General features: G+C 64.3%; 35 protein-coding genes and 1 pseudogene. 14 read left to right on the top strand and 22 right to left on the bottom strand.

Features of this window, described 5'->3' with window-relative positions; all coding sequences use genetic code 11:
• Positions 1-210, bottom strand: a pseudogene (locus AX702_RS22760) (acyl-CoA dehydrogenase); the annotation flags it as partial.
• Positions 210-1,238, bottom strand: a complete 1,029-nt coding sequence (locus AX702_RS21460) for a glycosyltransferase (protein ID WP_231731685.1) — start codon at positions 1,236-1,238, stop codon at positions 210-212. The gene AX702_RS21460 and the pseudogene AX702_RS22760, both read right to left, overlap by 1 nt.
• A 162-nt stretch (positions 1,239-1,400) precedes the next feature.
• Here AX702_RS21460 and AX702_RS01530 point away from each other — a divergent pair, with 162 nt between their 5' ends.
• Complete coding sequence (locus AX702_RS01530; RefSeq protein ID WP_066775461.1) at positions 1,401-3,584, top strand: catalase; 2,184 nt, start codon at positions 1,401-1,403, stop codon at positions 3,582-3,584.
• Between the two features lie 57 nt (positions 3,585-3,641).
• Here the strand turns inward: AX702_RS01530 and AX702_RS01525 are convergent, their stop codons facing one another.
• The 4 genes from AX702_RS01525 to AX702_RS01510 form a co-directional block, all read right to left on the bottom strand.
• Entirely contained in the window at positions 3,642-4,829 is a 1,188-nt protein-coding gene (locus AX702_RS01525; RefSeq protein WP_197420462.1) for a CaiB/BaiF CoA transferase family protein, read from the bottom strand.
• 165 nt (positions 4,830-4,994) lie between these two features.
• Entirely contained in the window at positions 4,995-5,867 is an 873-nt protein-coding gene (locus AX702_RS01520) for a hypothetical protein (RefSeq protein ID WP_066775457.1), read from the bottom strand.
• Between the two features lie 33 nt (positions 5,868-5,900).
• Positions 5,901-6,470, bottom strand: a complete 570-nt coding sequence (locus AX702_RS01515; RefSeq protein WP_066775455.1) for a hypothetical protein — start codon at positions 6,468-6,470, stop codon at positions 5,901-5,903.
• Positions 6,467-7,279, bottom strand: a complete 813-nt coding sequence (locus AX702_RS01510; RefSeq protein WP_156455310.1) for a DUF2092 domain-containing protein — start codon at positions 7,277-7,279, stop codon at positions 6,467-6,469. The genes AX702_RS01515 and AX702_RS01510 overlap by 4 nt, the downstream gene beginning before the upstream one ends.
• A 247-nt stretch (positions 7,280-7,526) precedes the next feature.
• Here AX702_RS01510 and AX702_RS01505 point away from each other — a divergent pair, with 247 nt between their 5' ends.
• Positions 7,527-8,354, top strand: coding sequence for a hypothetical protein (locus tag AX702_RS01505; protein ID WP_066775454.1), 828 nt, complete (start codon positions 7,527-7,529; stop codon positions 8,352-8,354).
• A 44-nt stretch (positions 8,355-8,398) separates the two neighbouring features.
• Positions 8,399-9,478, top strand: a complete 1,080-nt coding sequence (locus tag AX702_RS01500) for a BamA/TamA family outer membrane protein (RefSeq protein WP_156455309.1) — start codon at positions 8,399-8,401, stop codon at positions 9,476-9,478.
• Positions 9,479-9,480: 2 nt separating this feature from the next.
• Here AX702_RS01500 and AX702_RS01495 read toward each other — a convergent pair whose 3' ends face one another.
• On the bottom strand, positions 9,481-9,954 hold the full coding sequence (locus tag AX702_RS01495) for a DUF202 domain-containing protein (protein WP_066775451.1): 474 nt from the start codon (positions 9,952-9,954) through the stop codon (positions 9,481-9,483).
• 242 nt (positions 9,955-10,196) lie between these two features.
• Between AX702_RS01495 and AX702_RS01490 the strand changes: the two genes are divergently transcribed.
• The 3 genes from AX702_RS01490 to AX702_RS01480 all read left to right on the top strand — a co-directional run bounded on the left by AX702_RS01490 (position 10,197) and on the right by AX702_RS01480 (position 11,932).
• Complete coding sequence (locus AX702_RS01490; protein ID WP_066775449.1) at positions 10,197-10,562, top strand: DUF1622 domain-containing protein; 366 nt, start codon at positions 10,197-10,199, stop codon at positions 10,560-10,562.
• Entirely contained in the window at positions 10,559-10,939 is a 381-nt protein-coding gene (locus AX702_RS01485) for a YidH family protein (protein ID WP_066775447.1), read from the top strand. Before AX702_RS01490 ends, AX702_RS01485 begins: the two co-directional genes overlap by 4 nt.
• Positions 10,940-11,014: 75 nt before the next feature.
• Positions 11,015-11,932 (top strand): formylglycine-generating enzyme family protein, encoded by a 918-nt coding sequence (locus tag AX702_RS01480; protein WP_066775471.1) that lies wholly within the window; start codon positions 11,015-11,017, stop codon positions 11,930-11,932.
• A 2-nt stretch (positions 11,933-11,934) separates the two neighbouring features.
• Here AX702_RS01480 and AX702_RS01475 read toward each other — a convergent pair whose 3' ends face one another.
• Positions 11,935-12,771, bottom strand: coding sequence for an outer membrane beta-barrel protein (locus AX702_RS01475; RefSeq protein WP_066775445.1), 837 nt, complete (start codon positions 12,769-12,771; stop codon positions 11,935-11,937).
• 239 nt (positions 12,772-13,010) lie between these two features.
• Here AX702_RS01475 and AX702_RS01470 point away from each other — a divergent pair, with 239 nt between their 5' ends.
• The gene (locus tag AX702_RS01470) at positions 13,011-13,838 is read left to right on the top strand and encodes a bestrophin-like domain (protein WP_066775442.1); all 828 of its coding nucleotides are present in this window, start codon (positions 13,011-13,013) and stop codon (positions 13,836-13,838) included.
• A 7-nt stretch (positions 13,839-13,845) separates the two neighbouring features.
• Here the strand turns inward: AX702_RS01470 and AX702_RS01465 are convergent, their stop codons facing one another.
• A complete protein-coding gene (locus AX702_RS01465; RefSeq protein ID WP_066775440.1) occupies positions 13,846-14,793 on the bottom strand; it encodes a SphA family protein in 948 nt (315 codons plus the stop codon).
• Positions 14,794-15,460: 667 nt separating this feature from the next.
• Here AX702_RS01465 and AX702_RS01460 point away from each other — a divergent pair.
• Positions 15,461-16,105, top strand: coding sequence for a response regulator (locus AX702_RS01460; protein ID WP_066775438.1), 645 nt, complete (start codon positions 15,461-15,463; stop codon positions 16,103-16,105).
• A gap of 95 nt (positions 16,106-16,200) precedes the next feature.
• Here the strand turns inward: AX702_RS01460 and AX702_RS01455 are convergent, their stop codons facing one another.
• Together AX702_RS01455 and AX702_RS01450 are read right to left on the bottom strand one after the other, a co-directional pair.
• Entirely contained in the window at positions 16,201-17,667 is a 1,467-nt protein-coding gene (locus AX702_RS01455) for an arylsulfatase (protein ID WP_066775437.1), read from the bottom strand.
• A 289-nt stretch (positions 17,668-17,956) separates the two neighbouring features.
• On the bottom strand, positions 17,957-18,988 hold the full coding sequence (locus AX702_RS01450) for a sensor histidine kinase (protein ID WP_197420460.1): 1,032 nt from the start codon (positions 18,986-18,988) through the stop codon (positions 17,957-17,959).
• Between the two features lie 433 nt (positions 18,989-19,421).
• On the opposite strand from AX702_RS01450, the gene AX702_RS01445 reads away from it, so the two are divergent.
• Entirely contained in the window at positions 19,422-19,877 is a 456-nt protein-coding gene (locus AX702_RS01445) for a Rap1a/Tai family immunity protein (RefSeq protein ID WP_066775433.1), read from the top strand.
• Between the two features lie 146 nt (positions 19,878-20,023).
• Here the strand turns inward: AX702_RS01445 and AX702_RS01440 are convergent, their stop codons facing one another.
• On the bottom strand, positions 20,024-21,535 hold the full coding sequence (locus tag AX702_RS01440) for an arylsulfatase (protein WP_066775432.1): 1,512 nt from the start codon (positions 21,533-21,535) through the stop codon (positions 20,024-20,026).
• A 285-nt stretch (positions 21,536-21,820) separates the two neighbouring features.
• On the opposite strand from AX702_RS01440, the gene AX702_RS01435 reads away from it, so the two are divergent.
• Together AX702_RS01435 and AX702_RS01430 are read left to right on the top strand one after the other, a co-directional pair.
• A complete protein-coding gene (locus AX702_RS01435; protein ID WP_082745914.1) occupies positions 21,821-22,936 on the top strand; it encodes an efflux RND transporter periplasmic adaptor subunit in 1,116 nt (371 codons plus the stop codon).
• Positions 22,933-26,025 carry an efflux RND transporter permease subunit gene (locus AX702_RS01430; protein WP_066775431.1) on the top strand — a complete coding sequence of 1,031 codons (3,093 nt, stop codon included), beginning with the start codon at positions 22,933-22,935 and terminating at the stop codon, positions 26,023-26,025. The genes AX702_RS01435 and AX702_RS01430 overlap by 4 nt, the downstream gene beginning before the upstream one ends.
• A 1-nt stretch (position 26,026) precedes the next feature.
• Here the strand turns inward: AX702_RS01430 and AX702_RS01425 are convergent, their stop codons facing one another.
• Positions 26,027-28,567 (bottom strand): TonB-dependent receptor domain-containing protein, encoded by a 2,541-nt coding sequence (locus AX702_RS01425; RefSeq protein ID WP_066775429.1) that lies wholly within the window; start codon positions 28,565-28,567, stop codon positions 26,027-26,029.
• A gap of 20 nt (positions 28,568-28,587) precedes the next feature.
• Here AX702_RS01425 and AX702_RS01420 point away from each other — a divergent pair, with 20 nt between their 5' ends.
• Both AX702_RS01420 and AX702_RS01415 read left to right on the top strand, forming a co-directional pair.
• A complete protein-coding gene (locus AX702_RS01420) occupies positions 28,588-29,271 on the top strand; it encodes an RNA polymerase sigma factor (protein ID WP_082745913.1) in 684 nt (227 codons plus the stop codon).
• Positions 29,271-30,239, top strand: coding sequence for a FecR family protein (locus tag AX702_RS01415; RefSeq protein WP_066775426.1), 969 nt, complete (start codon positions 29,271-29,273; stop codon positions 30,237-30,239). The genes AX702_RS01420 and AX702_RS01415 overlap by 1 nt, the downstream gene beginning before the upstream one ends.
• Positions 30,240-30,437: 198 nt before the next feature.
• Here the strand turns inward: AX702_RS01415 and AX702_RS01410 are convergent, their stop codons facing one another.
• From AX702_RS01410 to AX702_RS01370, 9 genes are all read right to left on the bottom strand, one after another.
• Positions 30,438-31,895 (bottom strand): amidohydrolase, encoded by a 1,458-nt coding sequence (locus AX702_RS01410; protein WP_197420459.1) that lies wholly within the window; start codon positions 31,893-31,895, stop codon positions 30,438-30,440.
• Positions 31,896-31,918: 23 nt separating this feature from the next.
• Positions 31,919-34,969: a TonB-dependent receptor domain-containing protein gene (locus tag AX702_RS01405; protein ID WP_066775425.1), complete on the bottom strand. Its 3,051-nt coding sequence runs from the start codon at positions 34,967-34,969 to the stop codon at positions 31,919-31,921.
• A gap of 352 nt (positions 34,970-35,321) precedes the next feature.
• Positions 35,322-38,099, bottom strand: a complete 2,778-nt coding sequence (locus tag AX702_RS01400) for a M14 family metallopeptidase (RefSeq protein WP_066775424.1) — start codon at positions 38,097-38,099, stop codon at positions 35,322-35,324.
• 97 nt (positions 38,100-38,196) lie between these two features.
• Positions 38,197-39,585 (bottom strand): 2OG-Fe(II) oxygenase family protein, encoded by a 1,389-nt coding sequence (locus tag AX702_RS01395; protein WP_066775423.1) that lies wholly within the window; start codon positions 39,583-39,585, stop codon positions 38,197-38,199.
• Positions 39,586-39,699: 114 nt separating this feature from the next.
• Entirely contained in the window at positions 39,700-40,959 is a 1,260-nt protein-coding gene (locus AX702_RS01390) for an acetyl-CoA C-acetyltransferase (protein WP_066775421.1), read from the bottom strand.
• Between the two features lie 186 nt (positions 40,960-41,145).
• Positions 41,146-41,928, bottom strand: coding sequence for an SDR family oxidoreductase (locus AX702_RS01385; protein WP_066775418.1), 783 nt, complete (start codon positions 41,926-41,928; stop codon positions 41,146-41,148).
• Between the two features lie 30 nt (positions 41,929-41,958).
• The gene (locus tag AX702_RS01380; protein ID WP_093063306.1) at positions 41,959-43,326 is read right to left on the bottom strand and encodes a spinster family MFS transporter; all 1,368 of its coding nucleotides are present in this window, start codon (positions 43,324-43,326) and stop codon (positions 41,959-41,961) included.
• Positions 43,323-44,840 carry an AMP-binding protein gene (locus AX702_RS01375; RefSeq protein ID WP_066775415.1) on the bottom strand — a complete coding sequence of 506 codons (1,518 nt, stop codon included), beginning with the start codon at positions 44,838-44,840 and terminating at the stop codon, positions 43,323-43,325. Before AX702_RS01375 ends, AX702_RS01380 begins: the two co-directional genes overlap by 4 nt.
• Before the next feature lie 92 nt (positions 44,841-44,932).
• Complete coding sequence (locus AX702_RS01370; protein ID WP_066775413.1) at positions 44,933-45,649, bottom strand: TetR family transcriptional regulator; 717 nt, start codon at positions 45,647-45,649, stop codon at positions 44,933-44,935.
• A 432-nt stretch (positions 45,650-46,081) separates the two neighbouring features.
• Between AX702_RS01370 and AX702_RS01365 the strand changes: the two genes are divergently transcribed.
• A partial coding sequence (locus AX702_RS01365) for a hypothetical protein (protein WP_156455308.1) occupies positions 46,082-46,357 on the top strand: 276 nt, incomplete at its 3' end.

Below are 46,357 nucleotides of genomic sequence, written 5' to 3'. Positions count from 1 at the left end.
GACCTGTCCCGCCGAACCATAACGCTGCACGATCTGCACGGCGTCCACATGCCCCTCCAGCAGCCGGCCGAGCGGGAGATCGCGCCGGCCGGTCTCGTATAGCGCGCGCAGCAGCGCGACATAATCGTCGCCATTCTCGGGGTCACGTGGAGGCTGTCGCGCCCAATCCTGCTCGGCGATCGCGTCCCGCAAGCCAGCCGCGACGCTCATCAAGCCGCAATCTCGCGCCATTCGCCTTCCACCGCCCCCTCCATTGCCGCCAGCAAATCCTCCGCTTCCGCCAGCATGATCGTGTCGCCATGGCATCGCGGCGCCGGCACGATGCGCATCGCGAAGGCTTCCGCGTTGGGACAGTCCCGTGCGACGCCGAGCACATGATCCGCCGTCAGGCCCAGCAGGTCGCCCAGCGCGACACGCACCTCGGCCTCGTCGATCGCCGGGAAGCTGCGCCGCGCCGTCGCCTGCGCCTGCCACTGCCAGGCCGCGCCGCGCGGGTTCGCCACCCGCACCTGCCGCCCGGCATCGAGCGCGCGCAACGTCCCGGCGAGCCCCTCGGCGACGCGCCCGATCCGGCGGGAGGAGGTTTCCACCACCATCGCGGCATCGCGGCGGACGCGAAATCCGGCGCGCGCCGCATCATCGAGCAGCGTCGCATCCTCTCCACTGGCGAGCGGCTGGAACCCGCCGCTCGCGCGATAGGCGGAGGCGCGCACCGCCATGTTGGCGCCGCCGCTGAAATGATGGGTGTCACGCGCTTCCCATGGGACGGGATCGATCACGCGTCGATAGCGGTGAAGGCGGTCGTAATAATGTTCGAGGCGCGACTGCTCGGTATCGCGCATCGCATCGACGCGCATGATCCGCCCTGCCACCACATCGGCCTGCGCCAGCGCCCGTTGTCCAGCCGCGATCCAGTCGCGCTCGGGTGCACTGTCCGCGTCCGTCGTGAAGATCAGCCCCTCTCGCCCGCCCAGCATGCCGAGGCCCATCGCAAAGGCCGCACGCCGGGCCGCACCGGCATTCGCCTTCACGCTCGCGCCGCCATGCTCGACCATCAGGCGAAACGGGAGCTTGGCCGCCTTGTCGGCCAGCAGCGCAGCACTGCCGTCGGTGCACCGGTCCAGGTAGATGCAAACGTCCAGCTCCATCGGAGGGACCGCCAGATTACAAAGAGCCGCGATAAGTGTCGGGAGCGCGTCTTCCTCGTTCCGCGCGGGAACGCATATGATGGCGGGCAAGGCTTCAGGCAGGTCCGTTCTCCCGTACGCGTCTGGCCATCCTAACGTCCCGGAAGGCGTTCGCTATCCGCGGCTGGTTGATCAAGATCAAGCAACTTGCCCGCGATCCATGTGCGCCGCCGCGCGTTACGTCGAAAACCACCGGATACGAAAGGGATCGGCATGGCGAAGAAGAACAGCACAGGCGACAAGAGCAAGATGCCGGGGGGATCGCCCGCGAAGACGTCGCCCGTACCCGCAGGCGCCGACCTGCCAACGAGCTACAAGGGACCGCAGGGACATGGCGGCGAAACTCACCAGACCACTAGCGATGCTGCGCAAACCTTGACGACCCAGCAGGGCGTTCCCGTTGCCGATGATCAAAACAGCCTGCGTGCCGGTCCGCGCGGGCCGACGCTGCTGGAGGATTTCATCCTCCGCGAGAAGATCTTCCACTTCGATCATGAGCGGATCCCCGAACGTGTCGTTCACGCCCGCGGCTATGGCGCCCACGGCGTGTTCGAGCTGACCGAGAGCCTTGCCGAATTCACGCGCGCCGATGTGCTGAGCAATGTCGGCCAGCAGACCGAAGTCTTCGTTCGCTTCTCGACCGTCGCCGGCAACAAGGGCTCGATGGACCTCGCCCGCGACGTCCGTGGCTTTGCCGTCAAATTCTACACCCGGGAGGGTAATTGGGATATCGTCGGCAACAACATCCCGGTGTTCTTCATCCAGGATCCGATCAAGTTCCCGGATCTCGTCCATGCGGTGAAGCAGGAGCCCGATCGCGCCTTCCCGCAGGCCCAGTCAGCGCACGACAATTACTGGGATTTCGCCAGCCTCAGCCCGGAGGCATGGCACATGGTCATGTGGCAGATGTCCGACCGGACGATCCCGCGCTCGTTCCGCACGATTGAGGGGTTCGGCGTACACAGCTTCCGGCTGGTCAACGCCGAAGGCAAATCAACCTTCGTCAAGTTTCACTGGAAGCCGCGCCAAGGCCTGCAATCCGTGCTGTGGAATGAAGCGGTCAAGATCAACGGCGCGGATCCCGATTTCCACCGCCGCGATCTCTGGCAGGCGATCGAGTCCGGCGATTTCCCGCAATGGGATCTTGGCGTCCAGCTGTTCGATCAGGAGACGGCGGACAAGCTGCCGTTCGATCACCTGGATGCGACCAAGCTGATCCCCGAAGAGGATGTGCCGGTGCGCATCATCGGCACGCTGACGCTGAATCGGAACGTCGACAATTTCTTCGCCAGCACCGAACAGGTGGCATTCTGCACCCAGAATGTCGTGCCCGGCATCGACTTCTCGGATGATCCGCTGCTTCACGGTCGCAACTTCTCCTATCTCGATACCCAGCTGAAGCGGCTTGGCAGCCCGAACTTCACCCATATTCCGGTGAATGCACCGCGCTGCCCGGTGATGAACTTCCAGCAGGACGGCCATATGGCGATGCGCAATCCCAAGGGGCGCGCCAATTATGAGCCGAACAGCTGGGGCCCGGATGGCGGCCCGCGTGAGAACCCGGAGATCGGCTATCGCAGCTTCCCGGCAGAGGTGCAGGGAACGAAACAGCGCATCCGCTCCGAAACCTTCGCGGATCATTACAGCCAGGCGCGGCAGTTCTTCATCAGTCAGCAGCCGATTGAACAGAAGCACCTGGGCGATGCCCTGGTGTTCGAGCTGTCCAAGGTCGAACGCGTCGACATCCGCGCCCGTGCCGTCTCGCATCTTCGGCTGATCGATGAGGGGCTGGCCGCCACCGTTGCCGACGGGCTCGGGCTCGAGCTGCCGGAACCGGCGCAGGCAGCCAAGCCAACGCTCGATCTGCCGCCATCGGCAGCGCTCAGCATCCTGGCGAACGGCCCGGAGGACTTCAAGGGCCGCAAGATGGGCGTGCTGCTGACCGACGGCTCCAGCGCCGATCTGTTCAATGCGCTGACCAAGTCGCTCGAGGCGGAAGGCGCGATGTGGGAGGTGGTCGCGCCCAAGATCGGCGGCGTCACGCTGGACGATGGCACGAAGGTCGCCGCCAAGCAGAAGATCGATGGCGGTCCCTCGGTCCTGTACGATGCCGTGGCCGTGCTCCCTTCGGAAGATGGCGCGGCCATGCTGGCCAAGGATGCAACGGCGAAGGATTTCGTGGCGGACGCCTTCGCGCACTGCAAGTTCATCGGCCACAGTGCGGCCGCAGGGCAGTTGTTCGACGCGGCCGGGCTGCCTGGGCGTGACGATGGCTTCATCGCCCTGACCGGCGCCAAGGATACCAAAGCTTTCGTCGCCAAGTGTCGCGAATTGCGGTTCTGGCCGCGCGAGCTCGAGGTTGATCTCGACGCCGCGGCGCTGAAGGCGAAGCCCTGATACGCTGTTGAAGCGGCGGAGGGGGGCGGCAGCGGATCGCCGCCCCCTCTTCTGCCGCTATTCTGACGCCGTCGCCGGCCCTGCCTTTAGCGCGCGCAGCACGTCCGCGGTATGCTGCCCCAGTCGGGGAGGATCGCGCGTAATCGACATGGGCGTGGCCGAAAAGCTGATGCCTGGCGCCATGGCGAGATAGCTGCCAACCTCGTCATCGATCTTCCGCGGGGTGAAGAATCCCACTTCGCTGAGGTGCGGGTCGGTCAGGACGCCCGGCAGATCGTTGACGCGGATGATGGGGATGCTGTGCTCGGTGCCGAGCGCCATCCATTCCGCCGTGGTCCGCGTCAGCGCCACTTCCGCCAGCATCCGGTGATAGGCGTTGACTCGCCCGCGCCCGTCCACCTCCTCCGCATAGCGGCGCTCGACCTCCGCCCCGTCAATGCCGCCCAGCCCCAGATACCGATTGGATGCCTCAACGTCCTGCGCCAGAACCATCATGTAACCGTCACTTGTTCTCAGCGCTTTGCGAAACGGCGTCAGCGCGCCCGGATGGCCGAACTTGCCGCGCGGCGGATCGTAACTGTGGCCGTGAAGATGCTCGACCAGCAGGAAGCCGGCAAAGGACTCCAGCATCGGCACCTTTACCTCCTGCCCCTCTCCCGTCCTCGCCCGGTGCACCAATGCCGCCTGAATGCCGATGAGAAGCATCAGGCCGCAAACCTTGTCGGCCATAAAGGTCGGAAGCGGCCTGGGTTCGGGGTTCCCGTCATAGAGCGGCAGCAGCGCCGTCGCCGCCGCCGCACCCTGGATCAGATCGTCAAATGCCTGCCGGCCGGCATATTCACCGCCGTCGCCGAAACCACATGCCCAGCCATAAACGATATCGGGGCGGATCGCCCGGACGGCCTCATAGTCAAAGCCAAGGCGCTGAACCGCCTCCGGACGCATGTTGTGCACGAACACGTCCGCCGTTCCGATCAGCGCGCGCAGCTGCTCGCGGTCGTGATCCACCTTGAGGTCCAGGGCCACGGACTGCTTGTTCCGGTTCAGCTGCAGGAACAGCGCGGACACGTCCTGGGCTGGCGCGATCCGGCCCATCTCGCGGCGCTGCCGGTCGCCGCTGGGCGTCTCGATCTTGATGACCTCCGCGCCCAGGTCGCCCAGCATCTGCGTCGCATAGGGGCCGAGCACGAACTGAGTCATGTCGATCACCCGTATGCCCGCAAGCGGGCCTGCCCCCTCCGCCATCATCCCTCTCCCTGTTGCGCCACGCGCGGCCGTTTTTCGCCGGTTCTCATCCGCGCACGTGAGCATGTTCTCCGATATGCTCTTCCTAGGGCATTCGGGACGGCCGGCGCCAGCCTTGCCAAAAGGCGGAGAAGGATCTTGAACGCAGTCTTTTGAAAGCGCCGGCTACGCCGGCTGCGAGCCGATGGTGCTATCCGGCCGACGCGCCAGCATCTTTATATAGGGCATGCCAAGCAGCGTCGAAATCACCAGCCCAAGCGCGATCGCCGCGGGCGCCAGCTTCTCGTCCGGGAAGTTGGCCGTCGCGATTGCGATGGCAACGCCCGGATGGCGCGTCGCCGACGCCAGCGAGAGCGCCGCCTTGTCATGCACATCCGGTCCGCCGAGCAGATATCCTGCGCCGAACCCGATCGCGGCGAGTGCAACCAGCGCCAGGATCGTTCCATCGCCGATGACAGCCCAGATCGCCGGTGCCAGCAAGATGAGGATACCGAGCATTGCGATCGCCAGAAGGCCATGGCCGAGAACACCAGTTCCCGCTGCGATCCGGTCGGAATGGCTTCCCGCCAGCCAGGCCACGATCAGCCCCGCCACCAGCGGAAAACCAACCGTGATGCCGACCAGCGTCGCGACGCGCGCCGGCGCCACGCCCACGTCGAGCCCGAATATTCCCCCGGCCACAGCGACACCGAGCGGCGCAGCGACCACGGCGGCGATTGTGGTGAGAACAATCAACCCGGCGACATAGGAGGGCCTGCCTCCCGCCTTCAGCTGTGTGCCTGGCAGCACCGGGGGCATTGGAGAGAAGGCGATGCCGACCAACGCGATCTCCACTGGCGGCCGGAAGGTGAAGATCAGGCACATCGCGATCGCTGCAGCCGGGACGACGACGTACATCGACAGGATGGCGCCCAGCCCAAGCCGCCAATGCGTGAGGAGGTAGGTCAGGTCGTGCATCCGCGCCCGCATCGCCAGCGAAAACACGGACAAGACGATGCTGATCATCAGGACGAGGTTCAATGACTGAAGCAGCGTCATCCCAGGCTCCCGCTTGCTTGAAGAAGGCCCCGCTCAGCGGGGTGGATTGACCACCACATACTGCACCGAGGAACCGGCATATTGCGGCTGGTACCAGGTGTTCCCGCACTGCGAGTAGCTGATGCCGTTGACGACCATGGTGCTGCAATCAGGCGGTAGGCTGCGCACGATCGACCCGACCACGGCCGCGGTCAGCGCCACCGTGGTGGCCGTGCGCAGCGGATGCCAGTGGTCGTCCCAATCGTCATCCCAGTCGTGGTGGTGGTCGTAGTGGGAGTGATGGTAATCGTGGTGGACGTTCACGTTCACATTGTTGTGATGATTGATGTTTGTGTGGGAATGGCCACGCACCGGAGGGCGGTTGTTCGGCCGGGACGGTGGACGCGAATGCTGTCCGCCGCCGGGGCGTGATGGCCGGGCATGTCCGCCGCCGGGCCGTCCGCCGGGGCGATGCCCGCCACCAGGATGCCCCTGCGCCGCCACGAGACCAGCTTCCACGGTCATGGTAGCAGGTGCCGCAACCACCGTCTGCTCGGCCACGACCGGTGCGGCTGCCAAGACCGCTACTGCCAGGCCGGAGATGCCCGTTGACCGCCGCATCATTTCGTCTCTCCCTGAGCGGACGCCCGCGCCACGCCGGGCATGTCGATCCGCCGCGCATCCGCCGGTGGGGTGAAGGTGAAGTCGCCATCTCCCAGCGTGCTGGCGTCACGCCAATGCAGCACCGCCACATATTGCGGCAGCGACGAATCTTCGGTGTTGGTGACGATCATCTTGCAGGGCAGCGCGCGCTCGCCCTCCTCGATCCAGATCTGCCAGTCCACCTTCTCCTGCCGAAAGGCATAGTGAAAGCAGCTGCGCCCCTCGATCGTCTCGGGGCGGAGCGCAAAGGCTGAGCGGATGCGCGATCGGATCGTCTGATCGCTGTCCCAGAGGAACAGGTCCACCAGCGGAAGCTCGATGCCATATTCCGTTTTCGCCTTGTCGATGGTTTGCCCGATCGACGGCGGCGCCGGCACCTCGGCGTAATAGCGATAGCGCGGAGCATACATCGCGAACGTCCGGCCGTTGTAGTAGAATTCCCGGTGAACGGTGTCGGCCGCGGCGATGATCTTGAACCCGTTGGGCTTGCGTGCCGCCATCTCCAGCTTGCCGCCAAACTGCAGCTTCTGGCCGGTTTCGAGCACCTCCTCCATGGTCGTGTCCGCGTCGAAGCGGAGCTTTGGCATGGCACGCAAGGCCGCGCTCATGCGATCCATCGCTTCCAGGGCTTCCGGCTCGATCACCGTAGCCGTACCTGCCCCCGGAGCCGGAGCCGGAGCCGGAGCCGTACCCGTCTGGGCGGACGTCTGGGCCGCGACAGCAAGCAACACGATCGCGCATGATCGTCTGATATGCCGGTTGAAGTTCATGGCCTGCTCCGTCGATGATGATCCGAGGTTCAGGCCCATTCTTCACGAACGGTAGGCGGCCTCTATCGGGATGAATCCCGAAAACTGTGCTGTGCTTACATCCAGCGCCCGGTGGCGGGGCTCACAATAGCGGCGCCGGTACCTCCACCCGTCGTCGGTATTGCTCCTGTTCAACGTGATGGATTCCCCTGATCCCGCCGGCACGGTGCAGGCTCGTAAGCTGCTGGCGGATCCAAGGAGACCGGACATGCGCGCCCATCCTGTTGCTCGCGATGCGATATTCGGCCTGTCGGCTCTCCTGTTGAGCCTTCCCGCACATGCGCAGGAAAGTGGGCCGGCCGACACCTCAGGTGTGGAGGGGCCAAATACCGGTCAGGACGTGACCGACCCGGTCAAGCGGATCGACCTGCGTACCGGCTATGAGGAGGGTGAAGACGGCTCAGGTACGCAGACCTTCATCCTGCGGCACGACCGCCCCGTTCCGCTCGCCAACGGCGACCAGCTCGCGCTGCGCATGGACCTGCCGTTCGTCGCCAACGATTTCGTGACGCGCGACAACCCCACCGGCAAGAACGACATCGGCTTTGGCGATGTCCTGGTCCAAGCGCTGTATATCCACCCCGTCAACCGCAACGAAGCTTTTGGCGTCGGCAGCCAGTTGATCGTGCCCACCGCCGGGGAAGTGGGGTTCGGCGGTGGCAAGTGGAGGATGGTTCCTCTCGCTGGCTATCGCTGGGCGATGAACTCCATCTCGCCCGGCAGCTTCTTCGTGGCCGCAGCGCGCTGGGATTTCAGCTTCGCCGGCGATGATGACCGCGCAAATGTCAGCAACCTGCAGTTCGGCCCGACCCTCAATATTGCGCTGAAGGATGCGGCCTTTGTCACCCTCTTCCCCAGCACCGAAATCCGCTACGATTTCATCAAGGACAGCTTCTTCCTGCCCTTCAACGCGGCGGTCGGAAAGTTGTGGGGAGGCCAGATCATCACCTCGCTGGAAGGGTCGGCAAAGATGATTGGCGACCGTGACGCCCCATATGACTGGAAGATTGAGGCGCGCGTCGGGTTCCTGTTCTAGTGACCTGGGCGTCGCGCCTGACCACGCTTGCCGTGTGTTCGCTCATGGCAACGTCGCATGCGGCATCGGCGCAGGACAGTGGGACGCCGGTCGAGGAACTGAAGGAGCAGGCTGAGGCCGCAAGCGCGGCAACCGAGCAGCTGATCCTGCCGATACCCCTTTCCAATCCCACGCTTGGCACCGGCCTCGCGGTTGCGATCGTCAGGATCTACGAGCCCAAAAATGCCGGCAAGCCCTGGATTACTGGCGCTGGCGCCATGTACACGTCGAATGACGATCGCGCGATTGCGGGCTTTCACAGCATGGCGCTTGATCAGGATCGTTTCCGCTTTTCGGTGCTTGGCGGCTACGCCTCGCTGCCGCTGCGCTTCTACGGCGTAGGCGCAGACGCCGGGGATCGCGGGCTGGCCATCAACATCCAACAGGATGTGCTGGGTGGGCGAGTCGAGGGATTGGCGCGCGTCGGCCACAACTTCTACGCCGGCGTTCGCTTCCGTGTTCAGAATGTGAAGACCCGGATCAGGACTGACCCCGACGGGTCGTCGGCGATCGACATTCCCCCTGTGGAGCTTCGCTCAACGATCGTCTCTGCTGGTCCCTCGATCATTCTTGACCGCACGGATGCCCCCTTCAATCCACGCAACGGACTTCTGGTCGAGGCGCACTGGATGCTAGGCCTGCCGTTCCTCGGCAGCGATTTCGGCCACAGTGCCGCAACGGCATCGGCAAACCTCTATCGAGCCCTGAACGATCGAACAGGCCTGGCTGGCCGAGTTTCGGTCTGCGCCGCCGGCCGCGAGGCGCCTTACTACGACCTGTGCAACTACGGCCAGTCCAATGATCTTCGGGGATATCTGAACGGCCAATATCGCGACCGCGCGTCATGGGCGGCCCAGGTGGAATTGCGGCAGCACCTGTGGCGGCGGATCGGCGGCGTGGCCTTTGCCGGGATCGGCGGGATCGCGCCGTCACTGGGTCGGGTCGGCGATACCACGCTGCTCCCAGCCGGCGGCGTCGGGCTGCGATATCAACTGTCGAAGCAATATGGCATCAATGCGCGCGTTGACCTCGCCTTTGGAAAGAACTCGCATGCAATCTACTTCGCGGTTGGCGAGGCATTCTGAGCCTAGAAGGGCCCGACCCCGAAGGCGATGCGCAAGATGGCGACCACGCCGATCACCAGCAGCAACACCGCGATCAGCCATACTGCCGAGATATGGTGATCTGGCTGGTGATGAATGAGTTGCAGCGAATACAATCGGTTGCGGCGTGCACGAAACGAACGGATCAGCCGCCAGTGCCCGATGATGCCCAGGATCAACAACAGCACGCCAAGAACGATCAACGACAAACCGAAGCGCAGCGGCGCCTCCGGTGGCAGCTTCCCCGGCGAGATGTCCGGCTGTACCGTCTTGAAGAACTGATAGATGGTGAAGCCGAAGCCGATCAGCGACAGCGCGGTGCGGATCACCGACATAAGCGTCCGGTCGCCGGACATCTGGCTACGCGCGAACGACATGGCCGTGCGGTTCGAGGATAGTTCGGTGGATGCGCTGCCGCCGATCAATTCTCCGGTGGTGTCGATCTCTGGTCCCGCCATGGTTCGCTCCGGCTGCTTGGCTCAAGCTAGCCCGCCCTCCCCGATCCGCCACCAGGGGAAATCTGGAGGGCACACGCGACAAACCCTGATGCCTCAGGCATGAAGCCGGGGCGATTGAACGTGCCGTACCTCCGCCAGCGTCGATTTAGGGGTTCGCGCCGCCGTTCGTCGGGAAAAACGCCGATAGCCTTGCATATCGTCACGCGATCAAGATGATCGCAGGCCCCGCGGAGTGACGAATAGTGGAGTCCACGCTCAAGATCGTTGCGGAACATGTGGCGCTGCTATTGGAGCTTGCGGTCGTGCTCGTCGTCCTTCTGGGCAGCGCGCGGGCGTTCGCTCTTCTGGTTGCCCGCGCCGCGCAGTCACAGCTTACCATCCGAGCCGTGCGGCGGATCTGGGTCGATTTCGCAGCGGCCATTCTGATTGCGCTCGAATTCGCGCTGGGTGCCGATATCGTTCAAACGGCCATCGCGCCGACGTGGGACGATATCGGGCAACTCGCGGCTATCGCCGCGATCCGCACGGGACTGGGCTTTTTCCTCGGCCGCGACATTCACGAATTTTCCAGTCCTGAACCGGTGCCCGAACCGACGGAGGCAAAGTGACCCGGACCAGACCGGCCTTTCTTCCCAGCGATTTGGGTGAGACCCGCACGATCCTGGCTGCCGATCGCACGCTTATGGCGTGGATCCGGACCTCGCTGTCGATGCTCAGCTTCGGCTTCACCATCTACAAATTTCTGCAGGGCATCGCCGGGCCGGACGCACCCAGGGCGGCGATGACCGCACAGGTCGTCGGCCTGTTCCTCGCCGGCACCGGGACGACCGCCATCATCTTCGGCACGATCGGCTATTGGGCCACGCTGAAGGAATTGCAGCGTATTGAGGAATTCCGCGTGCGCCGGCCGGTGCTGCTCTTGGCGCTCATCATGTCGGTCGCGGGGCTTGCACTGTTTATTGCCATTGCCGGCAAACTCGTCTGAGCAAAGGATCCTTTGGTGACCGTTCCTTCGATGAAAATTTCCCCGTCGGTCGAAGAGCCCGTCGACAAGGCGCAGATGGTTCATGTGCCCGGCGGCCGCTTCACCATGGGCTCGAACGACCATTATCCCGAGGAGGCACCAGCCCACCCCGTTGCGGTCGACAGCTTCTGGATTGATGCGCGGCCGGTCACCAATCGGCAGTTTCGTGCCTTTGTGGAGGCCACCGGGCATGTCACGAGCGCGGAGATCGCGCCCGATCCGCGCGACTACCCCGGGGCTGATCCGGCGCTGCTGCGTCCGGCCTCGCTGGTCTTCCAGCCGCCGCGCCACCGGGTCACCAATCACGCCGACATCTCGCAATGGTGGACTTACTGCCTTGATGCCGATTGGAAACATCCTCTTGGCCCCCGATCCTCGATCGACGGGATGGACGATTACCCGGTCATCCATGTCGCTTATGCCGATGCCGAAGCCTACGCCGTATGGGCGGGTAAGAGCCTGCCGACCGAAGCCGAATGGGAATATGCAGCGCGCGGTGGGCTGGAGGGCAAGGAATATGCCTGGGGTGACGAACTGATGCCGGGCGGAAAGCCGATGGCAAATACCTGGCAGGGCGCCTTCCCGAACGAAAACCTGCTGACGGATGGCTACGCCCGCACCTCTCCTGTCGGGACGTTCCCGCCCAACGGCTATGGCGTGTTCGACATGATCGGCAACGTCTGGGAGTGGACGCAGGACTATTACGCCGCGCGCCATCATGTGAATGCCGACCGGCCGTGCTGCGCGGTGCGTAATCCGCTCGGCGCCGAACGGGAGCGGAGCTTCGACCCTGCGTTGCCTGCCATCACGATACCGCGAAAGGTGCTGAAGGGCGGCTCTCACCTGTGCGCGCCCAATTACTGCCAGCGCTATCGGCCGGCGGCACGCCACGCGCAACCGATCGACACATCGACCAGCCATGTCGGCTTCCGCTGTGTCGTCCGCGACGCCTGAGTTCAGGGAAAGCCCACCCGGACGAACAATGCCGGCCCGCTGAAGCGATACTTCAACCGTCCGTTCCAGCGCTCCTTTTCCACGTCCACGCGATAATCGACGTGACGGTACATCGCGCCAAGCCCCAAGTTCCGCGCGAACTGCCAGACGACCGACGCCTGCGCATTGAGCAGCCGGCCGGAATAATCGTCTATCTTCAGGGAGAGATAGTCGGCGCGCGCCGACACCGTCACGTCGGCCAGGATTTGCTGGCGGACGAAAACTCCGACCGTAGGCAAGGGCGCCAGAAACGTGCGGCGGCGGGCAACAGCTTGGGTCGTGAGCTCGCCGAGCCGCGCTTCGCCGGACAGCCCCACTTCGAAGTCGGTCGCATGCAGCCCGATCGCCGCACCAATGCGGGTGTTCGGCGAGCGAACAAAGGCATAGCCCACCGTGGCGCGGTAGATGCTCGAATCGAAGTTGCTGCGAACGCTGACGCCCACGGGATAGGTCGCGTCATCGAACACAATCTCTCGTCTGATCGAGGCGGTAGCCTCCCGACGCAGCGCGTAATATTCGGCGTCGAGGGACCACCCGCCATCGCCCAGGCGTACGCCGGCGTTCACCTGTGGCAGCAGCTCGCGACTATCGAGATCGAGATCGGCTTCAAGATCGATCGTGGTCGCCAGGTTCGGCCCGGCAGCCGTTGCGACGCGAACCTGGGAATCGACCTTCGGAAGGTACCCGCCCAGCTCCACCCAATATTTGTCGTCGATGCCTTGCGCCATCGCCGATCCCGGTGCGGCCAGGGTCACCATCGCCAGCGTCGCGAACCTCACCCGCTTCAGTCTGTCGCTCATGTGGCCCCCTGTTGCGAAAGCATCCGCAATCTGCGCTCCCCCGCCGAGCGCGACGATAGGGATTCCCCCGAGTGGGTCGGGGGGAACATTCCTGACCGATCATTGAACTGCTCGATTCCACACGAACTTACAAAAGTCCTCCGCCGCCACCGGAAGTATCTCCTTCCGAATGCGGGTTTACCCCGGTTGTCGCGACATCGCTGCCGGGTCAGCACGGTTCCCAACAAGGGAGCGTGCCGATGCATCTTGTGGAATGGTTCCTGCTCCGGGCGCCCCAGCTGCTTGTCACTATTCTGGTCGTCGCCGTTCTGGTCGCCGCCATGCATCTTGGCAGTGTGGCGGAACGGCGCGCGCGGCGCCGCAGTGGCAATCCCGCCACCGGCACAAGCGACGAGGGATATATCGTTTCCGGCGCGTTCGGTCTCATGGCGCTCCTGCTCGGCTTCACCTTCAGCCTGGCGATCGACCGTTATGATCATCGCCGCGCATTGACGCTGGAGGAAGCGAACGCGATCGGCACATCGTATCTGCGCGCCCAGATGCTCGAGGAGCCATCTCGATCCAGGTTGAGCGCGCTGTTGCAGGATTATGCCGCGAACCGCCTGGCTTTGGCCCGTGCCGAAGATCCGGCCACCCAGAATGGTCTGATGGCCGCGACAGACCGGGCACAGATCCAGCTCTGGCGTGGCACGATCGAAGCTGTCCGCCCGGTCGAAAACAGCACGATCTCCCGCCCGCTGATCGAATCGATGAATGCCACCATCGATGCTGGTGCTGCCCGCGTCGCGGCACGCCGGGCACACGTTCCACCTCGCGTCATGGGGACGCTGCTGCTCTACATGATGATCAGCGCCTTCATCCTTGGCTTTGTGGGCACGCGTTCAGGCTGGAAGCCAGCCCCGACCGTGTTGCTCGCCTTGTTCGCCCTCGCCTATCAACTGATCATCGATATCGATCGGCCGACGGGAGGCAGCATTCGTGAGCAACAGGCGCCGATCGAGGATGTGCTTGCCATGATGCGTACCAACGCTCCCGCATCCTTCCGGTCGGCGCCTGCCCTTCGTTGATCACCGGCTATAATTTGGTGGCCACGCTCACCATGATCGTGTCGCCGCGCAGCCGGTTGGTGGTTTCCACGTCGTGTAGCCATTTGCCGGTCACGCTGAAGGTCGACTTGCCCGACGTCACCGTGCCCGAGATCGCCGGTCCGATGCCGGCCGCGCTTCCCCGAAAGCCCTCGGGAAGGAACGGCGGCAGAAATCCCTCGTCATCGTCAATTTGCTGATACCAATAGCCGGTCACGCCCAATGCCACCACCGATGCGAAGTGCTTCGCCAGGGTCGCGTCGACATGAACCGCGCTGCCTGAGCGATAGTCGCTGGCCTTGTTTCTGTCATTGATCAGCACGCCGGCGGTGGCCGACAGGTCAAACCCCGTCTTGGGATCAAGGAAGGTATAGGTGACCTGAGGATCGATCGCCCAGTAATTGCGGCCCAGGTTCACCGCGCGATCCACCGAATAGCGGCCTGCCGGCGCGCTGATGCCGATGCCGATCTGAAAATTGTGCCGCTCCGAAGCCCAGTTGATCGCCGGCAGGATGAAGATGTCGCCAAACCCGCGCGTGCCGCCGGAGCCGAAGCGGGCAAATCCGGGCCCGCGGACCCTCGCGTCGGCATCAACGTGGGGGATGATCGGGATCACCACCGCCAGATTTGGCGTTCCTCCCAGCAATTTGCCTTCGGCCACCCATGCCAGCTTGACCAGGTTGAGCACCAGCACCTCGTCGATGCCGGCGTCAACACGTCCGCCAAGAGGCCGCGCATCGATGCTCGCGTCGTAGATCGTGAGGTCGTTGCGAAGATAGACGCCGGGAGGTCCGATCACGCCCGCTGCAAAGTCGTTGAACGTGCCGGGAACATACACGCTGCCACCGCCCTCCTCTGCCAGCGCAGGCGACGACAGCACCGCGGTAGCGCACAGACCGGCAATGGCGAGACGCTCCAGGGATTTCAGATTCGCCATGACTTGCTCCCGAACTCCGCCGCGGACGGTGCGGCCGAAGGAGAATGATCCGCCTCGGACGTGCTGTGCATCGGGACTTTCCTGCGCTTTTCGGGGTCAAATGACGGGGTAAGCCAGTTGGGCGCGCCGCAGGCACCTCTCACGTTTTCTGCGGCGGCGCCCGCCTGGTGTACCCGCCACTCCCCGGCAACGCCCTGCCATCATTTGTCGCCGCAAACTGGGGAACGACAGACCCGGTCTGTCATGTCTAATCCCGATAGGATGTGCCGGCCGGGCGTGCGACCAAGGGCTTGTAGCGCATGGATGAAGAGGTGCCCGGTGACTCACCGGATGCTTCACGAACGCCGCGGCTCGATGGGCTTCAGGGATCCCCCCTCTCTGCCGTCGAACCGTTTGGCGGGGCGCGGCGGAGTTTTTGGACAGCACCTCCGCCGCGCCCTCAACGTAGCAACGGCAAATACAGCAAGCCTGTCCAAACGTTTTCTTCCAACACGTTAACCAACTTCTCAAGTTCAGAGGCACGCAGGCTCCGGCGATTGCACTATCGACAAGAAGAACAATGCCGGCATGATAGCGCCAGGACCTGCCATTTACGTCGCGTACCCGAAGGATGCCTTGCTAAGGATGGAGCCTATCGTGATCACAACAGCGACGTTGCGAGGCACAAATGAGTAGTCACACACGCCGTGTCCTGATCGCCGATGATCATGATGTGGTTCGCCGCGGCGTTCGGACGCTACTCGAAACGCGGCCCAACCTGCACATCGTCGCGGAAGCCACGAACGGGCGGGATGCGCTTCAGGAGGCGATCAGCACGCGGCCGGACATCGCGATCCTGGACTATTCGCTTCCCGAACTGAATGGCCTTGATCTCACCCGCGCGATCAAGCGGGAGGTGCCGCGCGTCGAGGTGCTGATCTACACGATGCACGACCGTGAGGAGCTGGTGCTGGAAGTGCTTCGGGCCGGCGCGCGCGGCTATGTGCTGAAGTCCGATACCGAACGTCATTTGCTTGCCGCCGTTGACGCGCTGTCGATCAACCGGCCTTATTTCTCCGGGGTGATTTCCGAAACGCTGCTGGAGCGCTTCCTTGCCTCATCCCCCGCAACCCAGGCGACGCTTACGCATCGCGAGCGCGAGGTCGTGCAACTCATCGCCGAAGGGTTGATCAACAAGGAGATCGCCCATTCGCTTGGCATCAGCGTCAAGACGGTGGAGACGCATCGCGCGGCGGTCATGCACAAGCTGAAGCTCCGTACGACAGCAGAATTGGTCCGCTATGCGGTGCGCAACAACATCGTGGAGGCCTGAGCGGCTCCTTGCGTCGCTCGGCGCGATTTACGGCAGGCTCAGAAAAATGGCTCCGCGGGGCAGCCCGCGGAGCCAGTCGTTTAGCGTCGCAAGGTCTATCGCGACTGCGCTTCCGATGCCTTTGACACCATTGCGTCCAGATCGAAGTTCATGCTCTCGATCCTTGGGGGATATTCCTTCAACGACTGCATGAACTTCGCGACCTGCATCTTCGCGGGGCCGAGCGTCCAGGAGCGGTTCTCCTGCCACTCGTCGAAGCCACGCGCGTCATGGAAGCGTTCGAACGGATCGAGCTTCAGATTGGTGATGAGCGGCGTGTTCAGGTTTTCCTGTATCCCGTTGAACCAGCGATCCTGTGTTTTGAACAGGAACTTCCAATCGCCGTACCGTAGGCCGTGCAGCGTGGATTCGGTGAAGTAATAGAAGTCCTTGCGCTTGGTCGGCCCTTTGCCGCTCAGCAGTTCGGTCTGGTCGTAGCCGTCGAGATGGACCTTGTAGGTCATGTCCCCGACCTTCTTGCCCTTCAGCAGTTCCTCTTTCAGATCAGGCTCACCCAGCGCGGAGAGGATCGTCGGCATCCAATCCTCCATCGCCATGAACTCGCCCGTGCTCACGCCTTCCGGAATCCGACCTGGCCAGCGGACGGCGCAGGGCACGCGAAAGCCACCCTCGAAGCCGCCGACGCCCTTTTCGCCGCGAAACGGCTGGTTGCCACCGTCCGGCCAGCTGTTGGATGCAGCGCCATTGTCGGTGGAGAACATCACCATCGTGTTGTCGGCGATGCCAAGCTCTTCAAGCAGGTCGAGCAGTTCGCCGACATGGTCGTCCATCTGCTTCATGCCGTCGGCATAAATGCCATAGCCGGTCACGCCGTCATATTCCGGTGGCAAGTTCGTGCGGTAATGCATCCGCGTCGTGTTGTGCCACACGAAGAACGGCTTCCCGGCCTCTACAGCCTCGCGAATGAAGCGCTTGGATTCGACCATAAATTCATTGTCCATGGTGCGCTGCCGCTCGCGGCCGAATGGCCCCTTGTCTTCGATCTTCTGGCCGCCCTTGCCGTCAGCCCAGCTATGGATCGCACCGCGCCAGGCGAACTGCTTCGCCACCTCGGGATCCTTGGGATAGTCATATTCCTCGGCATATTCGCCTGCGTTCAGGTGATAGAGGATGCCGAAGAATTCGTCGAAACCATGGGCGGTGGGAAGATGCTCGTCGCGATCCCCCAGATGGTTCTTGCCGAACTGACCCGTCGCATAACCATGCGGCTTTAGCAGTTCAGCGATGGTCGGATCCTCCTTCTGCATGCCCTGCGGCGCGCCGGCGAGGCCAACGGTGCTCAGCCCCACCCGGACGGGATACTGGCCGGTGATGAAAGCTGCGCGTCCCGCGGTGCACGACGCCTGGGCATAGTGATCCATGAAGATCATGCCCTTTTTGGCGATGCGGTCGATGTTCGGAGTCGAGCCGCCCATCATGCCCCGGTGATAGGCACTGATGTTCCACATGCCGACATCGTCGCCCCAGATGATGAGGATGTTCGGCTTCTTCTGCTCGGCCATTTAAAGCTCCAGCCGTTAAGGATGGGCAACTTCGCTTGTGCCGGCGCGCCCGCTGCCATCGACACTCTAAAGCGGGTGTCAGCGGCGCTTCATCGGGGCCAACCCCATCTTCGGATCAGAAGAACCCCCATCACCGCGCGAGAGGAAACCTGCGGCCAGCGCTTCACGCGCCGCCCACCTATGGTCGGATTGGCAAGTCGGGATTGCTTGCCGCCAGGCGCACACTTCCGCACCTCGGCCGGGCTACCGCCCGCGCCGGAAGAGCGGATCAGGATAGCAGGATCGACTCCTACATGACCGGCGGGATGAAGGACCGTCCGCCGCCATCGCGCGGCAGGCATGCGACCACCGCCGTGCCGTTGCGGCCCTTTTGCGCCTGTAGCCGAAGCATGCCGCCCAGTTCCGCGGCACGTCCGATCATGCCTGCGATCCCGACACCGACCACGACGTCGGAGCCCGCATCGTTGGATCCGCGCCAACCCAGCCCGCGTCCGTCGTCAAGAACCGAAACGTAGAGCGCATCCGGCCGGTCACTCACCCGGACACGCACCCTGGACGCGCGGGCATGGCGATGCACGTTGCTGAGCGCTTCCTGGACGATGCGATATGCCGCACCCTCCGCAGGCGAGTTTCGCCGCCGATCCTCGCCATAGATGCGCGCGTCGATGCTGAGGCCGGTCCGTTGAGCGAACCCGTCACACAGTCGCGCAATCGCACCGTGGAGGCCATGCTCTCCGATCTGCGGGGGATGAAGCAGGTATGTGAGCCCCCGCAAATCCTTGTGGAACTGGCCGAGCAATTCCGACAGATCGGCGACCGCCTTCGCGCTCACCACATCCGTCGCCATCACCTTCATCTTCCCCAGCATCAGGTTCATGCCGATAAGATGCTGAGCAGCCGTGTCGTGCAGGTCACGCGCAAGGCGAACGCGCTCGTCCTCATGCACCTGGACCAGCCGAGTCTCCGCCTTCATCAGGCTGACGTTCAGCGCGCGGTTCTGCCGCCGCAATCGTTCGATCTCCCCTGCGTTGGAGCGCGCCACGATCGTGTAGCGGCCACCCAGAAAGTCGAAGCGGCTGAGGCAGAAGCGTTGCTGTTCGTCTTCACGACCATGAACCTGAGCCTGCAGGCCGCCCCCGGCGGTAAACTGGTCGAGCTGATCGATGGCGTCCTGCGCGCCGGCCAGTCCCGTCATCTGCAGCCAGAGCCAGTAGAACCTGAAATTGTGGCCGATCGACAGCAGCGCACATCTCTGCTCTTCCTCGGCGCGATCGATCCAGGCCCGATTGGCGATCAGGATACGCCAATCAGCGCTGGTCACGGCGATAGGGCCCGGCAACCCATCGATAAGTGCGCGCACCGCACTGCCCAGCGCGCTTTCCTCCGATCCATAACGAGAAGACAAATTCTGGACATTGGCGGCGCCTGACGGCTCGGGCGCGGACGTGATTTCTGAGCGTACCCCAAATAACATGGTTAATACCCCCTGCCATATCCAAGGGGGCGAGATGGCTTACGCCCACTTGGACGTGCACTTATAGGTAAAGTTGCCCGCATTGGCATCCGGCGAAACCCTGACGCGAGCAACTTCCTGTTTGGTTGTTCACCACATATCTTTTTAATAAGCCCGGACGGCTAGCACTTTGCTCTGCTTCGAAGCCGATATCGTGATTTACCCTTATGGGCAGCATCCGCTGCAACCTGCATCTTCAACGTTAACCAACGCGATTGCTTGCAAACGAGGGAGAGAGCTGATGGGCACCTGCCGCCACTGGATCGGCCCGATCCTGATGCCGGTTGTCCTCTCCATGCACGCACCCGCCGCGGCGCAACTCACCGAGTCTCGCATCTCCACCGCTGAATTAAGAGACGTGTGTGACAATTCGGAGATTGCGGTGGATCACGCATGTTCCGGATTTCTGTCCGGCGCCGTGGAAGGGTTGATCATGGGTCAATTGATCGCCAGCGACGCAGAGCCGACATTTTGCCCGCCTGAGAAGCTGTTGGTGGCTGAACTGAAATCCATGTTCCTCGACTTCGCGACTGAACATCCGGAGCAAGAAGGCGACGACGCGAGTCTCACGTTGTTGAACGTACTGGAGATCCACTTCCCTTGTGCCATGCCGGAGGCTGATGGCGAGGGCGAACGCGCCCCCACTGCCTTGATTGCCAGCGTGCAGAAACATGCCGGGCGACGAGCGACGCCGTGACCACACGTCGCCAGACCGCCGCCGCCCAATAGCCGCAATCGTCGACACGCTCGTCCGACAGGCAAGGCACAGCCCCAGTGCCGACTCATTCAGGAGCGGGAACTGGGGCTGGCCTGTTGCGCCTGTCCGGCGCCGCTCGCTTTTTATCAGCCCTGCGCGGTCTCGATCATCTCGAGCGCGTTGGACAGCGAATAGCTCGGTGCCTTGAAGCGCGGCGGGAACTCTTCGAACGTGGCAAGCATCTTCACCACGAACTCCGAGATCGGCACGAGAATGAACTGCCGCTCCTGAAACCAGGTTTCATACACAACCGATTCCTCGAACCCGCGCTCGAATGGGTCTCGTCGCAAGTTATAGAGCTTGGGCGCGCGCATCGGGGTGAACGGTTCGCGCCAGATCATCCACTGCTTGCCGCGCTGTTCGGCAAACACACACTTCCAGTCACCATAGCGGACATTCAGAAGCTCGCCGCTGTCACCGAAGTAGAAGAAGGATTTGCGTCCCGAAGCTTCGCTTTCGCCCTTCAGATAGGGCAGGATATTCACGCCATCGAGGTGAATCTTGAAGCTCTTCTCGCCGACCTCCATGCCGTCGCGCAGCTTCGCCTGGAGGTCGGTGTCGCCCGTCACGGCAGCGTACAGCGTCGGCACCCAATCGGTGTGGGAAACGAGGTCGTTGAACACGCTGCCGGCCGGGATCGTCCCCGTCCAGCGGACCAGCGCCGGCACACGCCAGGCGCCCTCCCAATTGGTGTTCTTCTCACTGCGAAAAGCGGTCGTGCCGCCATCGGGCCAGTTGAGGAACATGGGCCCGTTGTCCGACGCATAGACGACGATCGTATCCTCGGCGATGCCGAGTTCGTCGAGTAGATCGAGCAACTGCCCCACATGGCCATCATGCTCCACCATTCCATCGGCGAAAATGCCCTGCCCGGTTACGCCGCGTGATTCCTCCTTCAACATGGTCGGAAAGTGCATGCGGCTGGCGTTGTGCCAGCAGAAGAACGGCGTTCCGGCTTCATGCTGCTCGCGAATGAAGCGCAGGCTTTGTTCAAGATACTCCTCATCGATGATCGGGATGCGATCGAGATCGAGCGGGCCGATTTCCTCGATCTTCTGCTTCCCGGGCTTGCCGAAGCGCGGATCCTCGCCTTCCTGCTCCTCAGCGGTGGCCCAGCTGTGAACCACGTCGCGCGGTGCATAACGCTCCTTGAACGCCGGATCTTTGGGATAATCCTCGTTGTAAGGCTCAACGTGCGCATTCAGGTGATACAGATTGCCGTAGAACTCATCGAAGCCATGCGCCGTCGGCAGGAATTCGTTGCGGTCGCCAAGATGGTTCTTGCCAAACTGACCGCACTTATAGCCATGCGGCTTCAGCAGTTCCGCAAGGGTGGCATCCTTGTCCGATAGCCCCAGCTTCGATCCGGGCAGACCTACCTTGGACAGCCCGGTACGCACCGGTGCTTGCCCGGTAATGAAGGCCGCTCGCCCTGCGGTGCAGCTGTTCTCCGCATAATAATCGGTGAACATCCCGCCTTCCTTGGCGATCCGATCCAGGTTCGGGGTCTTGTAGCCCAACAGGCCGTGGCTGAAGCAGCTCAGGTTCTGTGGTCCGACATCGTCACTGAAGATCACGAGAATGTTGGGCTTGCTCATGAAAGCGTCTCCGGCTCTGGGCTGGCGCCACGCCAGAATTGGCGCGCTCGCTCGAACCGATCGTACGGCGCAGCCGCCTCATCCTCGCTCCGAACAAACCCGGACTTCGCGGGATGACGATCATGGGCCCCGAAGCTACGCTCGCCCTGGCTCGGGCATAACCCTTGGTTCTGCCCGACCGATGCTTTTTAGTCGGGCTTGCCCGTTGCGGTGCAGCACGAAGCTGTGGTCTGTTGCGAACAAGGCGGTGAGGGTCGCCGCATCCGAATAGTGCTGGATAAAACAATGGCCGGCCGAGACTTTCATTTCACTTCAGGCACGCGGGGGCGACTGCTGGCGCTCGCCATCATGCTTGCGCCCTTGGCGGCATGCGGCGGCGGCGAGGCACCGTCGGGCAAGGCCAAGGCCGCCCCGCTGGTGCGTGCCGAGCCGCCCGCCATTCACCATTTTGCGGATCAGGTCGAAGCGGTCGGAACGGCGCGCGCCAACGAGCAGGTTACGCTGTCGTCCCCGGTCACCGAGCGGATCGAGCAGGTCAGCTTCACCGACGGCGGCTTCGTGCGGCGCGGGCAGGTGATCGCCACACTGGCGCAGGCGCAGGAGCGTGCCGCCCTTGCCGGTGCCGTCGCGGCGGAGCAGCAGGCAAAGGCGCAGCTCGGCCGCATGAGCGCGCTCAACGAGCGCGGCTTCGTCACTCCGGCAACGCTCGATCAGCAGCGCGCCTTGGCGCAACAGGCCCGCGCCGAGGCGGATACCGCCCGCGCCCAGATCACCGACCGCATCGTCCGGGCGCCATTTTCCGGTTACGCTTCCCAGCGCGCGATATCGCGCGGAACGATCATTTCCGCCGGTACGCCGATCGCGACGATCAGCGACATTTCGCGGATCAAGCTCGACTTCACCGTGCCCGAGACCGCGCTCGCCCATATGCGGATCGGGGAGCCGGTCGTCGCTCATGCCGCCGCCTATCCGGACGTGCCGTTCCGCGGTCAGGTCAGTTCAATCGATCCGGTGATCGATCCCAACACGCGCGCCGCCAGTATCAGGGCGATCCTGCCCAATCCCGGCAACAGGCTGAAGCCAGGCATGCTGCTGACGGTACGGGTGCTCACCGGCGAGCGTGATGCCGCGGCCATTCCGGAGCTGGCGGTACTCGGCGAGGGTGCGGAACGCTACGTCTATGTCGTCGACGGCAAGGATGTGGCGCATCGCACCAAGGTGACCACCGGCGCGCGCGACGGCGGTGTGATCGAAGTACGCGGGATCGCACCAGGCGCCCGTGTCATCACGGAAGGCGTGGTGAAGGTCAGCGACGGTATCAAGGTAAAGGTTGATGGCGCTCCGGCTCCGCGCACCAGGGCGGCGCTGGGTAGAGATGCTGGCCGGGGTCAGCACGGATGATGCTGTCCGACCTTTCCGTCCGCCGACCCGTCGTGGCGGCGGTTGGCGCGATCCTGATCATGATCGTCGGCGTGGTCGCTTTTCTCAACCTCTCCGTCCGTGAGTTCCCGGAGACCGATCCCCCGGTCGTCTCGGTGCAGACCAGCTATGTCGGCGCAGCCGCCGCGGTGGTCGAAAGCCGCGTCACACAGCCGCTGGAGGGGCGGTTGGCCGGCGTCGAAGGGATCGAGACGATCACCTCACGGTCCACCGACGGGCGTTCGGACATCACAATCGAGTTTCGCCCCAGCCGCGATGTGGACGCGGCGGCGAATGATGTTCGGGATCGGGTGTCCGGCGCGCTCGCCGATCTGCCGGAGGAGGTGTTGCCCCCCGAAGTCCGCAAGGTGGACGCCGATGCCCAGCCCATCATGTACATCGTCGTGCAGGGCGCGTCCTGGGATAAGGTAGCGCTGTCGGACTATGTGGAGCGGTTCCTGCTCGACCGCTTTTCCACCATCGACGGCGTGGCGCAGGTGCAGTTCGTTGGCCAGGCGCGCCCGTCGATGCGCGTGTGGCTCGATCTCGGAAAGCTTGCCGCATACCGGCTGACGCCGCGCGATGTGGAGGATGCGCTGCGACGGCAGAATGTCGAACTGCCGGCCGGCCGCATCGAATCCTCGACCCAGAACGTCTCGCTGCGTGTCGATCGCGCCTTCGCCAGCCCCGAATCCTTCCGCAGCCTGGTCATCGGCCGGGGCGGCGACGGCTATCTCGTGCGGCTCGGCGACGTCGCGCGGGTCGAGCGCGGCCCGGAAAATCCATACACCGCCTTCCGCTTTCGTCAGCAGACTGCGCTTGGCCTGGGCGTCGTGCGTCAGTCAGGCGCCAACACGCTGGAAGTCGCCAATGGCGTAAAGGCGCTGATGAAGCAGATCGAGCCGGATCTGCCCGCCGGCATCACCATGACTTTGGGCTCGGACAATTCGCTGTTCATCGACCGCGCCATCCATGAGGTTTGGCGCACGCTTGGCGAGGCGGTGATCCTGGTCGTGATCGTGATCTATCTGTTTCTGGGTAGCGGACGGGCGACTATCATTCCCACGATCACCGTGCCGATCTGCCTGCTTGGCACCTTCGCGGTCCTGTGGGTGTTCGGCTATTCGATCAACCTGCTCACCCTGCTGGCCTTGGTGCTGGCGATCGGCCTGGTCGTCGATGACGCTATCGTGGTGCTGGAAAACATCCATCACCGCATCATCAAAGGCGAAACCCCGCTGGTCGCCGCCTATCGCGGCACGCGCGAGGTTGGGTTTGCGGTGGTGGCGACCACGGCGGTGGTCTGTGCGGTGTTCGTCCCCGTGATGTTCATCGCCGGTCAGACCGGCCTGCTGTTTCGCGAACTGGCGGTCGCGATGATCGCCGCGATTGCCCTGTCGGGCGTGCTCGCGCTCAGCCTCGTGCCGATGCTGTCGTCGAAACTCCTTCGTCGTGAGGAGGGTGGGCGGCTGGCGCGCTGGGTGGACCACCAGTTCGGACGGCTGGAACACGGCTATGGCCGGCTGCTCGATCATGCGCTTGCCCGGCCGCGCATCGTTCTGGGCGGTGTTGCGCTCTTTCTCCTGGGCTGCGGCTTCCTGTTCGTTCAGATCGATGGCGAGCTGGTCCCGCCGGAGGACACGGGCGTGCTTGAAGTGCGCCTCAATGCGCCGGAAGGCACCAGCTTTGCCGAGCTCGACCGCTACGCCGCTCAGGTCGAGGCCAAGGTTGCGCCGCTCATGACCGAGGATGGGCCGATCCGCGGCTTCAACACGCGCCTGCCGCTCGCTTATGGAATGGCGGAGGATTTCAACGCGTCCAGCATGAGCGTCTTCCTCAAGCCCTGGGAAGAGCGCGCAGAAGAGTCGAAAGACGTCGCGCGGGTCGTGAATGCCGCGTTGCAGGAAGTGCCTGGCGTGCGCGGCAACGCCAATGTGCGCTCCTCGCTCGGTCGCGGTCGTGGCCAGCCGGTCGGCTTCGTCATTGCGGGAGCGACCTATGACGATCTCGCCCGCGCCCGAGACCGGATCCTTGCCGCCGCGCGCGACAATCCGGGGCTGGTCAATCTCGACGCCGATTACGTCGAATCGAAGCCCCAGTTGCTGATCGACGTGGATGCCAATCGGGCTGGCGACCTCGGCGTCTCGGTTGATGACGTGAGCCAGGCGCTGCAGACCGTCATGGGCTCGCGCCGCGTCTCCACCTATGTCGACCGCGGCGAGGAATACCGCGTGATGGTGCAGGCCGGCGCGGAGGATCGCGACAAGGAAGCCCGCCTCGACAGCGTCTATGTCCGCGCGCGCTCGGGCGAGTTGGTGCCCCTGTCGAACCTCGTTCATGTGCGCGAGGCGGCGTCCGCGCGTGAGCTTGGCCGGTTCAACAAGATGCGCGCGATCACGCTGCAGGGCGGGCTCGCGCCCGGCTACTCACTGGGCAAGGCGCTGGCCTTTCTGGAGGAGGAGGCACGCAAGTCACCCGAGGTGCAGGCAATCGGCTATCGCGGCGAAAGCCAGTCGCTCAAGCAGACCGGCAACGCCATCTGGGTCGTCTTCGGCATCACCGTGGTGATCATCTATCTGCTGCTCGCCGCGCAGTTCGAAAGCTTCGTCCATCCCGCGGTGATCATCGCCACCGTTCCGCTCGCCGCCGGGGGTGGCATCATCGGCCTGTGGCTCGCCGGCATCACGCTCAACCTGTTCAGCCAGATCGGCATCGTCATGCTGGTCGGCCTCGCCGCCAAGAACGGCATTCTGATCGTCGAATATGCCAATCAGCTACGCGACGAGGGGCAGGAGTTCGTTGCCGCCACGCGTGACGCTGCCATTCGCCGCTTGCGCCCAATCCTCATGACCTCGATCGCCACCGTGTTCGGCGCGGTGCCGCTTGCGCTCAGTCATGGGGCCGGCGCCGGTGCGCGCGGGGCGATTGGCGTGGTGATCGTCGCCGGGGTGACGATCGCGACCGCCATCACCCTGTTCCTGATTCCCGTGCTCTACCGGCTGCTCGCCCGGCGCGCCGCGTCACCGCACATCATCGCGCGCCGGCTCGCGGCGGAGATGCCCGCGGAATAGTTCAGCGGAAGCGCCGCGTGAGCCCAAGCGTGACGGTGCGGGGACGCGCGGCATAGATCTGCCCGATGCCGAAGTTGCTGGAGCTGATCCGGCTCGGTGCCAGCGCATCGAACATATTGTCCACGCCGAGGCGCGCGCTCCAGGCGCCGCGCCGGTACAGCAGATAGGCATCGACCAGCACCCGCGCTGGCGTGCGTTCGTGAAAGGCGCTGTCCCGGCTGAACGTCGAATGCATCGCGCCATTGCCGCTCAGCGCACCGCCCAGCGTCCAATGCGCGGCATCGTGCGAGGCATCAATCGCCCAGTCCCACAGCAATGCGTACGTGACTCGCGGCACGTTCGGCAGCCGATCGCCGCGTTTGCCCACGCCATCGCTGGTGCCCAGCAACGTATCCGCCGTCAGCCGGGCATCGACATAGGCCGCCGTGGCCGAAAGCCGCACGCGCGCGCCGCTCCACGCCACCCGCCCTTCCCCGCCCGTGATCGCCACGCTGGTCAGATTGGTGTTGTAGACGAAAGCTCCATTTGCACTCGTGGTGGCGAAGATCGTGTTCTGCCAGTTGATGTGATAGGCCGACGCCTCGAGGGTCAGCCCGCCCCACGGCGGCGTCTTCACACCGATTTCGTAACTCCAAAGATGATCGGCGCGATAGGCACGCTCATCGTCGTTCAGCTCGGGCGTGATGTTCACGCCGCCGGGACGAAAGCCTTCGGCGACGATGACATAGACCGTGGGCTTGCCGTCGGATGCCCATGTCAGCTCGATCTTGCCGTTCGCCCCTTTTTCCGTGTTGCTGGAGTCGCCGCTGGTGATCGCCCCAGTACCGGTGATGATGTTGGGGATTGGCGTCGATCCACTGGCCGACCGGTGATAGCGATAGACCCGCCCGCCGAACGTCAGTGTCAGATCGGGGGCGATCCGATGCCGCCATTCGGCGAACAGCGCCTGCTGATCCAGCACCGTCTCGATCAGCCGCACACCCGTCACATCCAGTGGCTCGAGAACAAGGCCCGTGCCCGCATCCGACCGCACGGCATAGCTCGCCACCTCGTCCGCGCGATGCTCGATGAACACCCCTGCCGTCCAGCCGTCCGGCCCGCCATCGCCATTGTCGAACCGAAGCTCGCCACTGGTGCCGTCGACGCTCATCGGTTGGTACAGGGCGCCCGGCAGCCTGGTATCGAGCCACGCCTGGTAGCGGGTGCGCTGCGCAGGCCCGCAACCCTCCTCACCCAGCGAGAGGCTGTACCGCGTGCAGGCAGCCGTGCTGTCACGCTGGCCGGCGAGCACGCGGGTGAAATCCAGCTGCTTCACGATGCGCCATGCGTAATGGGACGCAGTGGCCGTCATCCGCACGGGGCCGGGCGCCCAGTGCAGCGTCGTGGTCAGCAGCGACAGGCGTTCGCTGTTCGGCACGCGGACTGGCGAGCGGGTTGTCAGCCGTGCCGCACTCGCTTCGGCCACGCCCGCGTCATCGATACGGTTGCGCTGCCGCAGCCACGTCGCCTCGACATCCAGCCTGTCGCTCGGCGTCCAGCTCGCCAGCAGCCGTTCGCTCTCCCGCGTCACCCTGTCCGTATCGGATCGATCCAACCTGTCGTTGTCGATCACGCCGCCCGTCCGCCGGCGGCCAATCACCGCCCGAATGGCCAGCGCACCGCGTACGATCGGGACGTTGACGATCGCATGCGCGGCGAAGCTGGGGCTGCCGTGCGCGGTCACGCCGGCCTCCGCTGATCCCTCTCCATCAAAGTCAGCGATGTCCGCGCGGTTGAAGATCGTGCGCAGCGTGCCGCCCATCGATCCTGCGCCATACAGCGTTCCTTGCGGGCCGCGCAGCAATTCGATCCGATCGATATCGATCAGGTCGACGTCCGGCGCGACCGCCCCGGGGTCGAAGCCGGTGCCGGAAGGCGCGCTGACCGGTGCCTCGCCGAAATAGGTCGCAACGGTGCTTTCGCCCGTTCCCGTCACGCCGCGCACTGACAGGCGCTGCTGCAACGGACCGGTGTTGATCGGGTTCACGGCGGGCGCCAGCCGCGTCAGCCCGCGCAGGTCATAGGCGCGCCGCTCCGCCAGCATGCGGCCGGACACGACCGTCAGGCTCATGCCCGTACGCTGCAACAGCGTCGGTCTGCGCAATGCCGTGACCACGATGTCACTGTCGGGCACCGGAACGGCCACGTTGGCCGGCGCCAGCCGTTCGAGCACGATCATTCCAGGCGCCACCGTTCGCGCTTGCAGCCGGGTGCCGGCGAGCGCGCGGAACAAGGCCTTGGTGACTGGCAAGTTGCGCGGGATGGCGGGGGCCGACCAGCCTGCCACAATCGTTGGATCGAACAGCAATTGTACGCCCGCCGCCGCCGCAATCTCATGCAACACGCGGTCCAGCGAGCCGGCGGCGACCGCGTGGCGGAGGCGCGCTACGTCCCCGGCGGGCCGCGTCCGAATCTGAGCGGTGGCAGCGATCGGCTGAAGCCCAGCCAGCGCCGTCACCACGCCGATAAACCACAAATTCCGCCCGACTGCGCCCGTATGCACCCGCCTTCCCCGCCCGGATCATGCCGAGCTTCGCGGCGCTGCACAACATTGAGCAAAGGTTATGGAACAACCAAACAGAAGCCGGGTTGACGATCCATCGTCAAAATGATCGACTGCCGGTTCAGCCCTTTGGAAAGAAAGGGCATTGGGGAGGAGGGCACTCCAATCGGCACGGGGGGCGGTCGCTGTTGCTCAGGGCGGAAATACGGGACGATTCTGATTGCCGGCCTGATCTTCAGGTAACGCAATTGTTGCCGACGATCCGTCGGTATCTTTCCCGGCGCGTTCCTGCCGCCGATGTCGATGATCTCGTCCAGGATGTCGTTCTTCGGCTTCATTCCCGACGCAGCGATACGACAATCGACAATCCTGCCGCTTATCTGTTCCAGGTCGCGCATAGCGTGCTGACCGATCACGCCCGGCGCAATCAGGTGCGTCACCGATCTGCCCACCAGACGCTGGAAAATGATCACCACCCCGTTGAGGTATGCTCGCCCGATCGCGTCTTGCAGGGAAAGGAGGATCTCGCGCAGCTCGTTGCAGCAATCGGCGACTTGCCCGAACGTACCCGCCAGGCGTTCGTGCTTCATCGGTTTGAGGAGATGAGCTACACGGCGATCGCTCGTCACATGGGCATATCGGTCAGTGCAGTCGAAAAGCATATCATGAAGGCCATTCGCATCCTGACGGCGGCCATCGCCTGATGTCCGACAATCAGGCGAAGACGCCCGCCGACGCGGCGGCGGCTTGGTATGTGCGCAGCCATGCGCCGGTCATGCCGGCCGACGAGCGCGCGGCACTGGATGAGTGGATCAGGAACGATGCGGCGGGCAAGCAGGCCTGGGCACAGTTGGGCAAGCTCGATGTCATGCTCGAACAGATCGGCGAGGATCCGGCGATCGTCGCGCTGCGCGACGCTGCACGCGCACCGGTCGCCGCGCCTGCTTCGCGCCGCTGGATGATCGGCGGGGCACTGGCCGCCGCTCTGGTGGCCGCGATCGGCCTGCCATTCGCCTCCGGCCTGATCGAGCAATCGCCAGACCAGGGCACCGCCACGTCACGCCATTATGCCGCTGCCGCATCACCCCGCTCTGTCGCCCTGCCCGACGGATCGACCATGCTGCTCGACGCCCGCTCGGCCGCTGACGTGTCGCTGGGTGAGGTTCGCGCCGTCACATTGGCTCAGGGCCGAGCGCTCTTCACCGTGGCGAAGAACAAGGCGCACCCCTTCGTTGTCTCAACGAATGGCGATAGCGTCACTGCGCTTGGCACGCAGTTCAGCGTGGAGCGCGCAAAGCGCGAGACGGTCGTGGCGCTGCTTGAAGGATCGGTGCGGGTCGTCACCCGTGCAGGCACGCACAAGCTGCAGCCGGGGGAGACGCTGCGCGCCAGCGACACGCATGTCATGCTGGGCCATGATGCAGAGGCCGCCACAAGCTGGCGCAGCGGGCGACTCGATTTCAGCGCCGTGCCGCTGGCGGACGTAGCCGCTTCACTCAGCCGCTATGGATCGACAAGGATCATCATCGCCGACCGCCATCTTGCGCGGCAACCCTATAGCGGCTCCTTCACCACCGATGGGGGCGCGGACGCCCTTGTCGCCGCCTTGGTCGCCACGCGCGCTGCGCGGGTGGCTTCAAAGACCAGCGACACGATTACGCTTACTCGCTGACGGGGAAAGCGTCGCATCGGGACGCGGCCCAATCAAGCGCTTCGTCAGCCGCAACGCTGCGGCGGCCCGCTCTTCCGCAATCTCGACAGCTTCAGGTTTCCGGCCCGGTGGATGTACGGACAAGCCCGGTCATGGCGAGGCAGCTTCGCAGAAGCCTCGCCATGACCGGAAGGTCAATCAGGTCGTGTAACTCAGCTTTTAGTCGACCGCGCCATCACGATAGTCCAGCGGCGGCTGGCGATTGCCCAGCAAAGCCTCATATTTGAAGTCCGCACCGCGCCGCGCGACGAATTCCTTCTTGGCCGCCTCGATGGTGGCGGGGTTGCGGAACAGGTCCGCTGCCGCCAGCGCCAGCGTCTTGGTCGCCAGCACCGCGCCCTTCACGCCGATGCTCGATCCCGCGGCTGCGACATTCTGCCAGCTGTGCCCGGCTGATCCCGGCACGAAGGTCGCCGTGGAAAGGCCGACGGTCGGCGTATTCCAACTCACATCCGCGACATCGGTGGAGCCGCCCATGGCATCGGGAACGATCACGGCTGGCACGATCTTGCCAACGGTTTCCACCGGCGGCGGGTTGACCAGCGTCTCCTGGATCTTCTTGCCGAACGCAACCTCCTCCGGCGTCCAACTGATCGCCCCGGCGGTCTGAAGGCTGGCGTCCATGACCTTCATCAGCGCTTCGTTAGGAAGCAGCGAATAGACGCCGCCAGTCACTTCCCAATCCACCTTGGTCTGCGTGCCCATCGCTGCGCCCTGCGCCGCCTGGGTCACCCACTCCCATGTCGCCTTTACGATCGCCGGATCGGTGTGGCGCACATAGTAATAGACCTCCGCCTCGTCCGGCACGACATTGGGCGCCTTGCCGCCCTTGGTGATGACATAGTGGATGCGCGTCCGGTCCGGGATATGCTCGCGCATCAGATTGACCATCGAGTCCATGGCCTCGACCCCGTCGAGCGCCGATCGGCCCTTGTCCGGCCCGCCTGCGGCGTGGGCGGACTTGCCATGAAAGCGGAACTTGCCCGAAATATTGGCCATGGACGGGCCCTGCGCGGCCGTGTTGACGTTGCCCGGGTGCCAGTGCAGCACCGTATCAACGTCGTTGAAGAGGCCGGCACGCACCATATAGACCTTGCCCGAGCCGCCCTCTTCGGCCGGCGTGCCATAGACGCGGATCTCGCCGGTCACTTTGTTCTTCACCATCCAGTCCTTCACCGCGATGGCGGCATAGGTGCTGGCGGCACCGAACAGATTATGGCCGCAGCCATGCCCTGCCGGCCCGCCCGCACTGGCCTTGGTCGGCTGGGCAAGCTGCGACAGGCCGGGCAGCGCATCATATTCGGCCAGCACGCCGATCACTGGCCCGGCTCCGTTCTTGAAGCTGGCGACAAACGCCGTCGGCTCACCCGCGACACCGGCCTGGATGGTAAAGCCTGCCGCCTTCAGCTTGGATTGAAGCAGCGCGGTGCTCTGCGTCTCCTTGTAGCCGACCTCGGCATATTTCCAGATCGCCAGCGCGGTGTCGCCGACCGCTTTCTCGTTGGCGGCGACATTGCCCAGGATCTGCTGCTTGTCCGCGGCCGGCAGCTGCTGCGCCAGTGCCGGCGCAGCGACCGCGGTCAGCGCCGCCGCAATGATGGTGGCTCGTGTCTTCACGTCGTTATTCCCCTCTTACCCGCTCAGAACTTCTTGGTCGCACCGATAAAGAAATAGCGGCCGATCACGTCATAGTTCTGCGCATCATAATTGCCTTCGGTATCGCCCACCTGCGGCGGCTCGCGGTTGAACAGATTGGTCACGCCCATGCGGAACTGCGTATTGTCGTCCACGTCGAAGCGGGCGTTGAGGTCGAACACATTGTAGGCCTCGACACCGCGGGTCGTGCTGGCCGGCGTCACCACCTTGGCCGAGTTGACCATGCTGTCGATGAAGCGCCAGCGGAAGCCGATGCTCGCCTGCCCGAGCGAATAGCTGAGCGAGGTGATCGCCTTCCAGCGCGGGTGCGCGGTGCCCGCCGTGGTTTCCACACCCACGCCGATCGATCCCGCATAGTCATAGGCCTGCGCTCCTGGCAGCGCCTGGATCTCGAACTTGTCGAGGTAGCTCACCGCCGTGTTCAGCGCGATGGTGCCGGAGTCTCCGCCGATCCCCAGCGAGTCCAGGCCGAAGCGCCAGTCGAACTGGATGTCGACGCCCTGCACATTGTAGGTGCCCAGGTTCAGCAGCGGCTGCGTCGGATTGAGCGGCACGCCAGACGCGCCGTTGCGGGTGATCAGTGAGCAATAGTAATTGTTCGGATCGAAACTCGGGTTGTTGCCGCCCGAGTTGAAGCAGAACTGGAAGGCCTGCGCGATCGACAGCGGCCCCACCGCGTCGCTGATCTTGATCTTGTAGAAGTCCACCGACAGCGACATGTTGCGCGCCATCCCGCCAAACGGCGATTGCAGTACCGCGCCGGCCGAATAGGTGTCAGCCGTTTCTTCCTGCAGATCCGGGTTGCCACCGGTCAGGGCGAAGACCTGCGCGGTGCCCAGCTGATAGCTGTCGATGATCGACGTCGGCACGCCTTGTGCCAGGCACAGTGCGCGCACCTGCGTGCCGTTCGCCCCCTGGCGATAGGAGGAGCGCACGTCGCACGGATCGCCGTTCGTCGTCGTCGCGGTTGCCGTGCCGATACCGACCGACCCGGTCGAGACGGGCGCGAACAGCTCGCCGACGCTCGGCGCCCGGATCGCGCGATTATAGCCGCCGCGCAGCCGCAGCGGATCGAACACCTGCCAATTGGCATCGACCTTATAGGCGTGAACGCCGCCGACCGAATTATAGTCTGAGAAGCGATAGCCGAGGTTCACCTCTAACTGCTTGATCAGCGGCAGATCGCGCAGCAGCGGCACCAGCATTTCGGCATAGACTTCCTTGGTGTCGACCGATCCGCCGGCCGGCCGCAGAACGCTATAGCCCAGCACGTCGCTGGTCCCGTCGGCCTGGTTCAGCGCGCTGTCGGGATTAAAGCCATAGCTGTTGTAGCGATAGTCCGCACCCACCGCGAGGCGCACCTCGCCCGCCGGCAACGAGAAGAGCGCTCCCTGAAGGTTGCCCTCAACCGTGCGCTGCTTCAGCTCGTTGGTGTTGAGCGTGCGGCGCGAGATATAATCGATGCAATCCTGCGAAGGTGTCAGGTTGCCGAACGGGTTAAAGCCCCCTTCGCAATATTCGGTGCCGCCCGTTGGCGAGTAGAGCAGGTTGCGCAGCGCGCTCGCGCTTGCGCCGCCGGTCTGCTCATTGGAGAACTTCGCCTGGCTGGTCGAACCGTAAACGTCCCAGGTCCAGTCCCCCAGCCCCAGCTTGCCCGACAGGCCCGCCGTGATCTGCCACACCTCATAATCATAGCTCTGGTAACGCGGGCCAAGGATGTTGAACGCCTTGTAGAAAGTGAAGTCACCGGCGGGCGTCGGACGCGAGGCAAGGATCGAGCGGAAGGCCGCGGAGATGAAGGGGTTCGTCACCGGCACGTTCAGGCCATAGACGTTGGAGGCCAGCGTTGGGTTGGTGATGCCGAGCGAGGTGTAGCTGGTGTAGGTCGCCTGGATGAATGCCTTCACATCGTCGGTGACGTCATAATCCACCTTGCCGAACACCGACCAGCGATCGAGATCTGCCTGCAGCGATCCGCCATTATATCCAAAGTTGATCTGCTGCGAGTTGGTGCCCGAGTTGACGATATAGGCCTCGTCGGACTGCGGATCGCGAAAGTTCAGCACCGGCACGCCGGCGGTGGAGAACAGGCTCTGATCGGTGTTGAACCCGATCTGCCCGGTATAGCGTCCGGCCGCATTGCCGGTAAGCGGGCGAGTGCCATATTGCCCAACGAACACGTTGTTCACCGCGGCCAGCGTCGGTAGGTTGGCGCCGAACAGCACAGTGCCCTGCGGAATGGTCGATAGGCCCGGCGTCGAGGACCGGAACACGTAATAGTCGCGCTTGTCCTGCACCGCCCGCTCGCGATTGGTGTAGTCGACCGACAGCACCGCGCTGCCGCGATCGTCGGCAAACGTCGACCCCATGGTCGCCGTGATGCGGTAGCTCTTGCCGTCGCCATAATCGCTGACGCCCGTTTGTCCGGCGAGCTCAAGGCCGTTGAAACGGCGCTTCAGCCGGAAGTTCACGACGCCCGCGGTCGCGTCCGAACCATAAGTGGTCGATGCGCCGCCGGTAATTACCTCGATATTCTCGATCAGCGCTTCGGGGATGATGTTGAGGTCGACCGAACCGTCAGGATTGGACGGCTGGATACGGCGTCCGTCAAGCAGCAGCAGCGTCCGCTTCGACCCCAGCCCGCGCAGCGATGCATAGGCCTGGCCACCGTTCAGGCCGGTAGAGGTGCTGCCGGTGTTGCCCGCACCGAACGAACCCGCGAACTGCGGCAATTGCGTCAACGTGCTTTCCACCGTCACACGGCCGGTATTTTCGATCGCGGTGCTGCCAACGGACACGATCGGCGAGTTGGCGACATAGTCCGGACGGGCGATGCGGCTACCGGTGACGACGATATCTTCGGAGGGCGGCGGAGGGGCGCCCGAATCCTGCGCCTCGGCAATCGCCTGGGCAGCAGCCGGCGGCGGATTTTCTTCAGTTGGCACGGAAACCTGCGCGGCGGCCTGGGCGGCGATCAGGGCGATGCCGGCCGTTCCGACTGACAGAAGCGTGCGAAGCACGAAGCGCTGGTGCATGGCGTGTCTTGTCCCTTGAAGCGCCGCCTCGTCTCGGGCGGCTCAAGGATCAAGACGCGGACGCCAGATCACCCCTCACCTCGCATGTGCAAAAAATATTACGCAAACGTGGCGAAACGGAGAAGCAGAAGATCGCGAAACGGCACGTTTGCATAACATTATTTCATCCCATCACTTCTGCACTGCCACTCTTACCGCGCCTTCAATCCAGGCCGAATGTCGCTCCCCACGAGCTGCGCCCTGCCGTTTCCCGTCGATGCCGGAACGGGCCGGGCATGACGGCGCCGACTATCAAAATGGAAGCAATCACTTCTTGAGGGCGGCCGGCCAAACCGAGCCGCCCTCCCCCGCCTTATTGCGCCGCAGCGCTCGCCGGGCCGTAGAGGATGCCGTTGAATAGCAGCTTGAACGAGGCATAGGGCTGCGCGCGCTGGGTCACTTCCGGCCCCATCGCGAACAGCTTGCCCTCGCCCAGGTCCACCTCGGCCACGGCCACGGTGCCCTTCAGCTTCTCCTGCCCCACGGCCCAGCCGCTGCGCAGCGGCGTCGCGCTGTCGAAAGTGACGATCGGGGTCGCGCCCGCCGCCGGCACGAACGGCTGGCTCTCGTCGAAGAACAGATCCACCCTGGGCGCCATGCCATAGGCCAGCGGCTTGGTCGGATCGACGCTGGCCGACAGCACGGAGCCGGGAATATAGAACTGCTTGTGGTCGAGCGCGGCGACTGTCCCGTCCGGCTTTTTCGTCACCAGCGCCGGCTGGATCGCCGGTGACAGCATGGAGGCGAGCGCATTGGCGCTGCCCACCGTGATCACCGTGCCGCCCGCCTTGGCGAAGGCATCGATCGCCGGCACCGACTTGTCCTTGCTCACGTCACCCAGCCATGCGCGATAGTCGGCCGGTATGTCGGCCGGCTTCGGCATGGAATTGCGGTAACCGCCCGGATAGGCCCCGCCGCGCTGCACCGGTACCGTGCCGTCGGCAAAGACGAGCACGTCATATTTCGCCATCAGGTTCCCGGCATCGAGCGTCTGCGGATAGACCACCTCGAACGGGAATTCATATTGTTCCAGCAGCCAGCGGGTCCAGCCGGCCGGCATCACGCCGCCATAGTGATCCACCAGCCCCACGCGCACCGGCTTCAACGCGGTCTTCGCCGCCTTGGGGGCACGCGACACGCGATAGGCATCGACGCCCAGCGGCGCGGATTGCGCGATGATCGCGGCCGCCTGCGGCGTCGCCGGGATCCACAGCGCGCCCGGCGCGAAGGTCACGCTGCCTGCCTTGGTCGGCGCGTCCAGCCAGGAGACAGGCACGCCTGCCTTCAGCAGCCGGTTGGTCAGGATGAAGCTGTTGTTCGTCTCATGCCCGACGATGAAGCCGGCATTGCCCGATCCCAGCAAGCGCCCCGGCGGCGGGGTCAGCTGATCGGTCGTGACCCGCGCGAACCGTCCTTCGAACCCGTCGAGAATGCGGTCGAACTGCACGCCCATTTGGTAGGCCAGCGTATAGCCGGTGATGTCATACGGAGCCTTGGGCGGGCCACCGGGATATTCCAGATCATGCGGGTGATCCTGCGGCTCGAACATGTCGAGGACGTGCGGGCGATAGGCCTGCGCGGTCTTCACCACATAACTGCCGGCCGGATAGCGCTTGCCACCCGCCGTGAATGGCGCCGTCGCCTGCTCGATATCGACACCCGTCTTCAAGAGCGCGTTGAGGAAGGCAATCGTGGTCGGCGTGTCGCGCTGCATCGGCGGCAGCACATAGCCACGCGGATCGCGCTTCGCCGGATCCTGCAGCACGGTCTTGTAGAGCCCGCTGTCGACCGGAGGCGGGCCGCGGAAATAGACTTCGCCGCCCTCGGCCGTCTTGCCCTTGGCTGCTTCCTTCACCGCATCCACGTCGTTGGGTGTGATCGTCCAGCTGTCGCGCTTGCCGCGCGCGATCGCCTGGTCGCCCATGCGCCAGATGTTCATCAGCAGCCGCTCGCGATTGCGCGCGGCATAGTCCATCACGGCGCGATCGAGCGAGTTCTGATACTCCAGGCTGTCCTTCAGGTGCCATTCCTGCGGCGCGACCGGCAGCGGCTCGTCATTGCGCGCGAGCTGGAAGTCGGGGATCAGCGGGATCTTCTCGGGCGTCGGCCCGCCGATGATCTCCGTCAGCAGCCCGATCGAATTGTGAAAATACGCAACCGAGCGGACCATGCCGTTGTGCCAGGTGGAATAAGGCGCCGCGGAGCGCATGCCCGACCCCGGCTTCTGCTCGGACACCAGCCGGCTATGCATCGCCGCGCCGACTTCCTGCAGCTCAGTCATTACGATCGGGCTGTAGTTGTAGTTAAAGGGATCGCGGAACGGCGGAACGAACACGACCATGCCGGCGGGGCCGGTCTGGTGCTGGTTGAAGATGATCTGCGGATACCAGTCGCGGAACAGCACGCGGTTCACTGCGGTCGTCTCGGGCATCTGCGACATGAAGCTGTCGCGGTTGTTATCGTGCCCGACATACTTCTGGTACAGCCGCGGAATGGTGCGGAACTCGCGATCCTTGGGGTCGGGGTTGCGCATGTACCAGTCGGCGACCAGTTGCAGCCCATCGGGATTGTCATGCCCGAACAGCACGATGGTTTCGTCCAGGATGCGCTTGGTCTCGGCATCCTGTCCGCTCAGCATCCGGTAGAGAACGTGGATCTGGCTCTGCGTCGTCACCGTCTCGGTCGCGTGCAGCCCGGCGTCGATCCACACGATCGCGCGACCCTCGGCGGCCAGCGTCTTGGCCTCCGCCTCGCTCACGCCTTCTGCCTTGGCGAGCCGGCGGGCGATCTCACGATAGCGGTCCAGCTTGGCGAGGTTCGCGGGCGAGGAAACAACGGCCGTCCACATCGTCCGCCCCTCGGCGCTCTTGCCGATGTCGATCAGCTTCATGCGATCGGACTGGGCCGCCAGCGTCTTCAGATACTTCTCATAGGCATCGTAGTTGGCGAGGTAATAATCGCTTCCAGGCTCGGTCGGAAAAGCTTCCGCCGGCGACGGCAGCGTGCCGGATTTGGGGGTGATCGGATCGGCCAATGCCGGAACCGCGAGCGCCAGTGCCGCCGCCCCGCAGAAAAGTCCCAATCTGGTCATATTACCCCCCGTTTATATCGCTGCTGAACCCTAAGACGCACGTTTGCGGTCAAACCGCACCCGACACTTTCCGAAATTCTCCGAAACTTCCCGATCTTCACCCCGGCACGATATCGAACGCCACGGTCAGGCGCGGTTCTTCGCCGCTGAACGGCTCGGTGCCGTGCCACAGGTAAGACGGGAAGAGTGCAAGCATGCCGGGTTCGGGCCGCAGCCGCCGGAAAGGCTCCAGCGGCGGTGTTGTCGCAATCCCCGGCCGCCCGAACGCCAGCCAGCCCTCCGGTTCTCGCGCCACGACCTTTGGTAGCGACACGTAAAAAGCGGATGATAGCCAACCCTCCGGGTGAACATGGTCGGTGTGAAAGCCGCCCGGTTGCAGCTGAACCGACCAGGCGCCGGCTATTCTCCAGCCCACCCCGATCCGCCGCCGCACAGGATCATCGCCCCGCCCCAACCCGGCGACATGCGCATCGATCAGCACCGGCAGCGTCGCGAAAAGCGCCTGGATCACCGGCACCTGCACCTTTGTCAGATCGACCTGCGTCTGGCTGCCATGCCGCAGTGACTGACCCAGCGGATGCGACCGCCAGCCGTGCAGTTCCCGCAACGCACCCGCCAGCTCGTGCAGAAACGCATCGCGATCGGACCAGCCGGCCGGAACGGGAATAAGGTCGTGCGAAATCAGAGCCTTGTCCTCGCACAACAGCGTGTGGCGCGTGTCACCCGAAAGCCGCCATGCCGTGGCAAGCAGGGCCAGGGCCGCCTGGTCGTCTGGCGCCGCCGCCACCACCCGCTCGGCCAGGCCGACAGCTTCCCCGATCCGCCCTGCATGAAGCAGCGCCTCGACCGCCGCCCTCCCCGCCTCAATGGACGCGGGCGCAATCTTCAGGGCGGCCGTGGCATGGGCAAGCTGGGCCGCCGCGTCGCCAGCGCGCCCCGCCTGAGCCGCGGCCGTCAGCTGCAATGCCAGGTCGCCCGGCCCGCGCTGCAACGCCTGCGCCACCACCCGCCGGGCAGCAGCCTGATCGCCGACCCCGCCAAGCACCGTGGCGCGAACAAGGGCAAGCTCCCGCGTGTCTGGTGCGCCATCCAGTGATCGCATCGCCTCCGCCGGCGATGCACTCAGCATCCAGCGCAATTGCGCCAGATCGCGATGCGCCACCGCATAATCGGGACGGCGCCTGATCGCCTCTTGATAGGCGTGTTCGGCAGCAGCCGTATCGCCCATCGCCTGAAGCGACCGTGCGCGCACCAGCCATGTTTCAGGCGCGTTTCCGCCCTTGTGGATGGCGCGCTGCGTGGCGGCGATCGCGCCGGCATGATCCCCCAGATCGCCAAGCGTCGCCGCCAGATTGTGCTCGGCGACCGCGCTTTGCGGCCGCATCCGAACGGCAGCGGCATAGGCCTGCGCGGCGCCCGGCAGATCCCCCGCCGCCTTCAAGGCGGCTGCGCGAGCGCTCCAATCCTGCTCCTTTGCCGGGTCCATGCACCTGACTATCCGTCAGCCAAGACCAGTGGCAAGCCGCGTTCGTGGCGGCACCCCATCCCGCCACGAACCTTTTTGCATCTCCACAAGCCGCGCGGACCTGCCCAAGTCACGTCAGCCCTCGACGCGCTCGATGATCAGCGCCGGCGCCATGCCGCCAAAGGCGCATTGCGTGATCAGCGCATAGCGGCCGCCGGTGCGCTCCAGTTCGTCAAGCGCGGTGCCGATCAGCATCGAGCCCGTCGCGCCGATCGGATGCCCCAGTGCGATGGCGCCGCCGTTGACGTTCACCTTGGCACGGTCCAGCCCCAGATCACGGATCGCTTTCTCCGTCACGACGGCGAACGCTTCGTTGATTTCCCAAACATCGATGTCGTCAACTGTCAGGCCCGCACGCTCCAGCGCCTTCTTCGCGGCGGGAACCGGCGCGTTGAGGATCAGCGTGGGGCAATCGCCATGGTTCACCGCGGTGACGATCCGCGCCCGCGCCTTCCAGCCATTCGCCTTCAGCCCTTCCTCCGATGCGAGCAGCAGTGCCGCAGAGCCGTCGACCACGCCAGACGACGTGCCGGCATGATGCACCGGCTCCCAATCCAGATCCGGATATTTTCGCTGGATCATCTGCTTCATCGTCGTGCCGTCCGGCGAGGCGGCGACGTCGTTGATCGCCACGAAACTCGGCTTCAGCGTCGCAAGGCTTTCCGCCGTCGTCTGCGGACGCGGGAACTCGTCGCGATCGAGGGCGAGCGAGCCGTCGTCGTTATACACGGGTACGACGCTCTTATCGAAACGCCCCCCTTCCATCGCCACGGCCGCCCGGCGCTGGCTCTCGGCACCAAAGGCATCGAGCTCCTCGCGCGTGATGCCCTCCATGCCGGCAATGGCATCCGCAGCGACGCCGACGTGCGAGATCGGGTGTTCGTCGTACAGCGCGTAATTGCCCTTGGCGCGGCCGAGCTGCGCAAGGGGGGTGCCCTGTTCCCAGCTGTCCGCCTCCGCATGGTGGCTCATCATCTCAGTGCCGCCAGCGATCACGACATCCTCGAACCCGGCGATGATCTGCGATGCGGCGAAGCCGACGCTGCTGATCCCGCCACCGCAATAGCGATCCAGCGTCACGCCAGACGCCTTGGTGTCATAGCCGGCGTAGAGCGCGGAGAGGCGGCCGAGATCCCCGCCCTGCTTGCCGCGCTGCTGGCTGGTCGACCAGATAATGTCGTCCACCTTGGATGTGTCCAGATTGTTGCGCTCCTTCAGCGCCTTTAGCACGGTCGCGCCGAGATGCTGCGGGTGAAGATGCGTCAGCGCGCCCTTGCCCAGCTTGCCACCCCCGCGCGGGGTGCGAACGGCATCGACGATATAGGCGGTGGTCATGATCGTACCTCTTTGAAGTCCGGACTTGTCCTTGGGCCGGGTCGCAGCCCCACTCGCGCCGTCATCCCGGACGTGATCCGGGATCCAACGGGCCGCGTACGCATCGGCCTCAGTGTGTGCGGAACCATGGATCCCGGATCAAGTCCGGGATGACGGGTGGAACAGTCGGTGTTCCGCACGCTCGTTTCACCGAGGCGCCATGCGGATCGCGCCGTCCAGCCGGATCGACTGGCCGTTGAAATAAGCATTGCGCACCAGTTCCAGCACCAGCGAACCATATTCGTCCGGCTTGCCCAGCCGCTTGGGAAACGGCACCGACGCATTGAGGTTGTCGAACACCTGCTGCGGCAATTTGCCGAGCAGCGGCGTGCCGAAGATCCCGGGCATGATCGCATTGACGCGAATGCCGAGGTCCATCAGGTCGCGCGCCATCGGCAGGACCATGCCGTTCACGCCCGCCTTGCCCGCGCCATAGGCGACCTGCCCGATCTGTGCGTCCTGCGCCGCGACCGACGAGGTCATGATGATCGTTCCGCGCTCGCCATCCTCCAGCGGCTCCAGGCCTGCCATGCCGAAGGCGGAGAGCGACGCCATGCGGTAGCTGGAGATCAGGATGCCGTCGGTGGCGAAGGCGAAATCCTCCGTGGAGAAGCGCGTGAACTCGCCGGTCTGCTTGTTGCGACCGACAGTCTTGCCCTTGCGGTTCGCCATCGCGCAATGGACCAGGATGCGCTCCTGGCCGTGCGCCGCGCGTGCCTTTTCGAAGCCGGCGAGCACCGACTCCTCGCTCATGATATTGACGTGGCAGAAGATGCCGCCGATCGCATCGGCGACCTCCTGTCCCGCTTCCTCGTTCAGGTCGAAAATGGCGACCTTCACGCCGGCGGCGGCGAGCGCCTCGGCACTGGCGCGGCCGAGGCCGGAGGCGCCGCCCGTCACGACGGCGGCGGTATCAGCGGTAATCTGCATGAAATGGTCCCTTGTTGATCATGTAAGAATTCACGCCGCCCGGCGCATCGCCACGGCGGCGCGCCAGAAGCAGGCGGCGGACAGGAAGGAGACGAGCGAGGTGGCGACCAGCGCATAACGCACGCCCTCCGCCTCGCCGTAGCTCGTCGCGAACATGTCGCTGATCAGGCCGGTCAGCAACGCCCCAAGCCCCAGCCCACCGGCATTGAGCACGAACAGGAAGATCGCCGTGGCGGTCGATCGCGAGCGTTGCGGAATCATCCCCTGAATGCCGGCGAACACCGGGCCGAACCACATGTTCTTGAAAAACAGCGGCACGGCGAGCAGCGCCAGGATCGTCAGCCCGCTGCCGAGGAAGAACACCGCGGCGAGCAGCGGCCCGGCAATCAGCATCGAGATCGCGGCGACCATGCCGTATCCGCCTGGCCCTTGCGCCGCGAAGCGATCGCCGAGGCGGCCGCCGACCAGCGTCCCGATCCCGCCCGACACGCCAAGAACGATGCCCAATGCCACGCCCACAAATGCCAGCGGTCCGGCAAAGCCGACGCTTTGCGCCGCCGCGGCCAGTTCGGGCGTATAGTTGCGCAGGAAGAAGGAGACGTAGAACGCCTGCTGGCCATAGCCGACGAAGGAGGTGATCGCCGATCCCGCCGCCAGCCACCAGAAGGCCGGCTGCTGGCGAAGCTGCGCCAGTACCGCGCTCAGCGGCAGCAGGTTCGCGCGCGAGGCCGGCGTGCTGCTCGGCCGCGGATCGCGCAAGGTGGCAAAGGCAATCAGTGCCAGGATCACCCCCGGCGCGCCCGCCACCATGAACGCCGCCCGCCAGCCATAGCTTTGCGCGACGATCCCGCCGAGCACGAGGCCCGCCAGCGAGCCCACTGGCACGCCCATCGAAAAGGTGCCCAATGCCGACGCGCGTTTGTTGAGCGGCACGCTGTCCGCGATCAACGACTGCGCCGATGGCGTGCATCCGGCCTCGCCCACGCCCACGCCGATCCGCGCCAGCAGGATCTGAACGAAGGTGGTCGACATGCCGCAGACCACCGTGAAGCCGCTCCAAACGACCAGGCAGCCGGCGATGATCCGCCCGCGATGCCACCGCTCGGCCAGCCGCGCCATCGGAATGCCCAGCGTCGTGTAGAACATTGCGAAGCCAAGGCCGGTCATCGCGCCGAGCTGCCAGTCCGCCAGTCCCAGGTCGCGCTTGATCGGTTCGGCCAGGATGTTGACGATCTGCCGGTCGACGAAATTGAGCATGTAGACGATTGTCAGCAGCCCAACCGTGTAGCGGGCCGCGATCGCGCTTGGCAGCGGGAAGTCCTGAGGCGTCGCCTCTGGCGTGATCGCCTCAGCCTCCGCCTCAGCCACGTCGGTCAACGCACGTGCCGCACTGCTCATGCTGCCATTCCTTCGTTATTGTCTTGGGCGATCAGCGCATCCCGCAGACGTCGCTTGACCAGTTTGCCTGCGTCCGTCCGCTCCAGCGTCTGGCGAAAGACATAGCGACGCGGCACCTTGACTGCGCTCAGCCCCTCACGCGCGAAGGCGTCCAGCCGCGCGGTAAGCTCGGGCTCGTTCACCACGGGCCACGTTCGTGGCTCGATCAGTGCCGTCACCTGCTCGCCCATCTCCGCGTCGGGCATGCCGATCACCGCAGCGTCCGCGACGTCGGGATGCTCCAGCAGTCGGTTCTCCACCTCCTGCGGATAGATGTTCACGCCGCCCGAGATGATCATGAAATTGGCGCGGTCGGTCAGGAACAAAAAGCCGTCCGCATCGACACGGCCAATATCGCCAAGCGTGGGCCAGCCATGCTGATTGTAGGCGGCCGCGGTTCGTTCGGAGTCATTGTGGTAACTGAACGGATTGGGGTTGGCGAAGCGCACCAGCCCTTCCTCCCCGATCGGCAGTTCCTCGCCATCCTCGCCGCAAATGCGGATCTCGCCCTGTATGGCCCGCCCAACCGTGCCGGGCCGCGCGACCCAATCGGCGCAGGTCGCGACCGTCAGCCCCACCCCTTCGGTCCCGCTGTAGAATTCACCGATGATCGGCCCGAGCCAGGCGATCGCCTGATGCTTCAGCGGCACCGGGCATGGCGCACCGGCGTGGAACACGGACTTCAGCGTGGAAAGATCATGGCGCGTCCGTTCCGCCTCAGGCAGCGCCAGCATCCGCGCGAGATGCGTCGGCACGACCTGCGCCACCGTCGCCTTATATCTGTCGATCGCCGAGAGCGCCGCGACCGCGTCGAACTTCTCCATCAGGATCACCGTCCCGCCCAGACGGTGGATCGCGAGGCTCCAGCGCAGCGGCGCTGCATGGTAAAGCGGCGCAGGACATAGATAGACGCTGTCCTGATCGTAGCCGAAAAAGCGTGATCCGATCTCTACCGCGCGCGGCGGCTGCTCGAAACTGGCCGGCAATGGCGACTTGATGCCCTTTGGAAAGCCGGTTGTGCCGGACGAATAGAGCATGTCGGTGCCGGGCGCCTCCGCGTCCACCGGGACTTCCGGGAAGCGACGGATCGTCGCCACGAGATCGTCATCCAGGCACATCGTCGGACAAGGCAATTGTGCGTCGCCCAGCCGCCCCAGAACCTTGGCCGACAGGATCGCCAGGCGCGCATCGGCGTCGCGCAGAATGTAGGCCACTTCGCCCTGCGTCAGCGCAGTGGCAATCACCAGATAGTGGACGCCGATCCGCTGCATCCCCCAAACCAGCTCATAAAACCGCGGGTGGTTCTCCGCCATCAGCGCAACCACGTCGCCGGCGCGCACGCCCTGCGACTGGAGCCAGTGCGCCACCTGATTGGCGCGTGCTTCCAGTTCGGCGTAGGTAACCTGTTCGCCGCTGCCAGCCATGATGTAAGCGGCTTTGCCGGGCGTCTCCCTGGCGAAGTGACGCGGATGCATCGGCTATCCCTCTCCTTGTTCGTTGCGGACCGGTCGATTGCGAGCGGGTGGCTTGAGTGCGTCAGGCCGTCGGCATGACCCGTCTGGCCGGTTCAGTTCTGCTCCGGCGCAACGCCCAATCCTCTCAGGATGAAGTCGAGCGCGGCGGCGGTATAGGTGCGGACAAAGGCGTCCTGTGACGGCGCGCCATCCATCAGATCGCCAAACGGCACGCGTGTGGCGAACAGATACTGGCAGGCACCGACGATCAGGAAATAAGCGTGATTGGGGTCGATCGCGCGAAACTCGCCAGTGGCGATGCCGGCCTCGATGATCCGGCGCTGCGCCTTGATCAGCGGTTCGACGAAATTTGCCTTGATGCGGCTGGACGCCTCGGATTCGGACTCACGCACCAGCCGGTTGAGCAGACCGTTCAAATACGGATGCCGCGCATAGGTGCGGATGATTCCGGTAACGTGCAGCTTGAGCTTCTGCGTCGGCGAGACATCAAGGTCGATCAGCTGTTCCAGCTGCCCCAGTGAGCGAGCCGTGTCCGACTCTACCAGGGCCGTCATCAGCCCTTCCTTGCTGCCGAAGTAATATTTGATCAGCGGCGCGGTCACGCCGGCGCGACGCGCAATGGCGTGCAGCGAAACCTCGCTGCTGCCCCGGACGATCATCAGGTCGCGTGCCGCATCGAGCAGGATCTCGCGTCCCGAGGCACCAAGGCGGGCACTTCCCGCGCTTGACGCGGCCGCTTCGGCTAGCGGGGTGACCGCGCCAACATCCACCGCATCGGCAATCGCGGCCTCGCGCTCGCTCACGGACATGCCGCGGACTCCACGAAGGCGTTCGTCCGGATCGATAACAAAGTTTGTCGCCTCGAACTCATCTGCTCTCCCGTCGATCGCACGCCGACTGCCCGATCTCTAACGCCTTTTTTCACGTGTGTAAAACGCGAGATTAAAGGCTGTTAAAACCATGCCTCTCCGAAGCGCAACGTCGAGCTCACTTAAACGGCACTACCAAGCGCCGCTTGATCTCAGGTGGTGACAGAACCGCGTTCTTTCACTCCCGCACATCCACAACATCGCCGTTTTGACGCTTGTAAAGCGCGTAGTGAAAGAGCATTAAGCGCTCAGTTGTCCAATCGTTAAGTCCGAAGTTGTAAAGCGCGTCACAAGGGGCGTGCGCTGAAAGCCCAAATTTGGGCGCGGCGCAGCACGGCTGATCGACGCGGCGTTCAAGGGAGAGGAAAGCCTGTGAAGCTGTTCAACATTATGGCGTGCTGTTCCACCATCGCGCTGTGCGCGACGCCCGCCATGGCTCAGACCCAAACGCCTCCCGCTGGACTTGGCACCGTGCCGGACGCGGCGATCGCTGGGGAAGCCGAAAAGGGCACGCCAGGCCAGTCCCAGACCGAAACGCTCGATCCCGCCAGTGAGGCGCCGACCGCGTCCGCATCCTCGACCGATGGCGATATCGTCGTCACCGGTTCGCGCGTCGTCTCCAACGGCTACCAGGCCCCCACTCCGATC

This window comes from Sphingomonas sp. CCH5-D11 (genome assembly GCF_001557395.1).
Taxonomy (GTDB): domain Bacteria; phylum Pseudomonadota; class Alphaproteobacteria; order Sphingomonadales; family Sphingomonadaceae; genus Sphingomonas.
The sequence above is the reverse complement of the archived record's forward strand: the minus strand, read 5'-3'. Positions and strand labels throughout refer to the sequence as shown.

Bases quoted from the DNA above. Each gene is read 5' to 3' on its own strand.
- AX702_RS01530 (WP_066775461.1), top strand. From the start codon at position 1,401: ATGGCGAAGAAGAACAGCACAGGCGACAAGAGCAAGATGCCGGGGGGA.
- AX702_RS01525 (WP_197420462.1), bottom strand. From the start codon at position 4,829: ATGGCGGAGGGGGCAGGCCCGCTTGCGGGCATACGGGTGATCGACATG.
- AX702_RS01520 (WP_066775457.1), bottom strand. From the start codon at position 5,867: ATGACGCTGCTTCAGTCATTGAACCTCGTCCTGATGATCAGCATCGTC.
- AX702_RS01515 (WP_066775455.1), bottom strand. From the start codon at position 6,470: ATGATGCGGCGGTCAACGGGCATCTCCGGCCTGGCAGTAGCGGTCTTG.
- AX702_RS01510 (WP_156455310.1), bottom strand. From the start codon at position 7,279: ATGAACTTCAACCGGCATATCAGACGATCATGCGCGATCGTGTTGCTT.
- AX702_RS01505 (WP_066775454.1), top strand. From the start codon at position 7,527: ATGCGCGCCCATCCTGTTGCTCGCGATGCGATATTCGGCCTGTCGGCT.
- AX702_RS01500 (WP_156455309.1), top strand. From the start codon at position 8,399: ATGGCAACGTCGCATGCGGCATCGGCGCAGGACAGTGGGACGCCGGTC.
- AX702_RS01495 (WP_066775451.1), bottom strand. From the start codon at position 9,954: ATGGCGGGACCAGAGATCGACACCACCGGAGAATTGATCGGCGGCAGC.
- AX702_RS01480 (WP_066775471.1), top strand. From the start codon at position 11,015: ATGGTTCATGTGCCCGGCGGCCGCTTCACCATGGGCTCGAACGACCAT.
- AX702_RS01475 (WP_066775445.1), bottom strand. From the start codon at position 12,771: ATGAGCGACAGACTGAAGCGGGTGAGGTTCGCGACGCTGGCGATGGTG.
- AX702_RS01470 (WP_066775442.1), top strand. From the start codon at position 13,011: ATGCATCTTGTGGAATGGTTCCTGCTCCGGGCGCCCCAGCTGCTTGTC.
- AX702_RS01465 (WP_066775440.1), bottom strand. From the start codon at position 14,793: ATGGCGAATCTGAAATCCCTGGAGCGTCTCGCCATTGCCGGTCTGTGC.
- AX702_RS01460 (WP_066775438.1), top strand. From the start codon at position 15,461: ATGAGTAGTCACACACGCCGTGTCCTGATCGCCGATGATCATGATGTG.
- AX702_RS01455 (WP_066775437.1), bottom strand. From the start codon at position 17,667: ATGGCCGAGCAGAAGAAGCCGAACATCCTCATCATCTGGGGCGACGAT.
- AX702_RS01445 (WP_066775433.1), top strand. From the start codon at position 19,422: ATGGGCACCTGCCGCCACTGGATCGGCCCGATCCTGATGCCGGTTGTC.
- AX702_RS01440 (WP_066775432.1), bottom strand. From the start codon at position 21,535: ATGAGCAAGCCCAACATTCTCGTGATCTTCAGTGACGATGTCGGACCA.
- AX702_RS01435 (WP_082745914.1), top strand. From the start codon at position 21,821: ATGGCCGGCCGAGACTTTCATTTCACTTCAGGCACGCGGGGGCGACTG.
- AX702_RS01430 (WP_066775431.1), top strand. From the start codon at position 22,933: ATGATGCTGTCCGACCTTTCCGTCCGCCGACCCGTCGTGGCGGCGGTT.
- AX702_RS01420 (WP_082745913.1), top strand. From the start codon at position 28,588: ATGCCGAGCTTCGCGGCGCTGCACAACATTGAGCAAAGGTTATGGAAC.
- AX702_RS01415 (WP_066775426.1), top strand. From the start codon at position 29,271: ATGTCCGACAATCAGGCGAAGACGCCCGCCGACGCGGCGGCGGCTTGG.
- AX702_RS01405 (WP_066775425.1), bottom strand. From the start codon at position 34,969: ATGCACCAGCGCTTCGTGCTTCGCACGCTTCTGTCAGTCGGAACGGCC.
- AX702_RS01400 (WP_066775424.1), bottom strand. From the start codon at position 38,099: ATGACCAGATTGGGACTTTTCTGCGGGGCGGCGGCACTGGCGCTCGCG.
- AX702_RS01395 (WP_066775423.1), bottom strand. From the start codon at position 39,585: ATGGACCCGGCAAAGGAGCAGGATTGGAGCGCTCGCGCAGCCGCCTTG.
- AX702_RS01390 (WP_066775421.1), bottom strand. From the start codon at position 40,959: ATGACCACCGCCTATATCGTCGATGCCGTTCGCACCCCGCGCGGGGGT.
- AX702_RS01385 (WP_066775418.1), bottom strand. From the start codon at position 41,928: ATGCAGATTACCGCTGATACCGCCGCCGTCGTGACGGGCGGCGCCTCC.
- AX702_RS01380 (WP_093063306.1), bottom strand. From the start codon at position 43,326: ATGAGCAGTGCGGCACGTGCGTTGACCGACGTGGCTGAGGCGGAGGCT.
- AX702_RS01375 (WP_066775415.1), bottom strand. From the start codon at position 44,840: ATGCATCCGCGTCACTTCGCCAGGGAGACGCCCGGCAAAGCCGCTTAC.
- AX702_RS01370 (WP_066775413.1), bottom strand. From the start codon at position 45,649: ATGTCCGTGAGCGAGCGCGAGGCCGCGATTGCCGATGCGGTGGATGTT.